Raw genomic sequence first — 57,671 nt, 5'->3', positions numbered from 1 at the left:
GAATTGTAGCCGTAAACAGCTTGATTTTACCTTTATTGATTGGCGGATTGCTTTTTGTTTTGATCCTTTTTATTACAGACCAGAACCTTTCTATGTTCGCCCATATCAATGAGACAAGCAACTGGACTGCTGCCTTTCCTTTTACAGCACTTAACATCGTTCCATTGATTGCTGTTCTCGGGGCGATTGGGAATAAAATGGAAAGCAAAAGAGAGATATGGGTAGCGAGTGTGGGGAGTGGTCTTGTACTTGGTGTTGTTTCCTATTTATATAATAATAGTTTGATTCAAATTTCAGAAGATATCATTTTATATGAAATACCATTATTTGCCATATTGAAGCATTATCCCTTTGAAATGATGGTCTTTATGTCTATCGTCATGTGGGTAGCGATCTTTACAACGGCAGCTTCGGGCATCCTTGGATTGGTTACTCGCTTTAGAGACTATTTACGCCAGCCTTTGTGGGTACTGGCTATGGCAACTATAGCAATCATGCTTCCTTTTACATCTTTTGGCTTTTCAACACTAATTGAATATTTGTATCCATTATATGGCCTCCTGAATTTATATGTATTGGCCTCAATCCTATTATCTCCCTTCCTGCACCGATTCAAAATTCGATGAAAACCTGTTAAAATAAGTTCCATATTCATTGGATCTTAGGAGGGGGAATAATGGAGGAATTCGTTTTACAATGGGAAAAAGCCGTTGAGTATCTGACGGGACCTGATTTATGGATTGCTTTGGCGGAAGGCTTGTTCAAAATATTGCTGATTCTATTCATTTCGTTTCTCATCATTCGAGTTGGCAGTAAAATTATTTCACAGTTTTTCGAGAACCGCAGACGGGGCCCGTTTAGAATAACAGCTCGTCGTGAATCTACCCTTAAGAAGCTTGTGATTAATACACTGACCTATATTGTTTATTTCACGGCGTTTATTATGATACTAGAAGTGTTTACTATTAAAATAGCCCCGTTGCTTGCTGGTGCAGGGGTCGCCGGTTTAGCTATCGGCTTTGGGGCCCAAAACCTTGTACGTGATATCATTTCAGGCTTTTTTATTATCTTTGAAGATCAGTTTTCAGTAGGTGATTATATTCTAACTTCTGGTGTAGAGGGGTTTGTAGAAGAAATAGGACTTCGTACATCTAAGGTGAAAAGCTGGACAGGAGAGGTACATATCCTTCCGAACGGAAATATTACACAAGTGACAAACTATTCTATTCATAATAGTATTGCTGTAGTTGATGTAAGAATAGCTTATGAAAATGATGTTGAACAGGCGGAACAAGTAATTTCTGAACTGCTGGAAGAACTACCAGAACGTTATGAACAAATGACAGCAATGCCAGAATTGCTTGGTGTAGATAATTTAAATGCATCTGAATTAATTATGAGAATTATTGGTGAAACAGTTCCTATGGAGCACTGGGGTGTTGCTCGCATGATTCGCAAGGAAGTGAAACAGCGTCTACAGGAAAAAGGAATTGAAATCCCTTACCCGCGTATTGTAATGTATTCTCGTCATGAAGAAGAATCGACCCAAGAAACATCTTAGTTAAAACCAGGAGGAGAAGGTATGCCGGATAAAACCTATCAATTAAACGATGTTGTCCAAATGAAGAAAGCTCATCCGTGCGGAGAGAACCGCTGGAAAATTATTCGTATGGGCGCAGACATTCGCATTAAATGCGAAGGCTGTGGACACAGTGTGCTAATCCCGAGGAAAAAGTTTGAAACAAAGATGAAGAAAGTACTAGAGACGAGCGAATAACAGAAGGGATACAAATAGTGGAGAGCGGTTAATTGGGTTGATATTACCTAAACCAATCGTGCACTGATGGCGACTTTTTAAAAAAAGATAGAGGAAGTTACAAAACAGGCCTCGTTTCGAGGTCTGTTTTGCATTTTTGCATAGCTTGTTATTTTTCAGTACAGTATCTATAATTGGTATGACCGAACATACATGTATGTAAATCCTTAAGGAGTGAAAGTCTTATATGGCACTAACAGCAGGTATTGTAGGTTTGCCTAACGTGGGTAAATCTACGCTATTTAATGCAATTACACAGGCTGGGGCTCTGTCTGCGAACTATCCGTTTGCCACCATTGATCCAAACATTGGGATCGTGGAGGTTCCAGACCCTCGTTTGGACAAGCTCACTGAGCTTGTTAAACCAAAGAAAACTGTTCCAACAGCTTTTGAATTCACGGATATTGCTGGAATTGTAAAAGGTGCAAGTAAAGGGGAAGGGCTTGGTAACCAGTTCTTATCCCATATTCGCCAGGTTGATGCGATTTGTCACGTCGTTCGTGCCTTTGAGGATGAGAATATTACGCACGTTTCTGGACAAGTAGATCCAATTTCTGATATTGAAACGATTAATCTGGAGTTAATCTTGGCTGATCTTGAGACCGTTTCTAAACGGATGGATCGCGTAGCTAAAATGGCTCGCCAAAAGGATAAGGACGCTGTTGCTGAATATACGGTGCTTGAGAAGCTCAAGGATGGATTAGAGGGGGAGACACCTGCTCGTGCAGTTGAGTTCTCTAGTGACCAGCAAAAGATCGTTAAGGGACTACATTTGTTAACAGCTAAGCCCATTCTTTATGTAGCGAACGTCAGTGAAGATGAGATTGGAGAAGGCGACAATGAAAAGGTGAAGCAGATTCGTGAGTATGCCGCTCAAGAGAATGCTGAGGTGATCGTTGTTTGTGCCAAAATCGAGGCGGAAATTGCTGAGCTTGAGGGAGAAGAGAAACTGGAGTTTCTTGAGGACCTTGGAATTGCAGAATCCGGGCTTGATCAGCTGATTAAAGCGACATACAACCTTTTAGGACTAGCTACCTATTTTACAGCTGGTGAACAAGAGGTTCGTGCTTGGACGTTTAAAGAAGGAATGACAGCTCCTCAAACTGCAGGAATTATTCACACGGACTTTGAACGAGGTTTTATTCGTGCGGAAACGGTATCCTATGAGGACCTTGTTGACGCTGGAACAATGGGGGTAGCTCGGGATCGCGGACGTGTTCGTTTAGAAGGTAAAGAATATTTGGTGAAAGATGGAGATGTTATCCATTTCCGTTTTAACGTATAAGCTGTAATCCGGGTCTCTTCGTTAACGTATTGAAATTCTATCGCACTTTTGATATAATACAACATTGTGAGTAATGATAGTTAAATTACTCCTTGCTCCTTTAACTTTAAAGGGGCCGTTAAGTCCATAAGGAGGTGAAAACGGATGAGAAATTACGAAATCATGTACATCATCCGCCCAGACATCGAGGAGGAAGCTAAAACAGCTGTAGTTGAGCGTTTCAGCGGGATTCTTTCAAACAATGGAGCGGAGATTGAAAATGTTAAGGAAGTGGGCAAGCGTCGTCTTGCTTATGAAATTAACGACTATCGTGATGGGATCTATCTAACGATCAACTTTAAGGGTGATCGTGAAGCGATCAATGAATTCGACCGTCAAGCGAAGTTCTCGGATGATGTTATCCGCCACATCGCTGTACGTGAAGATGACAAATAAGGAGTGGTTCTGATGTTAAATCGTGTCGTTTTAGTCGGCAGATTAACGAAGGATCCGGATTTACGCTATACGCCAAATGGAGTGGCTGTTGCCAATTTCACTGTTGCAGTGAATCGCCCATTCTCTAATAATCAGGGTGATCGTGATGCAGATTTTATTAATTGCGTTGTTTGGAGACGGGCTGCTGAAAACCTCGCCAACTTTATGAACAAAGGTAGTCTTGTTGGTGTGGACGGGCGTTTACAGTCTCGAAGCTTCGATAATCAAGAAGGTAAGCGTGTGTTTGTAACAGAAGTTGTTGCGGACAGCGTACAGTTCCTAGAATCTAAAGGTTCTTCACAAGGTGGAGGTAACCCACAAGGTTCAGGATTCCAGCCAAATCAGAATCAGCAACCATCAGGAAATAACTTCGGTTCTAATAATAATAAAAAAGATGATGATCCATTCGCAGATAATGGAGAACCCATCGACATCTCAGATGATGATTTACCATTTTAAAATAGAGAAGGGGGGAACGCCTCATGGCACGTCGTGGACGCGGTAAACGCAAAAAGGTGTGTTTCTTCACAGCAAACGGAATCACACACATCGACTTTAAAGATACAGACTTGCTAAGACGTTTCATTTCCGACCGTGGAAAAATTCTTCCTCGTCGCGTAACTGGAACTTCTGCTAAGTATCAACGTAAATTGACAAAGGCGATCAAACGCTCTCGTCAAATGGCACTATTGCCTTACACTGCTGAATAATAGCGGACGAAAAAAGCCGTTTAGTCTAAACCAGGACTGAACGGCTTTTTTGTATGCTGTTTGAGAGCATCTTACATAACGTTACAATAGACAACTAAACTAGGTAATATCCATTAACTCTCTTAAATCATCTTTATTTGATAATAAATCTTTGAGTGTATATTGATCGAGTACCTCAAGAAAAGCGTATAAGGCATCATTTAATATATGTCTTAATTTACAAGCGGGTGTGATTACACAGTAGTTAGTCTTGCGGTCAAAGCATTCTAGCAACAGAAAGTCGTCTTCCATTGCTCTAACAACATAACCTATATTGATGCTTTCAGGTGCTTTAGCCAACTTAATGCCACCGTTTCTACCCCGTATGGTTTCGATTAATTCCAATTTGTTTAACTGGTGTATGATTTTACCTAAATGGTTTTCAGATATATGAAAAATATAGGATATTTCTTTTTTACTTGCTAATTCTTCCTTGGGTATAGAGGCTGTATAGATTAATACTCTAAGAGCATAATCGGTATATTTTTTTAGACGCATGTATAAAAAACCTCATTCCCCTTTTTTTATTAGCTTATCATATTTGTAAAAGGGTTGTCTTATTTTTGGCTTATGAGAGGATGTTCAAATAGTCCCCGAAAGGTAAACAACACATTTCTTCGTTGCTCGGTTTTTCCGTTCCTCATGTATGAAAGATATACACTGTGGTCCTCAAAACGTTCGTACCTCGAACTTCTTGGAACGCACAAGACGTGCTAGTGTCGATGTTCTCATTCGTCAACTTTTTGAACACACACTATAAGAATACTTTAATAATATTGTCACAAAAGGTGTATTGAAAGTATTGCTTTTATAGGTGAATTATTTTTACAATAAAGATGTATTGGAAATACATCTTTAAATAAAGGGGTGTTGCGGTGTCTGTAAAAACTGAATTAAGCGAGGAAACAGTAAGAATCGTTAAGTCAACAGTACCTGTGCTAGCTGAGCGTGGGGAAGATATTACAACTTGCTTTTATCAGCAAATGTTTGCTGATTATCCTGAGTTGAAGAACCTTTTTAATCAAACGAACCAGAAGGCAGGAAGACAGCCAAAAGCTTTGGCAAATGCAGTGTATGCTGCGGCACAACATATTGATGACTTGAGCGCAATAATGCCGACGGTGATGCAAATATCAGAAAAACATCGTAGTTTGAACGTGAAACCTGAGCATTATCCTATTGTCGGTGAGTACTTACTTTTAGCAATTAAAGAGGTTCTTGGTGATGCCGCAACAGACGACATTATCGAGGCGTGGGGCGAGGCTTACGGAGTGATTGCGAATGCATTTATAGAAGTTGAAAAGCAGAAGTATAAAGCAGCTGCTTCACAAAAAGGCGGTTGGAAGGATTCCCGTGAGTTTCGTGTATGGAAAAAGGTTAAGGAGAGTGATGTCATTACATCCTTTTACCTACAGCCTGCCGACGGTAGGGAGTTAGCTGCTTATAGGCCCGGCCAATATATTACGATTAAGGCCGAGATCCCTGGGGAGAACCACACACATTTAAGACAATACAGTTTGTCGGACTCACCAGGGAATAACTATTATCGTATAAGTGTAAAAAGAGAAGATGAGAATGGGGGGAAACCAGCAGGTGTTGTATCTACTTATTTACACACTCAAGTAGGTGAAGGGGATGCAATATCCATCAGTGCACCTGCGGGAGATTTTTACTTAGATATGGAATCTGTGAATCCTGTTGTTCTTATTAGTGGGGGTGTTGGCTTAACACCTTTAATAAGTATGATGAAAACCTCAACGATAAAAGATCAAAGCCGTGATATTTATTTCATTCATGCAACTCGTAATGGAAGCGTTCATGCTTTTAAGGAAGATATGAAACAAATGAGTCAGGAATTTCCGTTTGTTAAAACCCATATCATTTATGATTCGCCTATGGAGACAGATTGTGATTATGATAAGGAAGGGTATATTGATCTTGCTTGGCTGCGGAGAGTAGTCCCGCCAGAAGCGGATTTTTATTATTGTGGTCCAGAAGGGTTTATGAAGACAGTTCATAGATCGCTTATAGAGTGGGATGTACCTGTGGAACGAAGAAATTATGAATTTTTTGGTCCAGAGGGAAGTTTAGATTAAATAAAATATAAAAATACCTCTGCTGCATTTTTAACAACAGAGGTATTTTGTATAATTATTCTTCTACATATGCCCATTTGAATTCGAACTCTGGACCAGTAGGTGTAGGGAATGCGTTTTTGATTGTCGGCCTGAATAATTGTGCTTTAGCATCCTGATAGATAGGTGCTACAGCAGCGTATTCCTCCAGAAGCAATCGTTCAGCTTCTAAGAAAGTCTCAAAACGTTTTTGTGGATCCTGTGCATACTCACCATTTGCTTTGGCGATGAGGGAATCATACTCTTCACTAGAGAAGTTCATGTTATTGTTTTGTCCGTCTGTCAAATACATATTTAAATATGTGTTAGGGTCGACATAATCAGGCCCCCAAGTAGCAGCAAGGATTTCAAACTCTGAATCCTGTCCGCGGCGTACACGTTCTTTAAATGGTACTTGAACAAGATCGATGGTAAGTCCTTCTAGTTTCGTTTCTAGTTGGTCTTTGTAATAGGCCATAACATTTTGTGATGTTCCTGTGTCATCACCTAAAACTTCTAGCGTAACCTCTTCTTTCCCAAGTGCATCGAGTGCTTTCTGCCAGTGTTCTGCAGCTTTTTGTTCGTTAGCCTCGACGAGTGATCCTTGAACCTCACGGAAGTCTTTGTCCGTACCTGGTTTATTTACAAAATTTGATGGAACATACCCCTCAGCCGGAACAGATCCATCGTTTAAAATGACGTCAGCTAAAGCTTGACGGTCAATCGCAAGTGAAATCGCTTTACGTGCATCAATGTTCGCTAATATCTCGTTTGCTTGGTTGAATTTAAGGAAATATAGGTATGGCTGTTCAGCCACATTGAAATCCTCTGTAGTAGAGTATTGGTCAACAAATTCAGCGTTTAATTCTGTTTGGTCAATTTGGCCGGATTCGTATAAATTGACACCTGTGGAAATTTCTTTAATGACTTTTCCTTCAAGTTTTTGTAGTTTGACTGCATCGGCATCCCAGTATGAGTCATTTTTTTCAAGTGTCCAACCTTCACCGTGGTTCCACTCTGTCATCTTAAATGGACCATTTGCCAATGTAAACTTGGCTTCTGTACCGAAGTCTTTACCATGCTCTTCAACATAATCCTGGTTGAGAGGCATGAATGTAATGAATACTGTCATGCCCTTAAAGTATGGTATCGGCTTCTCTAGGGTAACTTCTAATGTATGATCGTCTACGGCAACAGCACCTAACTCCTTAGGATCCATTTCCCCATTACTAATAGCTGTTGCGTTTTTCACAACGCCTCCAAGGAAGTATGGTCCATATTCTGAGCCTGTTTCAGGAGTTACAGCACGTTGCCATGAATAAACAAAGTCGTGCGCCGTAACAGGGTCACCATTGGCCCATTCCGCATCCTCGCGTAAATTGAACGTCCAAGTGATTCCATCTTCACTTACAGAACTGTCCTTGGCAATGCCCGGTGAAAGGTTGCCATCTTTGTCCAAACGGAACAACCCTTCTAATGTTTCACCTGCCCATTGGAATGAAACCGTGTCTGTAATTAATGAAGGATCCATACTTGCAATTTCACTTTTTGCAGTGATGGTAATTTCTTGTTTTACGTCACTTTCTCCTCCACTTTCACTGGAACTGCCTTCTTCTTCACTAGAATTACTTGATGTGCTTTCACCACCACCGCTGCATGCGGCTAAAATCAGTGTTAGCATGAAGACGAATAATAGCCATAAACCGTTGTGTTTTTTCAAAGTAATCCTCCCCCTAATGTTCTAATTTTCTAAAAATTAGCTACTTAATGAATTATACAGACTCTTTTGAAAACTTTCACCATCTTTATAAAGAAAAAAAAGAAAAAAAGTATTTCGACATAAAGTTTTATTGGATTGACAACAGTGATTCTTTTGATAGGATAAAGGAATATCATTTTTCTACCGTATGAGGCAATTTGTACGTGAAGAAAGGACAAAGGGATTCCACGACTATGAATCTCCTGTTTAATTTTAAATGAGTCAGCTTCTCCCTGTTAATTCTGTGAAGCCTCTGTCATTTGAAGTGGAGCAGCTACGTAAAATTAGCCAGTAGGGATTTCGGGTTAATGACGGCAGGGGCGGAAACATTTAAAGGATGCTCTCTCGTGTGGATCATCTGGGATAATCTCATACGGCAAATGTTCTGCAATAGACTAGTATTTTGGAAATTTTATCAAAGCGTCTAGACCATGCATTTAAGCAGGGAACGGGTTCAGCTACTGCTCAAGAAGTCTATCTACAAAGGGGTTGAAGTAAGTGTACCGTGTGTTAATAAGTGATCCATTGAGTGAAGATGGTATTCGTCCACTACTTGAAGCAGCAGATGTAGAAACAATTGTAAATCCATCATTAAGTCATGACCAGCTTTTGAGGGAATTACGAGCAAGTAACGCTATTATTGTACGCAGCCAAACACAAGTGACGAGAGAGATGATTGAACAGGCGCCGGAGTTAAAGGTGATTGGCCGAGCTGGGGTGGGTGTCGATAATATTGATCTTGAAGCAGCAACGGAGCACGGGGTTGTCGTTGTTAATGCTCCAGATGGGAATACGACTTCAACGGCAGAACATACGATGGCAATGTTGATGGCACTTGCCCGAAATATACCACAAGCTTATCATCAACTGAAGCAAAATCAGTGGGAACGCAAAAAGTTTGTTGGTGTGGAACTGAAAAATAAAACATTGGGTATTGTTGGATTCGGCCGTATTGGTAAGGAAGTAGCTCACCGTGCGAAAGGGCACCGGATGAACGTGATCGCTTATGATCCTTTTTTTACAAAAGAGAAGGCTGATAAGGCAGGCGTTAGTCATGGAAGCTTAGAGGAAGTACTACAACAAGCGGATTTCTTAACGGTCCATACTCCTCTAATGGATGAAACGAGGCATCTTATTAATCGGGAGTCAATTCAGTTAATGAAGACGGGGGCTCGAATACTCAACTGTGCTCGTGGAGGAATCATCGAAGAAGATGCGTTGTACGAAGCAGTGAAGAGTGGGAAAATTGCCGGAGCCGCCCTTGATGTATTTGAAGAAGAGCCGGCTATCGATCATCCTCTCTTGTCGCTGTCAGAAGTGATTGCAACCCCGCACTTGGGTGCTAGTACCGTAGAAGCGCAGGAAAATGTAGCTACAGACGTCAGCTACGATGTCATAGAGCTTTTGCGGGGAGGGACGGTAAAACATCCCGTCAATATGCCTTCAATTTCCGCAGAAATGATGGAGAGGCTTTCTCCATACTTCCAGCTTTCTGAGAAGTTAGGGGCATTCTTGTCAAAAGTTGTCGAGGGCGCCCTTGAGCAAATTACCGTTTATTACTCAGGGGAATTGCTCGATATTGATTCGACACCGTTGACACGAATTGCGATGAAAGGAATACTTCACCGTTATATTGGAAATCGAGTAAATGATGTGAATGCGTTTAAAACGGCTTCAGATAAAGGGATAGTCATTAATGAGCAAAAATCGACTTCAACAAAAGGATTTACTAACCTTGTGAGAATCGAAATAGAAACTGATCGTGAAACTCGGAGCATTTCAGGTACGTTGTTGAATGGATTAGGGGCAAGGATTGTGATGCTCGACCATTATTCAATTGATGTCGTTCCTCATGGCCATTTAATCGTCATCCAGCATAAAGACCAGCCCGGCGCTATTGGCCGTGTTGGAAGTTTACTTGCAGAATATGAAGTTAACATTGCAACGATGCAAGTGGGGCGAACGAATCAAGGTGGTGACGCTGTAATGGTACTAACAGTAGATAAGCAAGTGGAAGAAAACTGTCGTGAGCAGCTCGCAGGAGTAGATGATATTAAACAAGTGCAATGCCTTACACTATAACAATAATGAAGGGGGCGGGTGGGCTTATAAAGCTTGCCTGCTTTTAGTGGTAGAGTTGCCCGTACTCGCTGGACCACATAATACACTTCTAGTACAAGTGTGTCTCAAAGCCCCCTTAATTAAATATCCCCCTGCTGCAGTCCATAGAATTAACCCCCCCTTACAGCAGACATGGAACAACATCGATTTCATCTACAACAAAGAGGGTTATTTTTACCTACCTTATTGGCTTTACGCTTGCTTTACGCTTTGTAAACACGTGTACTTTCTCATATCCGGCGGAGCGCGCTAATTTGATTGCGTCATCGTAGCAATATCCAATATGGTCCGGCTTATGGGCGTCTGAGCATAGTACAATACCAACGCCTTTCTCTTTACAGATTTGTAAAAGCTCAGGGTCTGGATAAAGCTCTCCCACAGGTTTCCTGAGTCCTGCTGTACTTATTTCTATGCAGGTATTTGTTTTGGCCAAGGCTTCTGCTGCACGTTCGTACTGTTCACGGAGAAATGCTTGATCGTCAGGACGATAGCCGAACACTTTGATGACATCAATGTGGCCAACAAAATCAAATAGCCCCGATTCGGCTAGTGAAACGACTCGATCAAAATACTGACGATAGACCTCGTGTAAATCTCTTTTCTCGTATTCTTCACGGAAAATTGCTAAGTCAATTCCCCATTCATCAATCCAATGTACTGATCCTATTACATAATCAAAAGGGCGGGCCTCGATAAACTCTTGCATTTCAGCTTCTTTACCTGGCATATAGTCCATTTCGATCCCCATTTTAATAGGAATTCCGGCCTCGTTTGCTTGATCGAACATTTGCTGGTATGTCTTGAAGTCAAGTGTTCGGCGATTTTCTACCCAAGGGTTTGATAAAATATTTCTCGTTTCCTGAAAAAAGTAAGCATGTTCAGAAATGCCAAGTTCCTCAATACCCTCCTGCTGAGCTTTTTTAATGTAATTTCTTAAGTAATCAATGGTTAAATTGCCTGTCTCAGCCATATGTACATGATAATCGGTTCGCATGGAGGATCCCCCTATCTGAGTTTATTGTTTCCTATCATACCAGATAATCTGATGTTAAGACAAAATGTTGAGAGAAGATGTTAAGCAGGTTTGTATGTTAAAATGATGAAGTTAGGATAGCTTGATTAAAGATGAGGTGCAAATGGATGAAAGATACAAGAAGAATTACTGAAGGGGCTTTAATGACGGGAGTTTATCTGCTAGAGTTATTGTTAATTCTCTTCCTTCCAGGGATTATTGGATCCCTATTATTGTTTACCTTACCTATACCTTTCATATTCTACACCTATCGTCATGGGTGGAAGGCAGGAGGACTTATGCTGATAGCGGTTGTTATTTTTGCTTTGCTATTTGCAACAGTTTTCTCTCTACCGGTAACATTACTCACAGGGATTGGTGGAATATTTGCGGGATCAGCGATGTATCATAAGCGATCTTCGTATGAAACTTGGGCTGTAGGTTCAATTGGGTTTATTATAGGGATTGTTGCTGTTTACTTACTGTCACAGCTGTTCTTTGGAGTGAATTGGACAGAACAAATACGCGCCTCCTTGAATGAGACTTTTTCGATAACTGAAGAAATGCTTGCAACCTTTGGCGGGGGGGAGCAAATCGAGGAGCAGCTTGAGGGGTTACGAGAACAATTCAAGACTCTGCCTGACTTAATACCTAGTTTGATTGCTATTTTAGGGATTATTTATGCTTTTTTAAGCCAATGGTTAAGCTATAAACTAATAAATCGTGTAGAGGGTAAAAAGTTTCATTTTCCAGCATTTCGTAACTTTACCCTGCCTACCTCCGTATTATGGTATTACTTTTTTGCGTTAATATTAAACTATGCGTTTGCAGCAGGTGACGGAGTTGGTTATCTGGCTGCGGTTAACGTATTTACATTGACAGGCACGCTTTTGATACTACAGGGGTTTGCATTTATAGCTTTCTATACCCATGTAAAAAACAAGTCAAAAGCACTGCCGATTTTGGCAATTGTTGGATGTGCACTTTTGCCGACAATCCTCCTTTATCTCGTACGAATCTTAGGTATAATTGATATAGGGTTTTCGCTAAGGGAACGTTTGCAAACGAAGAAATAACGATCGCTCGTATATGATGGCAGGAGCTGAATGAAATGCCGAACTTTTTTAAAAAACCGACTATGAGTGGACACCTGTGGGTGATCTATGTCATCTCTCTGCTGTTGCTTGCGTTCATTTGGTATTACCAGTGGATGCTTGGTTTATTGATGACTCTCTTTTTGGCGGCATCAATTTTCTATAGTGTGCGCACAGAGAAGCATATGATTAGTGAAACAGAAGAATATATTTCGACGCTTTCTTACCGTGTGAAAAAAGTAGGTGAAGAGGCGCTGTTAGAGATGCCTATTGGGATTGTCTTATATAGTGAGGATTATAAGGTGGAGTGGGCAAATCCTTATATGCATAAGTTCACGAAACATAATACGATCGTTGGAGAGTCTTTGAATAACCTTTCAGATGATCTTATTCCTCAAATTAAAGAGGATAAGGATGAAACGTGGATTGAAATTGGGGATTACAAGCTTCATACATTAATTAAACGAGATGAGCGGTTGTTATACATTTTCGACCGGACGAATCAGACCAAGATTCATAACCTTTATCAAAATGAACAAACCGTTCTTTCGGTAATTTTTCTTGATAACTATGAGGAAATCACTCAAGGGATGGATGATACAGCGAAAAGCCAAATTAACTCACAAGTAACTTCTATTCTCAATAAATGGGCTGGCGACTTTGGAATTTATCTGAAACGCACCTCACAGGAACGTTTTATGGCAGTAATGAATCAGGAAATTTTGCAATCACTTGAGCGCGCCAAATTTGAGATTTTAGATGAAGTGCGGGAACTCATTACGAACCAGAATGTCCCCCTTACGTTAAGTTTTGGAGTTGGAGTAGGTCCTGTTAGTCTTCCTGAGCTAGGGGAGTTGGCTCAATCCAGCCTTGATCTAGCTTTGGGGCGCGGAGGCGATCAGGTAGCGATTAAAGATGATTCGGGGAAGGTGCGTTTCTATGGTGGAAAAACAAATCCAATGGAAAAACGTACAAGAGTCCGCGCTCGCGTCATCTCCCATGCGATGAAAGAACTCGTGCAAGAAAGTGAGAGAGTGTTGATTATGGGACACAAATCCCCTGATATGGATGCCGTTGGCGCCTCCATAGGGATTTTGAAAATTGCCCAAGCGAATGACAAAAAGGCAGCAATCGTACTTGATCCTGATGACATTGATACAGGGGTTCAGCGCATGATTGAGGAAATTCAAGGGGATGAGGGTTTATGGTCTTATTTTATAACACCAGAGGATTCTCTCGAGCTTGTAACGAATGAAACGTTACTCGTCGTGGTTGATACCCACAAGCCTTCGCTCGTTATGGAGGAAAAACTTCTAAACAAGACGGAGCATGTAGTGGTCATTGATCATCATCGTCGAGCGGAGGAATTTATTTCTGATCCCACACTCGTTTATATGGAACCATACGCTTCTTCGACGGCAGAGCTTGTGACGGAACTGCTTGAGTATCAACCGAAGAAACTGAAACTTTCTATGCTTGAATCTACAGCACTATTGTCCGGAATTATTATCGACACGAAAAGCTTCACATTACGTACAGGGTCGCGAACCTTTGACGCAGCTTCCTATCTAAGATCTAAAGGAGCTGACACAGTTCTCGTTCAGAAATTTATGAAGGAAGATTTAGATGTGTACGTAAAGCGTAGTCGTTTAATAGAAAAGGCAGATGTTTATCGCGATGGGATTGCCATCTCTGCAGGTAAGCATGGCGATTCTTATGGTCCTGTGATTATTGCTCAAGCTGCTGATACGTTACTTACGATGACTGGAATTGTAGCCTCTTTTGTCATATCAGAGCGCAAAGACGGAAGAGTTGGAATCAGTGCACGCTCATTAGGTGATATAAATGTGCAGGTCATAATGGAACGAATGAATGGGGGCGGCCATTTAACCAATGCGGCCACCCAGCTTGAAGACACAAATATTGATGATGCGAGAGCATTATTACAAGATATTATCGATGAATATTTCGAAGGAGGAGACCAGGAATGAAGGTTATTTTCAAAGCTGATGTAAAAGGAAAAGGGAAAAAAGGGGAAATCAAAAATGTTTCGGACGGATATGCCCGTAACTATCTTTTAAAAAATAATTTAGCTGTTGAAGCGACAGGCGGCAACCTTAAAGCACAGAAGGCAAAAGATGCTAAGCAGGATCAGCTGGCTGAAGAAGAAGAAAAAGAAGCGGGGCTGCTTAAGCAGCAGTTGGCTGATATGGAGGTTAAGCTGACAGCGAAGTCAGGGGACAGCGGTCGTTTGTTTGGCTCTATAACGAGTAAGCAAATTGCTGAAGAGCTGAAGAAATCCCACAATATTAAAATTGACAAACGTAAAATAGAATTAGACGAGCCCATCCGCACACTTGGGTACACAAATGTGCCCGTGAAGCTTCACCCAGAAGTTACAGGTACAATTCGTGTTCGTATTGAAGGAAAGTAAAGGGGTCCTTTTCATGATCAGGGGAGGAACAAACTAGTGAGTGAACAATGGAATGACCGTACTCCACCGCATAATATAGAAGCAGAGCAGGCCGTTCTCGGAGCGGTTTTTTTAGAGCCAGAAGCCATGTCGACTGCCGCCGAATACTTGCTTCCGGAGGACTTTTACAGGGCAAGTCACCAGCGTATATTTGAAGTCATGCTTACTTTATCCGACCGTGGGGAACCAATTGACCTCGTCACCGTGACCACGGCGTTATCAAATAATAAAGTATTGGAAGAAGTCGGTGGAGTATCTTATTTAAGCGATATCGCAAACTCAGTACCGACAGCAGCGAATATCAGCTACTATACTAAAATTGTTAGCGAAAAGTCTACATTACGTGGGTTGATTCGAACAGCAACAAATATCGTTACCAGCGGCTTTGCTGAAGAAGAGAACATTGAAGATGTTTTAAATTCAGCTGAAAAAGACATTCTTGAAGTGTCAAACAGGACAAACTCAGGAGCTTTTAAAAGTATTAAAGACGTGCTAATCGATGTGTATGATAACATTGAAATGCTCCACAATAGCGATGGGAACGTAACGGGGATTCCAACTGGGTATCGGGATCTCGACCAGATTACTTCTGGCTTTCAGCGAAATGATTTAATTATAGTCGCGGCCAGACCATCTATGGGTAAAACGGCCTTTGCTTTAAATATTGCACAGAACGTAGCGGTCCATACGGAAGAAAACGTTGCGATCTTCAGCCTTGAGATGGGAGCAGACCAACTTGTATCGCGTATGTTGTGTGCAGAAGGAAATATTGACGCACAACGCTTGCGGACAGGACGGATGGAGTCTGATGATTGGAACAAGCTGACGATGGCAATGGGGAGTCTATCAAATGCAGGAATTTATATCGATGACACGCCAGGAGTTCGAGTAAGTGAGATCCGTTCTAAATGCCGTCGGCTTAAGCAAGAACATGGACTTGGTATGATCTTGATTGACTATTTACAGCTCATTCAAGGGAGTGCGAATTCTAAGGAAAATCGTCAGCAGGAAGTATCTGAGATTTCACGTTCCTTAAAAGGGTTAGCGCGGGAATTAAATGTTCCGTTGATTGCGTTATCTCAGTTATCTCGTGGTGTTGAATCAAGACAGGACAAGCGTCCAATGATGTCCGATCTGCGTGAATCAGGTTCAATTGAGCAGGATGCTGATATCGTAGGCTTCCTGTATCGTGATGATTATTATGATCAGGAGTCCGAGAACCAAAATATCATTGAGATTATTATATCGAAACAACGTAATGGTCCAGTTGGTAATGTCGAACTTGCTTTTGTAAAAGAATACAACAAATTCGTGGACCTCGATCGCCGCTATAGCGATGCCGATGTTCCGCCGGCCTAAAAGACAAATTTACCCACCTCAGGTCATCCAAATTATGGATGACCTGAGGTGGGTATTTATATTCTGTACGGAAAAGACGCCTAAGCTTTAAGCAAGCTTAGGCGTCTATTTATATTCATCACTATTCGTTACGCCTTCTCAAGGAAGTTACGCCGAATCGTGAATGAACCGGAATTAGTTTAACCATTGGGAGATGGCGTGTGCAACGCCGTGTTCATCATTAGATTTTGTAATGAATTCGCTAGCTTCTTTCACAACATCTCGCCCGTTTAACATCGCTGCACTGTGCCCCGCCACTTGTAGCATGGAAAGGTCATTTGGACTGTCTCCGATCGCTCCCACATCTCCTAAATTCACTCCAAAATGCTTAGCCAATTTCGAGAGAGCTATGCCCTTTGAGGCATTTTTATTTTCAAGTTCAAAGTTATGGAGAGACGAACTAACTAACGTTAAGTCTTCTCGCAACTCGAATTGGCGCCAGCCTAGATCAAGTTTTGCTTGATCAAAGGAAAAGGCCAGAACATTGTAGAGCGGTACATTAGCGGCTAGAATCTCTTGATAGGAATCTACATGCACAAACCCCTGCTGACCAAATTGCTTCTCCATTGCCAGTTTTAAATCGGATACGTCAGCTTGAGGATTGGCACTGCGAATCCGATCAAGTTCAATATTTAGCAACTCGAGCCCGTTCTGGGGCGTTAGAATTGCTGACTCACTAAATACTTCATAATAAAATTGTTCCTGTTCAAGCCATTGCAAAATGTCTTTTCCATCATTAGGATCAATTGGCACGGAGTCGAAGCACTTCCCGTCAGGCTGATGAATGGTAGCTCCGTTTGCTCCAATCACCCATGTAGATACGCCTGTTTTAGCAAAAACTTCACGTACATCAAATTCAGCTCTTCCGGTAGCAATAACAACCTCCACACCTTTAGATTGCGCTTCTTTGATTGCTGCGATATTTTCCTCACTGATCTTACTTCGACTATTTAATAGCGTTCCATCTAAGTCAATCGCAATTATCTTCATAACTCATTTCTCCTCTTCTGTAACAAGTAATTCTACTTGATATGTAGTGAGTAGTTCCTGAAAATCGAGACTAGGTGTTCGATCCGTGATTAACAAATCAATATCCTCTAGGCCAGCATATTGGTAAAAGTCCGTTACCCCTACTTTTGTATGATCAGCAAGAACCGTCACCCGCTTTGCCCGTTCAATCATTTTCCGTTTCACCATTCCATCTTCTTCATGGGCGATCGTTAATCCGTGCTCTGATATCCCTACTACTCCGATAAAGGCATGGTCGACATGATATTTTGACAGCCGATCAATGACAGAGGTTCCGTATAAGAATCGGTGTTCTTTATGAAGTTGTCCACCAAGTAAATGAATGGTGACCTTTGCTTTGTCTGATAGAATTTCTGCCTGGTTAATAGAGTTTGTGATCACAGTACAGTCAAGTTCTTTCAACTGGTCTGCGCAAGACTGAACCGTAGTGGAAGCGTCTAAAATAATTTTATCTCCATTTCTGATCAATGAGGCAGCTTTTCGCCCAATATGGAGTTTCTCTCCAGAATCGGTCTGCAGACGATTAGAGTAGTCCTTAATTTTATTACGAGTGGGAGGCAGGATGGCTCCACCTCGTGTTCGTAATATGGCTTGCTGTTCCTCAAGCTTTACAAGGTCTCTTCGTGCAGTATCGCGAGAAACGTCAAAAAGTTCACAAATTTTTTCAACTGATATTCTTCGCTCATTTCTTAAATAATTAAGGATTTCGATAAGCCGTTCCTCTTGATACATATCCGTTCACCTTCCCTTATAAGCTATTATAAGTATTAAATTAAACAAGATCAAGCAATATAAGTTTTTGTAAGTGATTATAAGTAAAAATGAAATTGCTTAAAATCGAACATTTTTTAAATATATAAATATAATGTTCGGTATTTGCGTTGACGAATAGGATGATCATTGATAAACTGACCATGGATAAATTATAAAAGTAAATTTTATTGGCGGAGGTGCCATATGTCTTCAGTAGTAGTTGTTGGAACCCAATGGGGCGATGAAGGTAAAGGTAAAATTACTGATTTTCTATCACAGAACGCTGAGGTTGTAGCTCGTTATCAAGGCGGGAACAACGCGGGGCATACGATTAAGTTTGATGGAGTAACGTATAAACTACATCTTATTCCTTCTGGGATCTTTTTTGATGATAAAGTGTGTGTGCTTGGAAATGGGATGGTAATCGACCCGAAAGCCCTTTTAGAAGAGCTTAAATACTTACATGATAGAGGAATTTCGACGGACAACTTGCGAATCAGCAACCGGGCGCACATTATTCTTCCTTATCACCTGAAGCTTGATGCATTACAGGAAGAAGAAAAAGGTGCGAATAAAATTGGCACAACGAAAAAGGGAATTGGCCCAGCATATATGGATAAGGCGGCAAGAACAGGGATCCGGGTGGCAGACCTTTTGGACAAAGAAAGCTTTCGGGAGAAGCTTGAGCAGAATTTAGCAGAAAAGAACCGCTTTTTTGAAAAAGTATATGAAACAGCACCTTTTGCTGTAGATGAAATTCTAGACGAATATTATGAGTATGGGCAACAATTTAAGAAATATGTATGTGACACATCTGTTGTATTAAATGATAGTTTAGACGAAGGGCGCCGAGTACTTTTTGAAGGGGCGCAAGGCGTCATGCTGGATATTGACCAGGGAACGTATCCGTTTGTAACCTCATCTAACCCGATTGCAGGAGGAGTGACGATTGGTTCAGGTGTTGGTCCTTCTAAAATTAAACATGTTGTAGGAGTGTCAAAGGCTTACACCACCCGTGTCGGAGATGGGCCATTCCCAACAGAGCTTAATAACGAAGTAGGCGATCAAATCCGGGAAGTGGGCCGTGAATATGGAACGACAACAGGGCGTCCACGCCGAGTTGGTTGGTTCGACAGTGTTGTTGTCCGCCATGCTCGCAGGGTTAGCGGGATTACCGATCTATCACTTAACTCGATTGATGTTTTAACAGGGATTGAAAATTTAAAAATTTGTACAGCCTACAGATACAAGGGTGAAATCATTAAGGAGTTTCCAGCCAGTTTGAAAGAGCTAGCTGAATGTGAACCTGTTTACGAGGAAATGCCAGGATGGACAGAAGATATAACTGGTGCAAAATCGCTCACCGACCTTCCAGCTAATGCACGTCACTACTTGGAGCGTGTATCACAACTGACAGGTATTCCACTATCGATTTTTTCAGTTGGACCTGATCGCTCACAAACGAATGTTGTACGGAGCGTATATAGCGAATAAGATTTATAGAACGATAAGACACGTCTTACCTGTTAAAATAGGTAAGACGTGTCTTGTTAAGAGAAGGGAGTTATTCATTTGAAGCGAATCTGCGTATTTGCTGGTTCAAAAATCGGTAATAATCATGCCTTTACCGAAAGGACCAAAAGCTTAGGTCAAGTTTTTGCTAACGAGCAAATTGGGCTTGTTTATGGTGGGGCAAAGAGCGGATTAATGGGAGTACTTGCTGATTCCATTTTAGAATCAGGAGGGCATGTTACAGGCATTATGCCCACTAAGCTTTTTGAAAAAGAAATTGTGCACCAAAAGCTGACATCTTTCATTGAAGTGGAAACTATGCATGAAAGAAAGGCGAAGATGAGTGAGTTGGCTGATGGATTCATCGCACTGCCTGGAGGTTTTGGCACCTTCGAAGAACTATTTGAAACCGTCACATGGGCACAAATTGGGCTCCATACAAAACCAATGGCTCTATTAAATATTGAAAATTACTATACCCCAATTATTAATCTGATTGATCATGCTATCGAAGCCGGCTTTGTCGCTGGATCGAATCGAAGCTTATTATTACAATCCGACAAACCAGAGGAATTAATCGGAAAAATGAAACCCCTGTTAGGAGAGAAATAGGAGGTTCTTCTTCCTGATTTCTCTTTTCTATTAGTGTGTGTTCAAAAGTTGACGAACGAGAACATCGACAAAGATCGTCACATCCTGTAACTAAGTCGACACTAGCACGTTCCTTGTGCGTCGCAAGAAGTTCGAGACGCGGAAGTTTTGAGAACCACAGTATGCCTTTCATACGTGAGGACCGGAGAAACAGAGCAACGAAGAAATGCGCCGTTTATCATTTGGTGACTTTTTGAACATCCTCTATTAAGGATATTAGCAAAATCTATTGCTGTTCATCTATCTCTATGGTATGATATTCTTCGTTGCGGTAATGTAAGAATATTTACTTGGTCCGGTAGTTCAGTTGGTTAGAATGCCTGCCTGTCACGCAGGAGGTCGCGGGTTCGAGTCCCGTCCGGACCGCCATTTACATATCCGTTTGTACAAGTTAGCACCTAAATATGGCTCGGTAGCTCGGTCGTAGAGAAGCCGCACCCCCGAATAAGTTTCATTTTAGGCTTTGCGAGGAGCGAAGGCATCCCCGATTGAACTTGCAACGAGACGAGCACAGGACCTCCTTGGAATCACTTCGAAACCAGATGAAGAAGCGAGGATTTATTAACAATATAATACTTAAATATGGCTCGGTAGCTCAGTCGGTAGAGCAACGGACTGAAAATCCGTGTGTCGGCGGTTCGATTCCGTCCCGAGCCACTGTCAAAATGTCTGCGATTCAACTCGCAGGCATTTTTTGCTTTTAAATTATTGAATTTGGTTTGGCAAATGTAGTTATGAACTCACTATTTTCCCTCCATTCACATGTAAAACCTGGCCACTAACATAACGAGAATCATTAGAAGCTAAGTAAACATAAGTTGGGGCAAGCTCAAAAGGCTGGCCTGCACGATTAAAGGGTACATCTAAGCCAAATGTCTTAACGTTCTCTTCAGGAAAACTAGATGGTGTAAGTGGTGTCCAAATAGGGCCAGGTGCAACTGCGTTAACACGGATATTTTTTTCAGCAAGATTTTGTGACAATGAACGAGTGAACCCTACAATAGCCCCTTTTGTAGCCGTATAGTCGATCAATGATTTGTGTCCTTCATAAGCTACAATAGAGGTTGTATTAATGATCGCGTCGCCTTTTGTTAAGTGAGGGAGTGCTGCTTTTGATAGGTAAAAGAAAGAGTAAATGTTCGTTTTGAACGTGTCATCAAACTGTTCGATCGTTATATCAGATAGTTCCTGCTGGGGGAATTGAACGCCATGGTTATTAACGAGAATATTTAACTTTCCAAAGGCTTCAATTGTTTGCTTGATAACATTTTCACAGTGGTCAGGATCACGGAGATCGCCAGTAATGAGAAGGCATTGCTGCCCGAGTTCTTCAACACGTTGCTTGGTTCGGTGGGCATCTTCGTTTTCGTATTCGTAAAAATAGGGGATAACAATGTCCGCTTCTTCTTTCGCATAGGCAATGGCTGAGGCCGCACCAATTCCGCTGTCCCCGCCGGTAATAATGGCTACTTTATTTTTGAGTTTGCCGCTGCCTCGGTAGCTTGGGTTTTCAATAATTGGTTTAGGATTCATTAAGGACTCGATGCCGGGTTGTTTAGATTGATGTTGAGGGGGAAAAGTCAACGTTTGATTTGTAGTTGTGGTTGTTACTGTGTAATAGGGGTATTTCGGATACATGTAGCTTCCTCCTGTAAAATCTTTATTCCTCCTTAGGCTATTCATTTGTTAATTATTGGTTCATTCTTTTAGAAAAAAGAGGATTATAGATTTTTGATCAGATGTTTATCTGAAAAGTCGACAAAAAGGATGACTTATTTCAAAAAAAGACTTTTCTTGTTGTTGGTTTTTGTAACTTAATTGTAAGGATACATGCAAAAATATCCTTTTTATTGTGCAATTTTACACATAAAGCGTATTTAGATACATAAAAGGAGATAAAATTGGAAGTAATATTTTAAATTGATTAAATCAATCGGCAATTCCTATCGCGAGATGCTTGCTTATGATAAGTTAAAAAAGGTGCCATTAAACTTATAAAAATAGAGAGAGATAAAGATTTGATTTGGGGGAAAGATCGTGGATAAGACGACTGGTTTATGGAAAAAAGTCGCCATAATGACTTTGCTTGGTATTGGTTTGGGCCTTGGAACAGCATATGCTGAAGGCAATCTAGAAACTATTTACCACGTTTATGTGGGAGATAAACATATAGGTGCTGTGAATGATAAAGATATCGTTCAATCTTATGTTGATCAACGCTTGAACCAAGTCCAAGAAGAGAAAAACGAGGAGCTTCGTTTGACAACAAAGGAAGAGATTGCCTATGTCCCTGAAAAAAAGTTCACGCCTACTCATGATAACGAAAAGGTCCTCAAAGCTCTTGAGGAGAACATTTCAGTAGCTGCAAATGCTATAGGTTTAACCATAGACGATCAAACCATTGCTTACCTTCCAAGCGAGGAAAAAGCTCAAAAAGCTGTTCAAAAGTTCAAAGAGCAGTATGTTGGTAAAGAAGCTCTTCGCAAAGTAAAAGAGAGAAAAGAGATTGCCGAAGAACCAACTATTGACGACCCTACTGTAATAGACGTAACACTAACGAATAAGGTTTCAAAAAAAGAAAAAGAAGTGAAGCCAAGTAAGGTCGTAACTCTAGACGAAGCCGTTAACATTCTACAAAAAGGGACATCGGAAAAAGAGACCCACACGGTTGTTGAGGGAGACATACTTAGTAAAATCTCTTCCATGTACGGTCTTTCTCAAGATGAATTACTTGAAATGAATTCTGAAATTGACAAAGATGAGCCTTTACAAATTGGACAAGAGCTCAATGTAACCAAGCTTGAGCGCTTAACTGAAGTGGTAGTAGCACAAAAAAGGATAAAGGAAGAAAGCATCCCATATGATACAGAAATTGTCGAAACTGACGAGCTTCAGAAAGGTGAAAAAAAAGTGAAGCAAGAAGGTCACAAGGGTGAGAAAAAAGTCCATTCCTTCATTAAGAAAGAGGGCGGAGAGATTGTTGAAGAAAAAGTCCTTAATGAAGAGACAACTTCTGAACCTGTGAAAGAAATTATCCTTAAAGGAACAAAAGTGACACCATCCCGTGGATCCGGTGAATTCACTTGGCCAGCGGTGGGGGGGACGATAACGAGTAAACAAGGTTCTAGATGGGGAGATTTTCACAAAGGCATCGACATTTCAGGTGTAAGCGATCGTATGATTAAGGCAGCAGATAATGGAGTTGTTATTTCTGCTGGACATGATGGCTCGTACGGAAATAAAGTCGTGATTAACCATAATAATGGATACAAAACGATTTATGCTCACCTTTCATCCATAAGTGTAAGTGTAGGCGAGAAGGTTGAACGTGGAAGCGCGATCGGAAACATGGGAACGACAGGGCGTTCAACAGGTGTTCACTTACATTTTGAAATTTATAAAAATGGCTCATTACAAAATCCATTGTCTTATTTTTAATAAGTAAGCCGCTATGACGTTTTCATAGCGGTTTTTTTAAAACTTCCTTTTAGTGAGTGTTCAAAAGTTGCCAAACTAGAAGGTCGACAAGATCGCTCTTCAAAAGCAAGCCAACGAAGAAATTCGCCTCTATCATTTGGTGACTTTTTGAACATCCTCTTTTATTTTAATTTTCCTAAAACAAGTCAAATAGATTTGTTAATCACTTTCCGTGTTTGGGTAAGCTATTAATGCGTTCAGCTTTGAACTATCCATCTTAGACGAACCCTCACACGTAGGCAGAACACCCTGTGTTTTCTCATTATTTAGGATCAGATAAGACATTTGATGATAAATAAGTTAAAATGAGGGGAGCATTGAAGTAGATGAAAAGGAAGTGACTTGGATATGGCTCTAAAAATTTTAGTCGTAGATGATGAGAAACCAATTGCTGATATATTGAAATTTAATTTAGAAAAAGAAGGATATGAAGTAGTTTGTGCTTATGATGGTGATGAAGCCATTAAAAAAGCTGATCAAGAAGATCCAGATTTAATATTGCTGGATATAATGTTGCCCAACAAAGATGGAAACGAGGTATGCCGAGAAGTTCGTAAAACTCATACGATGCCAATCATTATGCTGACAGCCAAAGATGCTGAAATTGATAAGGTGTTAGGTCTAGAAATGGGTGCCGATGACTACGTGACAAAGCCATTTAGCAACCGTGAGTTAATTGCCAGGGTTAAGGCAAATTTGCGCAGGCATCAGCAAGAGCCGGAAGATCAATCCCATCAGTCAAAAGATATTACCATAGGGCGTTTGGCTATTCACCCAGATGCATATACGGTAACTCGGGATGGGTCCTACATTGAGTTGACGCACCGAGAGTTTGAGTTGTTACATTACCTTGCCCGCCATATTGGACAGGTTATGACACGTGAGCATTTGCTCGAAACTGTATGGGGCTATGATTATTATGGTGATGTGCGCACGGTTGACGTAACCGTTCGTCGCCTTCGCGAGAAAATTGAGGAGAACCCGAGTAATCCTATATGGATTGTTACCCGTCGCGGTGTTGGTTACTATTTAAGAAACCCAGAGCAGGATTAAGATTTTATGAAGAAAGTGAGCTTTTTTCAGTCGGTTCGGCTGAAGCTTATTGTTGTATATATTTTACTGCTGTTACTTGGGATTCAGGTGATTGGCGCTTATTTTGTTGATAGGCTCGAGGAGCAGCTTAGGGAAAACTTTGAAAGTTCGATCGAAGGAACCATTCGTTCTTTAACGTATAGTTTACAAAACTCTTTTGAACTTGAGCGTGGGGAGTCCGACCCTAGTCTTAAATCGGATGTACAGAATCTGATTCAAGAGTTTGATGAATCAGATATTCAAAAACTGATGGTTGTGGATAGCAATGCTCGTGTGGTTGCAGAACATGGGGAGAATTAAGAAGTTCAAATATTGGTAAGAAAGCGACACTCCCGAAAATTACTTCTGCACTGAAGTTACCATCCAGCACATCAACCCCCGAAGTTGTGTTAGATGAGCCTACAGGGGAACGATTATTGCTCGGAGCAACCTCTATAGTGAGTAGTAACAATGAAGACCAAGCGCTGGGTGCAGTCTATTATGAAGCAAGCATGAGTGGAGTATATGGGCAGCTTCAAAATATCAATAATATCTTTGCTACAGGTGCAGCCCTGGCCATTACAATCACTGCTTTGCTTGGGGTTCTGGTAGCTAGAACGATAACGAAGCCATTATCCGAAATGCGGAGGCAGGCACGAATCATGTCAACCGGTGACTTCTCGCAGAAGGTAACCGTTCATGGGAACGATGAAATTGGTCAGTTAGGGATAGCCTTTAATGATTTAAATGACAAATTAAAGCTGTCTCACGCTACAACGGAAGGTGAGCGTAGAAAACTTAGTTCAGTCCTTTCTAATATGTCAGACGGGGTTATTGCTACCGATCGGTTAGGTGCTGTAACGTTAATGAACGCTCCTGCGTCTAATTTAATTGAACAGAGCTTTGAAGAAGTTCAGGGGCAGTCATTAATTGACATTTTGGGGCTGACTGATCAGGTTAGTGATGTATCAGACATTGATTCAATCGGTTCAGTAATTATTGACTTAAGTGAAGAGGATCAACATCTGCTTTTGAAGGCTAATTTCTCTGTTGTTCAGGACGAAAATAATGAGATGAACGGTTTTATAACAGTACTTAGTGATGTAACAGAACAAGAAAGAATAGAACAGGAACGGCGGGAGTTTGTTTCTAACGTGTCACATGAGCTTCGCACCCCGTTGACAACGATGCGGAGTTATATTGAAGCACTTACGGATGGTGCATGGAAGGACGAAGAGATTGCTCCTCGTTTCTTAGATGTGACTCAGAACGAAACCGATCGAATGATTCGACTTGTTAATGATTTACTTCAGTTGTCGAAAATGGATCGAAAAGATAGCGGTCTTTTTAAAGAGAAAGTCGATTTCGTCCCTTTTTTTGGACATATTATTGATCGTTTCGAGATGAATCGAAATGAGAATATGTCGCTTATTCGCGAATTATCCAAACAAGATCTCTATGTATGGATTGATAAAGATAAGATTACACAAGTGCTGGATAACGTTATTTCCAATGCGATTAAGTATTCTCCTGAAGGCGGCACCATTACATTTAAAGCACAGCCCGGAAATAAATATCTTCAAGTAAGTATCTCTGACCAAGGTCTAGGAATGCCTTTAGATACTGTAGACAAAATATTTGATCGTTTTTATCGTGTTGATAAGGCAAGGTCCCGAGAAATGGGCGGTACAGGGCTTGGGCTTGCTATTGCCCGGGAAATAATTGAGGCTCATCATGGTCAAATTTGGGCGAAAAGCCAAGAAGGTAAAGGGACCACTGTCTTCTTTACACTTCCGCTAATTAGTCAGAAGCGGAGGCGAAGATAATGAACTTTGAAACACTTAAATCGATCATGTTGTTGATTCTTATTTGTTTTAGTTTATTACTCACTGTCGGTTTATGGAATTATCAGCCTAGTCTAGATGAGCGCGAAAAAGGAAGTTTAGTAGAGGAGACAACAATAGGAGGGAAAGAAGCCCAGATTTCGTCCTTAATTGCCCCTTCTCAATTCGTTTTCCATAAGAATGGAGAGCATTATTCCTTTAAAAATGGTAAAGACCGTGAAGATACTTATGAGGTTATGAAGAACTGGACATTGTTTAATGTCCAACCGATAGATAATTCGGGTGTTCCAGAGGAAGGTCGAATGATGGAGGTCATTTTCCCAACGAATATTCCTGCTCAAACGATTAAAAATCTATTTAATTTTGGAGATCAGAATTTCACTCCTCCCGTTGGAGAATTTAAGCGTATCTTTTTCACCTTTAATGATAACGGAGGAGTCGATGTTTTCTTTAAACCAGAATTAGAAGATGCTACAGCATTTAGAGCATCACTTCGAAGTGAGAACATTTACAAATTGGAAGAATTATTAGCTGCCGACGAGGGGTTGAGGGAACAGACTATGTTCACAGGTAATGGGGAGAAGCGGATTTTCTTACCCGAAACTCCGGTGGAAGTCCATTCGCATATCATGGATACAACAACCCTCCCTATCACCCCATTGAAAAACACCTTATTTGAAGATCCTTCTATCGTTAGGAATTTCCCTGCACCAAGAGCAGAGCAGCGCCTTACCGATGGCTTGGGTAACCTTGAAGTAACAGAAGGTTGGAAACGGATGATTTTTACGGAGTTATTACTTGGTGAATCGAGCTCACAAGTAGCTATGAGTTCATTTGAAGTGCTGGAAAGGAGCATCAGTTTCATTAATGCCCACCAGGGTTGGACAGATACATTCCGTATTGGCGATCTGTCGGCATCAAATACATCGGTAACCTATCAGATGTACCAAAAAGACTTACCTGTTTTGGCGAGTGATGATGACATTCATACCATAGAAGTAAACTACCAAAATGGTGAGGAACAACGATATGCAAGGCCATTGGTAAGATTAGAACCATCCATCAATGAATCTAAAGGAAATCACGAGCTTCCATCAGGAAAAAAAGTTATTGCAGTTATACAAGAATCTCGCTTGTATAACATCAAGTTGATTGAAGATATCAAAATTGGTTATAAATTAGTGGAGCAAAGTGGTGGTTATGGGGGGTATTCACTGATTCCTGCTTGGTTTGTCTTAGAAAATGGCAGTTGGAAGGAAATCACCGGGTTAACAGAAGATAAAGGAGGTTTATCCAGTGCAGTGGGGTCAAATTAAAACCTTGTTCATTTTTAGCTTCCTTGTACTTGACCTGTTCTTGTTGCAGCAATTTTTAGATAAACAGGGTCAAGCAAATGTAAGAACAGCGGAGGAATCACAGTTTGAAAAAAGCCTAAATAATGCGGATATTACCATTGCAGATAATATACCTGAAGAAGCGCCTCCCGTGAGTTTAATCACGGCCACACCTGCAGACTTTACCAAAGATCAACTTGAGCAAATCAAAAATCTCGAAGGTCAGTCTGCTAAAGTTTATGATGACAGCCTTTTATATTCTACATTAGACGAGCCTATTGAAGTGGCGGAAGAATCCATTGTCAGTGCTGTGGGCGAACACGTCCCTTTTAGCAGCCAATATTCTTTTTGGAATTGGAATAAGGATTTAGGTAAGGCTGTATTTTTCCAGAAGGCAAATTCACGAACTGTTTATTATAATCCGGGTGGAGTGCTGATGGTAAATATTGAAAATGGGAGGATGACAGGATATACGCTCGCTCATTTAAAAGTACCCAACCAGTCAGGTGAAGATAAGCAAGAGTTAATAAGCCCTTTGGAAGTGGTAAAAAAACTTTATACAGACGGAATTATAAATGGGGGGATACAGTTACTGACATGTCAGTTGGTTACTATTCTGCATATAAAAATCCTGGGGAAGAGGCGAGTGGACAATTGTTTGCACCGACATGGAAAGTAACAATCAATGGGAGTGAGGAGGCATTTTTTTATGCGCTTGCTGCTAAACCCCAATATTTAAACCTAAACGAAAATAATTTTATCCAAACAACATCAGAAGAATTTGAAAAAATAATGGATGGAAACGATCAAAATGTAATTACTAACGCAAATAAGAACTCTGATGAATAGAGATAGATGGAGTGTCTAAAAATGACGTTACGATTTAGTGTACTAGCATCAGGCAGTACGGGGAATGCTTTTTATATAGAGTCTGGGGACGAGAAAATCCTAGTGGATGCAGGTTTAAGCGGAAAAAAGATTGAAGGGCTGCTTGAACAAGTGGATGTGAATCCGGCTAACCTTTCAAGAATTCTTGTCACGCATGAACATAGTGATCACATTAAGGGCCTTGGAATTATGGCCCGTCGCTACAATTTGCCTATTTTTGCGAATGAAAAGACATGGCGAGCAATGGATGGACAACTCGGGAAGTTGTCTATCGATCAGAAATTTCATTTTAATATGGAGGAAACCAAAACATTTGGGGGAATCGACATTGAATCTTTCGCTGTGTCACATGATGCAGCTGACCCGATGTTTTATACATTTCACAGAAATGGGAAGAAGGTAGCTCTTGTCACGGATTTAGGTTATGTATCTGAGCGTATTAAGAAAACTGTCGAGGGCGCTGACGCTTATATTTTTGAGTCCAATCATGACGTGGGGATGCTGCGTATGGGGCGATATCCCTGGAGTGTAAAGCGGAGAATCCTAGGGGACTCAGGGCACGTTTCTAATGAAGATAGTGCTCTCGCTTTAACAGATATTATGACAGATCAAACGAAACGGGTGTATCTGGCTCATTTGAGTCTTGATAATAATATGAAAGATTTAGCCCGTATGTCGGTAAAAAATGTCCTGGAAGAACGCGGGTTTGAGGTCGGTTCCCGTATCGATCTGTATGATACTGATCCGGCTCAGGCAACACCGATTTATGAAGTATAACAGGTTTTAAATTTTTTCAAAAAAGGTAACAATAAGGTAGCTAAAAGAAAGCTCTGGAAGAAAGGAAGGGTGAAAAGCGTGGGTTACTACGACGATCATTCACCAGCCAATCAGCAGCAAAAAAATCGGCGCCGTTTTGTCATGCCAACGATTGTTGGTGTCGTTCTTGGAGCGGTTCTCGTGTTACTTGCTTTGCCAGCGCTGGTACAAACAGATATACTGCCGTATGATATCACACCAAATGAAGAACAGATGGCTGAGAATGGAAGCAATACACCCGGAGCGACCAAACAACCCGTTCAGTTAGATGTATCGAGTCAAATAACCAAAGTGGTGGAAGAAGTATCTCCAGCAGTTGTGGGTGTTGTCAACCTTCAATCCCAGGCAAACTTTTGGGAGCAGGGAGGCGACACAGAGCAGGCGGGTGCAGGATCAGGAGTTATTTATAAAAAAGAAGATGGAACTGCTTATGTTGTGACAAATTATCACGTGATTGAAGGAGCAAATGAAATTGAAGTCGTCCTATCTGACGGGACAAAGAAGACAGCACAACTTGTTGGCGGCGATGTATTTACGGATTTAGCTGTACTTAAGATGTCAGATGAAAATGTAAAACAGGTTGCAAAGTTTGGTTCAACAGACAAATTACAAGTAGGAGAACCGGCTATTGCTATAGGAAACCCATTAGGTCTACGCTTTGCAGGATCCGTAACTAAGGGGATCATTAGTGGGAAACAGCGGGCAATTCCTCAAGACTTTAATGGTGACGGTCAAAAAGATTGGCAAGCAGAAGTGATTCAAACAGATGCGGCCATTAACCCTGGGAACAGTGGTGGGGCACTTATAAATATTGATGGACAAGTTATCGGAATCAACTCAATGAAAATTGCCCAATCTTCAGTAGAAGGCATTGGTTTCGCAATCCCTATTGATACTGTCAAGCCGATTATTGAAGAGATTGAACAGTATGGACAAGTGAATCGAGCATTCATTGGGATCGAAGCATATGGATTATCACAGGTTCCGATATCAGAAAGGGAGAACACATTGAACCTCCCCGATGAGGTAGAGGGTGGCTTATACATTCGCAGTATTACAAGATTGTCACCGGCTGATAAAGCAGGCTTACAACCATTAGATGTCATTACAACCATTGATGGAGAGCCGGTAGAAACCATTATAGACCTACGAAAATATCTATATGAAGAAAAAGACCCTGGCGATAAACTGGAAATTACCTATTATCGAGATGGAGAACAAAATACGGTAACAGTTACGTTAGGATCCCAAGAGTAAATCAGGAGCGCATGCCAAACAAGTGGTATGCGCTTTTCTGTATTGTATTGACAGAAACGAAGGCTTTTCTAGGATCAACACAAACTTATCCACAACCTGTGCATAAACATCTGGATAAATAGCATATATGGTGGCGAACGTATATACTACTACCATATAGACTTTTTGTTATTGACAACTGTGCATAAATTCTGGGGATAACTTGTTTATAGTGTGGGACAACCTGTGAGTAAACGTAAGTCAGCAGAGGTTGTGTATAAGTCTGTGGATAGTTGTGGGTAACTATTTTCGTTAGTCAACTTTTCCACACGTGAATAACAGTAGTGGCGTGGGATAAGCATTTATCCACAGTATTTCTCACTTAATCACAATAGAATAAGAAATATTGGAAGGTAAGCTTGTTTTTGAGGGATTATTCTACTAACGAAATACGAGAGACATTCCAGGAGGGTGTGCTCCTGGTGACGAGCAAACTATCCACTGGCTTTTGTAAGAAGAAAGGTTGTTTAGCGACGCATCTATTTCGTACAATAATAGAAATGAGGAGGAGATACATATGATCGATTTGCGAAGTGATACGGTAACAAAACCAACTCAAGCAATGAGGCAAGCCGCCTTTGAGGCGGAGGTAGGGGATGATGTGTATAGTGAGGATCCAACGGTACAGCGTTTGGAGGAAACTGCAGCACGGATGCTTGGAAAGGAAGCGGCTTTGTTTGTGACAAGCGGTACACAAGGGAATCAGATTGCTGTGCTAACGCATTGCAATCCGGGTGATGAGATTTTGCTGGAAGCGAATTCACATTTGTTTCTATATGAGGGGGCGTCAATGTCGGCATTAGCTGGTGTCCAGCCGCGAACGATTCAGGGAACCCGTGGGGTGATGGATCCCGAAGAGGTGCGCGCAGCAATTCGAGCAGAGGATATTCATTTTCCTGAGACCAGTTTAATATGTGTGGAAAATACACACAACAAGGCAGGTGGAGCCATTGTTCCTCTTGGAAATATGCAGGCAGTTTATGAGGTTGCTCGTGAACAGCAGATTTCTATCCATTTGGATGGAGCAAGGCTGTTTAATGCGTCCATTGCTTCAGGTGTGTCAATTGAACATTATGCAGCTCAAGCGGACACGGTTCAGTTTTGCCTTTCAAAAGGTCTAGGGGCACCGATGGGATCTATAATTGCTGGATCGTATGATTTTATTTATAAGGCGCGTAAGTGGCGTAAGCGTCTTGGAGGCGGTCTGAGGCAGGTCGGAATGGTTGCGGCTCCTGGATTAGTTGCGTTAACCGATATGGTAGATCGTTTGGCAGAAGATCACGACCATGCCCAGCTTTTAGCTCAGGGTCTTGGCCAAATTGACGGACTTAATTTAGAGGGAAAAGTAGAAACGAATATTGTACTCATTAATGTAGTTGATCTTGGTAAATCAGCTGAAGAATTTCTTGAAGATTTGAAGGCAATAGGCGTTCTGGCTGTCCCTTTTGGACCGAACACGGTGAGGTTTGTTACGAATTATGATGTGAGTCGGGAAGATATCGAATCTGTTATTGAGCTGGTGGAGCAATTAGTATAACCATTTATTATTCGTGAATATCGTCAGCTTGAAAAGCTCTCTCATCGCGAGAGAGCTTTTTTAAATAAAACTCCAAATTTATACATAACTTGAAGGATGATTTATCAATCACATCGAATTATATTAAGATAAGTGTTTTGCCACCCCTTCTTGGAGGAATAATCATGAAACTGAAAAACATAATAAGCCTCATTGCCATCTTATTATTGTAAGCCATAGTTGAATGCATATCAATATGTTTCAACCAATGCAAAAGAAGAGGGAATAGTAGTGATGACAATAGACACATTGTATGGAACAATCACCGAACTGGCTGTGCGGATAGGTGATCGGAAAGCAGTGGAATCCGATATAGAAACACTTGCTTTTGCAGTTAATCAAATGGCACGTGATTTATCCAGGGCTTCAGATGTACACCCGGGATGCTGGCGAGGAATTGTACTTTTATGCCGTTTTTGAAATGAACCATAGCATCACAGATATTTCTATCCAAAAGAGGGATCGGGTTTTCCAAAGTATTATGACTACACTCGGAAAACAAAACGCTTCATTGATTTCCTTGACGCTTGAAGAAGTGATTAATTAAGGAGGGTTTTGATGGATATTCGTTTTAAAATAGGATCAACTAAATTCAATTATCGTGCGGTGGGTATTTTAGTTGAGCAAAACCATGTACTTCTTCATAAACAATGGGATGAGCATCATTGGTCACTGCCTGGAGGGGGAGTGGAAATAGGTGAACCAGCCGATAAGGCCGTCGTTCGCGAAATCAAAGAAGAGTTAGGATGGGATACTAAAGTAAAGAATTTATCATGGGTTGTTGAGAATTTCTTTCAATATAATCAGGAGAATTTCCATGAGTTGGGTTTCTATTACATACTTTCTTCAAGGGGCAAGCATCCCATGTTTGGAACGGACCCTTTCCATGGTGAGGAGGGCCAACGCTTGATTTACCAATGGTTTCCCATCAGTGAACTGGTCTCTATGCATTTACAGCCACCATTTTTGGCAGAAGGTTTGCAGAACATCCCCTCTGTGACACAACATCTCGTGCAGGAAGATATTGAGGTTAAGAAACTGTAGTGTCTCTCCTTAAACATACAACTAACGTTCGAAAAATTCTCTGTGAAAAGTAATATGACCGAGAAATATCGGTTTTCATTACTGTACAATAAGAGCTGGTTGTCTGGGCATAGAGGAGCTAAGGTACTTAAAAACGTTTAGATATTTCTATATGATATATCTAAAACGTGGTACAATATCTATAAACAAGCATCTTTAAAATGCTCACCATACTTTGAATTTTAAATACGTGCCCTTTTTACAAAACAGACAAAAACGGTAGATCATATTGCTTCATTCATATGAGAATACCGTTTTTAAAAATGTGTATATTATTAGTACAATCATATACTGTGCGTATCAAGGTTCGAGATGGTAACAACTATTTTCTAAAGAAAGAAGGATTCCCTATGTGCGGATTTATTGGGATATTACACAATAAAGGAAATCAAGTCACTCAAGAGTATGAGCAAGCATTTAATGCTAATAATAATCTCATTAAACATCGTGGACCAGATGATGAAGGCTACTATCACGACGATGGGATCTCACTTGGATTTCGAAGGTTAAGTATTATTGATATTGAAAGCGGCCAACAACCTTTTCATTTTGAGAATGAACGTTACTGGATGGTGTTCAACGGTGAGATTTATAACTATGTGGAACTCCGTGAACAACTGATAGCTAAAGGCTACACGTTTCAAACCGAGTCAGATACGGAAGTGATTGCTGTTCTTTTCCAGGATCAGCAAGAACAAGCTTTCAGCAAGTTACGTGGAATGTTTGCCATCCTCATTTGGGACAAGGAAACAAAGAGTTTGTACGGGGCCCGTGACCCATTTGGTATCAAACCTTTTTATTATACGAAAAATGAGGATAGCTTAAGTTTTGCGTCTGAGAAGAAAAGCCTGGCACAAGCAGGTGACCAGGTGGACACGGAGGCTTTGCAGCACTACTTAAGCTACCAATATGCACCAGAACCATTAACCCTAACCGAAGGCGTTCACAAGGTGGAACCAGGTCATTATTTTATAAAAACGCCGGGAGAGCCGCTTCTTATTGAACGCTATTTTCATGCGACATTCAACCCCGTGCTCACGGATGAAAAGCAAATGATTACACGAATTCAGGATTCATTGATCAATTCGGTAGATGTGCATATGCGCAGTGATGTACCTGTGGGCTCATTCCTCTCTGGAGGGATTGATTCATCAATCATTGTTGCGATTGCAAAAGACTTCAACCCGAATATTAAAACGTTCTCTGTAGGTTTTGAACGTGAAGGTTATTCAGAGGTAGATGTGGCAAAGGAAACAGCTGATAGGCTTAATGTAACAAACCATTCCTATATCATCACACCAGAAGAATATGTTCAGAAGCTTCCGAAAATCATGTGGCACATGGATGATCCATTAGCAGACCCAGCATGTGTACCACTTTATTTTGTTGCACGAGAAGCGAGAAAGTATGTCACTGTTGTATTATCAGGCGAGGGTGCGGACGAGCTGTTCGGCGGCTACAATATTTACCGTGAGCCCGAGTCATTGAAGGCCTTTAATTCGATGCCGCCTGTTGTAAAAAAAGCACTTCAAAAAGTGGCCCATATTCTTCCTGAAGGTATGCGCGGCAAGAGCTTTCTGGAACGTGGTACAACTCCATTGGAAGACCGTTATATTGGTAACGCCAAGATGTTTGAAGAACGTGAAAAAGAACAACTACTCGCTAATTTCAGAAAAGATAGGACCTATCAATCATTGACGAAAAGCTTGTATGAAAATGTTCAGGAAGAGCATCCTGTCCACCAAATGCAATACGTTGATATTCACACATGGCTGCGAGGCGACATTTTGTTAAAAGCAGATAAAGTGACGATGGCAAATTCTCTTGAGTTACGTGTTCCCTTCTTAGATAAGGAAGTATTCAATGCCGCTCGCGAGCTTCCGGTTGCAAGTAAAATTGCTGACGGGACGACAAAATCGATTTTACGTAAAGCTGTACGCGGCATTGTGCCAGACCATGTGCTCGACCGAAAGAAGCTAGGATTCCCTGTTCCGATTCGCCATTGGTTAAGAAACGAGCTGTACGACTGGGCGAAAAACCTGATTGCAACAAGTGAGACAGACCATCTCATCCACAAGTCTGTCGTCCTCGATTTGCTTGAAGCTCACGTTCAACAAAAGGGTGACTATTCCAGGAAAATATGGACGGTGTTGATGTTCATGCTATGGCACCAAATCTATATGGAGGGTGTCTACTCGTTTGAAGAATTACAGAAAGAAGACGAGACAGAAAGTAAGGTACTTGAACAACTGGTGACTGTTTAAAAAGGTTTTCAGATTTCCCGAAAAATTAGACGGTCAGATCAGGATCATCGAGTCAAAATGCTACAGCAAAAAAAAGCTTTTCGCAGATAAAAGCGTTGATTACCACTATAAAAGGTCAGCTCCGAAGCCATTCGGAGCTGGCTTTTTTTATTTTCAGGAGTTTTTTCAACGCTCCACCATAGCTGTATCTAAAAAAGTTTTAGCAGTCATTTCACCAATCTCCATCTAAAACCATTATGGTTAGGAGTAGGCCTTGGTAAAAGAATGACGGTTCTAAAAATGAATAGAACTCGTACAAGTAGTAAAGAGTGTATTTAAGAACGGAGGCGCAATAAGGATGAAAAAACGATTTGTGCTATGGACTGTTATTCTTTTCCCCATCTATGCCTATCTCGTCTACCTTTATTTGTTCCATTGGACAGGCACTGGGGTACCCGTATCCTATCAAGGTACAGCAGCTGACCCTGTCACCTTCATGACGGCGAAGGAACTAGAACTAAGCCAGGATTTTTCCAGGTATAAGGACTTCCTGTTTTTTGTCGGACTGCCTTTAGAAGGACTAATCTATTTAGGTGTACTTATTTTTGGGGTTTCTCCGATCTTTAAACAATTTGGTGAAAGGCTATCAAGATTTTCCTTTATCAAAATTCCAATCTATGTATTGCTATTATCGGCTTTTACCTGGATTCTTACGTTCCCAATCTATTATGCTGAACGTGTGCTTTCTGTTACTTACGGCATCTCGACCCAAAGCTTCTCAAGTTGGATGCGGGACGAACTGTTAGGCTTTTGGATAGGGGTTCTTATCATGTCCGTCCTCATTACTGTTTTATATTGGCTCATGAAACGTTTCACAAAACGATGGTGGCTGTATGCCTGGATATTGCTCATTCCATTTCTCATCTTCATGATGTACATTCAACCAGTTGTCATTGATCCATTATACAACGACTTTTCTGAACTAGATGATCCAGTATTAGAAGAAAAAATCCTTAACATGGCTGATAAAGCAGATATTCCCGCAGAACGTGTGTATGAAGTGGATATGTCCGAAAAAACGAATGCGATGAATGCTTATGTGAACGGTATCGGCTCAAACTTGCGCATCGTCCTATGGGATACAACTTTAAATCATCTCAAGAATAAGGAAGTCCTGTTCATTATGGCGCACGAAATTGGTCACTATGTGATGAACCATCTTTACTATAATCTAGCAGGTGTCATCATTTCCAGCCTGATCGGACTATATCTCGCCTATCGACTGCTGCACACTGTAATCCGTAAATGGGGTTCAAACTGGGGTGTGAAAAGTGTTGCCGACATTTCGTCATTACCCGCCCTATTTATTATCCTTTCCTTGCTCTCCTTCGCAGCGAGTCCAATTGAACTGGCGCTCTCGCGCGGAGCTGAGAAATCAGCGGATGAATACGCCATTGAAATGACAGAAGATAAGGAAGCTGCTGTCGGTGCTTTTCAGGAATTGACAGTCAACGGGCTAAGTGATGTCAACCCACCGGCACTAGTGAAATTTTTCAGGTATGGTCACCCAACGATGATGGAGCGGATTTTGATGCTAGAGGAGGATGATAAGGAATAACTCATGTTGCGATATGAGTCTATTACGGAGATTGTTCCCTGTCTCACATGATTGTCCCTTAACACCAAGGGATTGTTCCCTAACACCAAAAGATTGTTCTTTTTCTTAAACGATAAACAGATTGCGTAGACAAATGGTACACTTAGAGCAAACATTGTACACGGAGGACAACACATGAAAATCACCATCATTACCGTAGGAAAATTAAAGGAAAAATACTTGAAACAGGGCATCCAGGAATACACAAAACGTCTATCTCCCTACGCCAAAGTAGAGGTTATCGAAGTATCTGATGAAAAAGCACCCGAAAACTTAAGTGAAGCACAAATACTTGAAGTGAAGCAAAAAGAAGGAGAACGAATCCTGTCCAAGGTTGGCCACGACACCCATGTCATCACGCTTGAAATCAACGGTCAACAGCTGACTTCAGAAAAACTTGCCAAAAAAATCGACGACCTTGCTACGTATGGAAAGAGCAAGGTCGCTTTTGTCATTGGTGGATCACTAGGTTTAAGCGATGAAGTTATGGAAAGAAGTGACTTTGGGTTGTCTTTTTCAATAATGACACTCCCTCACCAGTTGATGCGGTTGGTGTTAGTGGAACAAATCTACCGAGCCTTTAAGATTAATCGGGGGGAGCCGTATCATAAGTAAATGAGGTTTTTTTCGACTTTATTTTATCTATAAAAATTAATTTAGGTGCTGTGATATAAGGCTGAAATATACAATATTTATGAATGAATATTGTATATTTCGGCCTTTTTTAGATCCTCTTTAAGGAAGAAGCTTAGATGAATAATTTTGTTATAGATAGATAAGCATTTCGTCAATTAGATCAATTTTTTCCAAGATTAGCGTCCATTATTTTTTCGGGCAATGTAATAATCAACTTTCTTAAATGGGTTATTTTCATGGAGAAAAATATGTGATGTATTAATGTACTCAAAGTTCACTTTTGTTGCATTCGGTAAAAAATTTGTTATTATTTAGATATTAAATATTTAAACATCTAAATATATACGAAAAGAGGTAATACTAATGAGATTACAAGGGAAAGTTGGGATTGTAACAGGCAGTGCTTCTGGTATTGGTAGAGGGATTGCTCTTGCTATGGCTAAAGAAGGTGCTAACATTGCAATTGTTGATGTAAATGAAGAAAAAGGAAAGGAAACCTTTGCCGAATTGAATCAATATACAGAAGGTTTACTTGTTATTAAAGATATCTCAATTAAAGAAAATGTTGATGAGATAGTTACAGAAGTTGTTAAAAAGTTTGGTAAGTTGGACATATTAGTCAATAATGCACATGTATCAAGACAGGATCTTTTCGTTGAAACAACGTTGGAGCACTTTGATTTATCTTTCGGAACGGGCTTCTATCCTACATTCCATTTCATGAAAGCATCTTACCCTGAATTAAAGGAGTCTCGTGGTAAGGTTATTAACTTTGCATCAGGTGCTGGAATTGATGGACAAGTCACACAAACTTCTTATGCTGCTGCAAAAGAGGCTATTCGAGGAATTTCTCGTGTTGCAGCGAACGAATGGGGACCGGATGGAATTAACGTGAACGTAATCGCACCGATTGCGCTTACTCCAGGTGTTGAACAATGGCGTCAAAGCTCCCAAGATTTATACGATGCGATGATTAATAAAATCCCACATCGCCGCCTTGGTGATCCAGAACAAGATATCGGTAGAACAGCTGTCTTCTTAGCAAGCAATGATTCTGATTATATTACTGGTCAAACCATTATGGTCGATGGTGGAACAATAAAATTACGTTAAGGAGGATTATATAATGGGACGATTAAATAACAAAGTTGCAATTATTACCGGTGGAGCCTCAGGTATTGGTGAACGTATGGTTGACCTTTTCAGTCAAGAAGGAGCTATTGTGATTGCCGCAGATATTAATGAGGCAGCACTTAAAAAATCAAATCAAAAAGAAAATGTATATGGAATGAAATTAAATGTTGCTTCAGACGAGGATTGGAAAGAATTAGCTAAGGAAGTGAACGATCGCTTCGGAAAAATTGATATTCTTGTAAACAACGCTGGGATTTCATCAGAAAAACCATACCAAGAAATTGACCTGGATGATTGGCAAAAAATGCTATCCATTAATGGCTTTGGGCCATTTGCTGGTATTAAACATGTGGCTCCAAATATGGCAGATCAAAAGAAAGGTTCAATCATTAATATTTCTTCTTATACTGCTCAAATTGGCCAAGGATTTAATCATTATTCTGCTTCAAAAGGGGCAGTTCGTGCGCTATCTAAAGCAGCTGCAACAAATTTTGGTTATCAGGGGGTACGTGTAAATACTCTTTTCCCTGGTATTATTGAAACACCAATGACTCAATCGTTAAGCACATCCAATGAGCTTCTTGAGCATTTAATTCAAGCAACTCCTCTGCAACGATTAGGTCATTCAGAAGATATTGCAAACGCTGCATTGTTCTTTGCATCAGATGAATCATCTTATATCACTGGTTCAGAATTAGTTATTGACGGCGGATTTTCTGCTCAATAAAATATTAATATACTGTGAGAGCTCCCTGTTTTCCTAGGGGCACTTACTATAGAAAGCAGGGATATAAATGAAAGAGCAAACTATTTTTGAACTAATTCATTCCATGGATCAGGTCACGAACAATTTAATCATTCAATGGAATAAAATGTTCAAGGAAAGCCTCGGCATTTCTCATATACTTGTTCTCAGCCACTTGAAGAGAAGCGGAAAAAGTCGTCCATCAGATATCGCAGGGGCTTTAGGCTTAACCCCTCCTTCTCTAACTCACTTATCTGAAAAGCTAGTACAAAAAAAATTAGCTGTTCGACTTATTGATGATGACGATCGTAGAATTATATACTTAGCAATTACTGACAAAGGGAATAGTATGATCAACAAAGCACACAAAGAAGGAAAAGCACTGCGTAGAAATCTTTTCGAAAAGCTAACAGAAGAGGAAAGGCAACATTTATTAGGCATATATGAGAAACTAAATAGTTATATAAAAGAATAAACTGGTGCTAATTCCTATAATAAATGATACTGATAAATCTGACTTTGGATAAAAGGACATTATGGGAATTCCTAAAATAAAAACGTAGTTAGATTCATAGTGGTAAAATTTATCATAAATGGTAAAAGAGAGCTGGGCTAGCTATGGGAATGGCAAAAAGAAGATCTGTCTACCGCTCCACTTCGCTCATGCAGTTCCCGAGTCTTGCAGAGGTGTGACAAATAATCTTGCCTAAAGAAACCCACATTAGCTGAATTTTCACTCTGCTAATGTGGGCTCTTATTTGTTATTCAACCAACAGCCTCTATTTCATTAGGCGGCAGGGTTCTTTGTAGTACTTCTCTTTCTTCTTTGTTCAAAGGCAGTAATGGTAGGCGAACATCCCCGACATGTATCCCTCTCATATTTAGCGCTGCTTTTACTGGTGAAGGGCTTGGGGCAGCAAATAGTGCATTCATGATTGGGAGAAGTTCACGATGTATCGAAGCAGCCCTTCTGACATCACCTCTCATAAAGTTATTGACCATTTCTTGCATTTCATTTCCGATGATGTGTGAAGAAACGGAAACAATTCCTGTTCCCCCAATGGATAAGACGGGTAATGTCATCCCATCATCTCCACTGTACACCGTAAACTCATCAGCCGTCTTACTAATAATTTCTGCCACGGCATCTAAATCACCACTGGCCTCTTTTACAGATACAATATTGTTGACTTCAGATAGGCGTACAGTCGTTTCTACTGACATGTTAACTACACTTCGTCCCGGTATATTATAAAGCATGACTGGTAATGATGTGGAATTAGCAATCACTTTGAAGTGCTGAAATAAGCCTTCCTGTGAAGGTTTGTTGTAGTATGGAGCAACGAGCATGATCCCATCGACACCTGCTGCCTCCGCCTGCCTTGTCAAACTGATTGAAGCATTTGTGTTGTTTGATCCAGTTCCGGCTATGACTGAAACTCTTCCGTCAACAACTTTCACCACAAATTTGAATAAGTCTATTTTTTCCTCTGTCGTTAATGTAGGAGATTCCCCAGTTGTACCAGCTATCACTAATCCATCAGAACCATTCGTGATCAAATGATTAACTAAGGTCCTCGTAGCACTAAAGTCAACCTCACCGTTATGGTCAAACGGGGTTACCATGGCAGTTAAAACTTGGCCGAAATTCATAACTTCACACCCTTTTGTATAATTTTAAATTCAGAGGTGGTCCGGGGCCATTCAGAAGTACACGCAAAAAAGCAACAACGAAGGGTTCGCTGTTGCCGTAGAAACATATTTATAAAAAAATCGTTCCTGCGTAAGATAGCCCTCCATATAGTTTCCTATATGACAGCCCTGTATTTATTCAATAGCAGAACCAGCTTCAAGAACATGAGATTCTCTCCGCTTCGGCAAATTCCCCTTTTCACAATAGTCATGGGATCTCATTAATCCTCCTATTGTGTACTAATGGTCTTTGCTCCTCTATCCTTACTTCAAAAGTACTGAAATAAGAAAATATTTAATTGAGTGTACTATAACAAAAAATCCGCTTTACTACAAGGACATTTCAGAAATACTTTTTAAAAAAACAGGAATTTCAAAGATTAACCGAAATCTCCACAGCCGCTATAGTTCGAACTGAAACTAAAGAACTATGGTTTTTTGTTACCGATAAAATAAATGATTACTACATAAAGGAGGAAGTGTAAATGCTAAATGGGTGTGATATTTGTACACCACAGCATCAAGGGTACACAGAATAACGCTTGTTCTCAAAGAAATACTTACATAAATCATTAAGAGAGACAGCAGATCAACAAACAGACTGTAAACGTAGGGGATAGTCCAAAATGGCGTAATAAGAATTTACTTCTAAGGGAAACCTTTTAACAGGAGGTGATTAAATGGATATTGTAGTTATTTTCATGTTAATTGCGACCGTTACCCCGTTTATTTTTATAAATTTGAAGAAGACAACATTTGCCATTATCCAAACGATTCTGCTTGTGGGAATGTGGGTTTATTATTTTCAAGTGTTGTTCATTGAAACACCTGCAATGTTTTCCTTTTCGTGGATGATGTTCTACTCTAGCCTTATTGTTTCGGAAGTAGCGTGGGTCATGATGATCATCCATATGGGTAAATCACCTGCAAAGTATTGGAAGAACTATTAATAAAGGTATTGATATCGGTACCTTCCTTGAGTTTTCTCTTTAAGAGGAGGTTCAAAAAGTCACCGAATGATAAACGGCGAGTTTCCTCGTTGCTCGGTTTTTCCGATCCTCACGTATGAAAGGCATACGCTGTGGTCCTCAAAACGTTCGCGAACTTCTTGCGACGCGCAAGAAGCGTTCTCGTGTCGACGTTGTCACAGGATGTAACGATCTTTGTCGATGTTTTCATTCGACAACTTTTTAATAAATTTTCTCCTTTTAGAAAACAATAAAATAAACTTTAAGGGAGGACAGGTGAGATCAATGGATATACCTGAAACCTATAACGCTGGAGAGATTGTCTATATAATCATACGAAATCCTCATGCACAAGACGTGGCTAATGTTCAAGAAGCGGCGGTCGTTCAAAACCCGGAAAACCCCGAGCAGCTATCCTTATTTGTGTACGAGACATACTATCCTTTGACAGATGAGGTTGCAATCTATAAGACGAAGAATCAAGCGGAACAGGCATATCGCGAAGCATTTGGTTCGAACGGGGAGAGTTTTTATGGTTAAGCCTTTCGTTCCCCAGCTTGTTTACGTAGAACCTCGTGCGTTAGAATATCCGCGAGGCAGAGAACTTATTGATAAATTTAATGAGATGGGCCTGGAAATCAAGCATACAACCTCCCATAATCAAATTAGGAATTTGCCAGGGGAGAACGATTTTCAAAAATATCGTGTAGCCAAGTCTACGCTTGTGGTCGGTGTCCGTAAAACGTTAAAGTTTGATACCTCGAAGCCTTCCGCAGAATACGCCATCCCTTTTGCCACAGGTTGCATGGGTCATTGTCATTATTGCTACCTGCAAACGACGATGGGTAGTAAACCATATATTCGAACGTATGTTAATACGGATGAAATTTTTGCTGCAGCAGAAGAATACATGAAAGAACGGGCGCCGGAGGATACGCGTTTTGAAGCTTCCTGTACATCAGATATTGTGGGAGTAGATCACTTAACCCACACACTGAAAGATGCCATTGAATATTTCGGACAGTCGGAATATGGAAAGCTTCGGTTTGTAACCAAATTCGCACATGTTGATCATTTACTTGATGCTAAGCATAATGGACGTACAAGGTTTCGTTTCAGTATTAACGATGATTATGTTATAAAGTATTTTGAACCAGGCACCTCAAGGCTCAAAGAGAGGATAAAGGCTGCTGCTAAGGTAGCTGAAGCAGGCTATCCCTTAGGATTCATCGTTGCCCCTATTTACCTGCACGAAGGTTGGAAGGAAGGGTATAAGGAAATGTTTGAACGTTTAGAAAGTGCCCTTCCTCCCCACGCCGTCAAAGATTTAACATTTGAGTTGATCCAGCACCGGTTTACGAAGCCAGCTAAACGTGTAATCGAGAAAAACTACCCTATGAGTAAGCTTGAGCTTGAGGAATCCAAAAGAAAGTGGAAATGGGGCCGCTATGGAATCGGCAAATACGTTTATCAGGACGAAGAGCAGGAAGATATGAAAGATACACTGGGAGGATATATTGATACTTATTTCCCGGAAGCCAAGTTAGAATATTTTACGTGAGAGTAATTACAGAATAACAAAGTCCGCCTTATTCTATAAAGGGAAGACGGGCTTTGTACTTGCATAGGGGCCGGGAATGAAAAGAATATTTCAACTTAAGGCGCCTTTTTGTAGGCATAGGAAGGACGATTACTATTCATGGGTTAGTCTGTTTATAACGACCTTCGAGGGTACTGATTGTAGAGAATAAATAGCAAGCCTAACATAACGATATCTAATCTAGCCTCGAAAAGAAATAGGATATAGCCGGCATGTAGAGTAGGAACCTTTGTTATCAATAGTGCGGCAATTATAATGCCTATTAGAGGAATAGTTGCATATTTCACATACCTATTTGCGACGAGAAGTATCCCGCACGCAATTTCAATTGCAGCTACTACATACATAATCGTGATTGAATTAGGTATACCCAGATTTGCGAAATACTCACCTAAACCACTGCCTGCTACTTTCATAACTCCGGATGTAATAAAAACAAAGGCTGTTACATATCGAATCAATTTTATTGGGGATAAAGAAGTGTTCATGGGTTGTCCTCCTTTCATATAAATGTATATGCAAGGAGGAAGACAAACCATTCTAAATATAGTTTTAAATATGAAAAACTAGGATTTCTAATCGAAGTGAAATAGCAATAACGGATCGCACAGCCGATGCAGAAACCCATCAAGGCAATACTTGTGGTAGCTAACACCATAAGGTTGAATATAGTCGCAGCCACAGTCCAGCCTATATGATCAATAATCCTAAGCAAATGGTAGCGATCCATTGATTGAAATGTTGTTGATCTTTATCTTCTGGAATAAGGGTTACTGCAAAAAACTTTTACTAAAGTGGGTGACAGGACTTTGTTTCGTACTTAACGTGTAAATACCGATAAACGGAACAAATAATACGGCGTGATGGATGAATAACGCTAAAAAGACAGAAACAACAATGAATGCCTGATTCAACTGAACAAGTGGTTTTGTTATGCTCATGGACATCCCCCTTTTTGTTCAAATAAATTATACAGGGTAACTTACTCGGGATAAAGGATAAGCCGCTTTAGATAATCTCTCGGAAAATTGTCTAAACAAGGTTAGTAATTACCTGAAAAAGGGGATAGACCTATACAAGCGGTTTAAGGAGGTCCTATTCTATGAAGAAAGTGATCAGTTATATCAAGGAGGTCTTGGCTGAGTTTCAAAAGGACAACATTCCTATTTTGGGAGCGGCACAAGCCTACTACTATTTACTTGCGATTGTGCCCATGGTCATTTTGCTATTATCTATACTTCCTTACTTAAATATTGATACTGAAACGGTGATGGGTTTTATGCAAAACGTTGTCCCAGGAGGTACGGTAGAAATTTTCCGTGAAAATATTGTCAGCCTGGTGGAGCAGCCTAAAGGTGGTTTATTAACCGTCGGGATTATTGGTACATTATGGTCTGCTTCAAATGGTGTAAACGCATTTATCCAATCAGCAAATATTGCATATAACGTCGATGAAACGAGATCATTTATTAAGGTCAGACTGCTGTCGATCATACTTACAATAGGGATGGTTATTGCAATTGTCGTTGCGCTTGCCCTCCCAATATTCGGAGATGTGATTATTAATTTTCTTACTAACTTCTTAGGTTTGCCAGAGCAGACAGTTATCTTATTTCAAGTGCTTCGCTGGGTAATCAGTATTATCGTCATGAGTGCCATTTTGATGGCTCTCTATCACATTGCCCCTAATAAGTCTTTACCATTTCCAGAGATTTTGCCTGGGGCGATCATTACAGCGATCCTCTGGCAGCTTATTTCATTAGCGTTCTCCTTTTACGTAAGCAATTTTGGAAACTACTCTGCTACGTACGGCAGCCTCGGCGGGATCATTATTCTAATGCTGTGGTTCTTTATCACAGGTATTATTCTGATGGTTGGGGCGGAGATTAATGTGATCCATCATCGAAGGAAGCATAGAGCTGTATAAGGATAGCATGAAAGATAGCAGAAGGGGGGCCACAAGCTTCCCCTCTCCGTTATGTTTAGCTAAACGATATACTTAAGGCACGACTTTTCAGGAAATGAAGGACATCGATATGAAGTTATTGATCAAGACGATTTTAATCATAATAGGCACTCTATCTTTAGTGTTAGGTATAATAGGTATCGTACTGCCATTAATTCCAACGACACCATTCTTATTGCTTGCTGCAACATGTTTTGTTAGGAGCTCAAGTAGGCTGTATAATTGGCTGATAACAAATAAGTGGTTTGGCGGCTATATTATAAATTTTCGTGAAGGAAAAGGGATTCCATTAAAGGCGAAGGTGATTGGGGTTACCATGTTGTGGACTTCAATTATCTATTCCGCGTTTTTTATTGTGCCATTAGTGATTGTGAGAATTCTCATGCTACTCGTGGCATGCTACTTCACATGGTATATCCTCTCCCAAAAAACGTTGGGGAACTAGCAAGAGGAAGAGAGCCTTTTTTGTGTTTGTAGTGGTGCGGTCAGTGCAACACTATAACTGAAAAAACGATCGATTTTTTTCAGGGTGTAGGTTCTCTTCGATAAGCTATGTTATAAAGGAGGAAGAATGATCGTGAACAAACGAGATAGAGAAATCTTGGGGAGGTACCATCAATACTTAACGGAAAAAGAGTTAAAGCCTCTATATGAATCATTTGAACAATGGAATGCAGGCGACTTAGATTATGATGAATTAACCGAACGCATCCATGTTTTTCACAAAAAGAACCAACAAATTTGGTCAACCTTCAATGGGGTTATAGAAGAGGACTACCTGATTTTTCAAGCGAAGAAGGAAATGAATCTACTAAACGAAGAAGACTTGACAAATCAGCTCTATCGTCGTTGGTTAGGCTTATAATATATGTATGTGGGGACACTTATAGAATAAAAGAAGGTGGAAGAGAATGGGGAAACAAATTAACTATTTATCGCTATCCGATTTAAAAAAAGAATTGAAAACTCTTGATCATAAGGAGTTAACTTCTATTATTGTTAATTCCTATAAACTTAATAATGAAGTAAAGCAACAGTTATCGGTTAAATTTAATAGGGAGGATATGGTTGAAAGACTTTTTCATAAATATAAAAAGCAAATCGTTGATGAATTTTTCCCAGATAAGGGGTTTGGAAAAATGAGATTATCACATGCAAAAAAAGCCATTTCGACCTATAAGAAATTAACAGACGATCAAGAAGGAACTTTGGAACTAATGCTAATATATCTGGAAACCGGTGTGAGTTTTACGAATACATATGGAGAAATTGATGAGCGATTTTATAACAGTATGTCTTCCATGTTTGACAAAGTGACCGACCATTGCCAAAAGGAAGCAATAGTATTTAACAAATATCAAACTCGCCTTAAGGAAATGGTAGAAAATACTGAGGGGATAGGGTGGGGGTTTCATGATGAGCTAAGTGACATTTTTTATTCGAAGATGGCATAGTATAAGATATACGTTCAGTCTTCGTACAGGAAGAAATACAGAGTAGGCAAATCAACCTTGTCTGTATAAGGTATGGATAAAAGTGAAGTGTATAGACGATCACATAATTTACAGTTTGGAAAACTTAGAAAATTATGTTGTAAGCGGATTCATTTTATGTTAAGATCCATTTTAAGAAGGTCTCCGAGAACATCTACATTTCGTAACGGCAGCCGTCCCACATATAGGGCAGGTATCCCGTACGGAAGATGCCTGATCTTTCTGGAGAGTGAATAAAGTGTATGCGAATGAAACTTGTTATGTAGTCGGAGAGGCAAAGTCTCCGGGAAACAATCCAATCACTAAGAAATATGATAGTTTTTTTATAGGGTTCGTCATTGATTCGAAAACGAATTTGATTGTTGATGTCGAGTGTACAGCGATGATGGGCATCACGGTTAAATTTGTGCAGAGTCTCTTTGTGGGTCGAAGTATTTTGGACTGCGACGGGGCTGCGGAAGAAGTATATGCTCGTTATTTCGGGTCCTCACAGAAAGCTTTGATTGTAGCTTTTAAACAAGCCTATTATAAATATAAGGAAGCCCTAAATAAATAGGGAGCTGCTTTATCTTACTTTTCGTGGATAAAACCCAGCTGACAAGAATATTATTCTTGCAGCTGGGTTTTTTTTATATTAATTCAAGCAGGGGGAATGAAGATGATTGAAGGAGGATTTTTGTACCTGGGTGTAGTTGTTGGTCTGGCGGGGCTGATTGCATACTTGGAATCTAGTTCTAAGAGTAAGTTCTTTAAGTATGTACCAGGCATTGTACTTATTTATTTTGGTGGGGCAATCTTAAAAACGAGCGGCATCATTGGGGCGACAGAGGGAATCGACGCAACGTATGGCAACGTTCGAGACGCACTATTACCTATGTTAATTCTATTAATGTTGTTAAATTGTGATTTGCGTAAGCTAGTTAAGCTTGGCCCTAAGATGCTGATAGGGTATTTTGCTGCTTCTCTTAGTATTGTTCTTGGATTTGTTCTAACTTATTTGTTATTCCAGGGCTTATACGCACCAGAAACCTGGCAAGCCTTTGGAGCTTTAGCGGGAAGCTGGACGGGTGGATCAGCGAACATGGTAATTATTCAAGGGATCCTAGACGTACCTGAGAATATTTTCGGTTATGCCTTAATCATGGACACCGTGAACTATTCAACATGGGTCATGATCATGTTTTGGCTAGTTCCCTTTTCAGGTGTGTTTAATAAATGGGCGAAGGCAGACACCTCTCACCTTGATGAAATTACTGCTGAACTGAAAGAAGAACACGAAGAAAAACAGCAAAAGTCAATATCATTTGTTCACCTGATGGGATTATTCTCGCTCGCTATCTTTATTTCAGCTGTAGCGGCTAAATTTGGGGAGTTGCTTCCTGAGTTTGGAACAGTTGTAAACGCCACAACATGGACGATTCTCATTGTTTCAATTGTCGGTGTAGTGCTAGCCATGACAAGGATAGCGAAAGTACCTGGCTCGATGGATGTGGCAAATGTGTTGCTTTATGTTGTCATTGCTTTAATCGCCTCACGTGCTGACTTTACCCAGTTGTTTCAAGCACCCATTTATATCGTATCTGGATTTGTCATTCTAGCGATCCATGGGCTTGTGCTTATGATTGCAGCTAAACTATTCAAAATGGACCTTTTCACCTTAGGTGTTTCAAGTCTTGCTAATATTGGCGGAATGGCTTCGGCGCCGCTTCTTGCAGGGGCTTATCATCGATCTCTCATTCCTATTGGAGTACTCATGGCTTTAGCCGGTTCTTTCATGGGAACCTACTACGGGTTGCTCGTTGCTAAAATTCTATCATTCTTATAATAAAGAGGAGACATACTTGTGAAGATTATAGATCTGACTTGTCAGAAACGTCCGGTTAAACTTAAACGTCCGTTTAAAACTGCATTACGACATGTAACGGAGATTGACGTTGTTGACGTACACATACAACTTGAGGATGGATTAGCGGGGTTAGGATCGGCTTCCTCCACCTGGCAAATTACCGGAGAGTCATTAGAAGGGATCGTAGCCGCAGTCAAAGGTCCGATAAGGGGAGCATTGTTAAATAAAAGTATTTTTCATCTTAGAAAAATTAGTGAGGGTGTTGAAAAAAGCTGTGCAGCTAATACAAGTGCGAAAGCTGCTGTCGATATTGCTTTACACGATGCTTATTGTAAGGCTTATGGCATTCCATTGTACGGCTTTCTTGGCGGCAAAACAAATTCCTTAGAAACGGATATGACGGTCAGTATCGATGAACCAGAGATCATGTATGAGGCTGCACAAAAAAGAGTGGCTGAAGGGTTTAATGTATTGAAAATTAAGGTAGGGAATGACCAGAAGCTTGATCTTCGTCGCATTGAAAAAGTTCGTTCAGCTGTAGGTGATGATGTTCTGTTGCGGCTTGATGCGAACCAGGGATGGAGTGGTAAACAAGCCGTCGAAATCATTCACTTATTAGAACGCGAGAAGATGGGGATTGAACTTGTGGAGCAGCCGGTACCAGTTGATGATCTTGAAGGGTTGAAATTTGTGCGGGAAAGAGTTTCCACCCCAGTTATGGCAGATGAGAGTGTGTTTAGCCCACGGGATGCCTTTCGTTTAGTGAAGAACGGGGCAGTGGATCTTCTCAATATTAAGCTGATGAAATGTGGTGGGGTACGACGTGCCTGGCAAATCGCTGATATGTGTGAAGCGGCAGGGGTTCAATGTATGATCGGAAGCATGATGGAATCTATCGTTTCGGTTACAGCAGCAAGTCACCTTGCTGCTGCCCACCCGAACATTACCTACTATGATCTTGATGCTCCTTTATGGATGGCAGATGAAAAAATGAAAGGGGGAATGCGATTCGAAGGAAATGCTGTCGAACTGCCAGATGTTCCTGGAATCGGATTTTACAATTAATTTGTGGAGGTGCTTGTTTTGTATAAAAAATGGTTCGTTCTAACCTTGGTTGTTATTCTTGGATCGTGTTTGTTTGCCCCGTTACCGTCAGAAGCTAAAGAAAAGTCAGAAAAGGAAACTGCTTATGTTGATGTCTCCGTAGCTACACTTTGGTCAGGGCCAGACATCACTCGTCCAATCGACGGTCCATCTGTCGGAAACCCGGTGGACATGTGGCAATGGACAGAAAGCATGTCACTGGATCAGAAGCTTTGGCTTGTCGGAAATCTGCAAACACAAGCCCTTTATGGTCAAAAGGTTACGATTCTTGAAGAGCGTGGGGATTGGGTGAAAGTTGCCGTCCATGGCCAGCCGACACCGAAGAACGAGTTAGGCTATCCTGCATGGATGCCGAAAATTCAGCTGGCTGATGAAAGTAATTTTGCTAAGTTGAAAGAAAATAAATCATTTGCTCAAGTGACGGATACGACGGCATGGCTTTACGATGATAAACAGCAAAAGGTTGAATTTAAGGAACTCAGCTTCAATACTAAGCTTCCTGTCGTTGCTCAAGCGGGAGACATGACACTAGTGGCAACACCTAGCGATGATATGAAGTGGATTTCTTCAGAAGCGGTTACTGTTTACGATTCACAGCAGGAGATACCTGCCCCGACTGGACAAGATCTAGTAGAAACAGGGAAACAGTTTTTAGGACTGCCATATCTTTGGGCGGGAGTATCTGGCTTCGGTTTTGACTGCTCCGGTTTTACCCATACCATTTATAAATCCAATGGCATAACTATTCCGCGTGATTCTTCCGTTCAGGCGACACACGGAATACCTGTCGCTAAAGAGGATCTGCAAAAAGGGGATCTACTGTTCTTTGCTTATAATGAAGGCGAAGGCTCCGTACACCATGTAGGGATGTATATTGGTGACGGTCAAATGATTCATTCCCCGAACACCGAGAGCACGGTCGAGATTATTGATGTTTTCGAATCCGATTACTATTCTTCTGAGTTCTCAGGTGCCAGAAGATATATTGACTAGTTATTTACTAGGGCCAGTCCATCCGCGGACTGGCCCTTTATAAAAAAGCTTCTAAATATGCAATTATAGCGGTGGTTCGTGCAATTAATCAGGATTGTGTGCAATTAATCAAAATTTCGTGCAATTATCGTGAATCTCGCGCAAATAATTGGTCAGAAGGAATCATTTAAACCAGCCTTTTTCCCTAAATCGTGAGATGGCTTCAATTCGGTTGCTTACTTCAAGCTTATCAAGAATGACAGAAATATAATTGCGAACCGTGCCTGGAGTAATGTAAAGCTGGTTTGATATTTCCTTCGTATTTTTGCCATCGGCCATCAGCTGAATGACTTGCTTTTCACGTTCTGTCAATGGGTTTTCATTGCCAAAAGCCATATCAACAAGTTCTGGGGCAAATATTCGCTGACCTTCCATGATAATCCGAATGGAGTTGGCTAAATCCTCACTTGGGCTATCCTTTAATAGGTATCCACTCACCCCTGCTTGTTGGGCCCGTTCAAAGTAACCAGCCCTGGCGAAAGTAGTTAAAATAATGACTTTACAGGGATGTTCTTTCAGCTCTTCTGCTGCATCGAGTCCGCTTTTTATCGGCATCTCAATATCCATCATGCAAATATCGGGATTGAATTGTTTTACCAGCGAACATGCTTCTTCACCATTTTTGGCTTTTCCGACAACTTCCATGCCCTCTTCTAAATCTAGCAAGGAGCCAAGAGCCCCTAGCAGCATCCGCTGGTCTTCAGCAATTACAATACGAATCACACTAACTCCTCCTGTTCCGTTTGTTGAATGACGTTAGGCACCCGAATATGAAGCGTTGTACCATTTGATGAAAAAATCTCCAAGCTGCCGTTCACAAATTCCAAGCGCTCTCTCATACCCTGAAGCCCGTTTCCCTGGTATGATTCGAGTTGATCTGCCATACCCTTACCATTGTCCTCGACTGCAATCAAAACTTCGTTAGGATGTTGCTTTATAAAGATGTTACAGGAAGAAGCCTTACTATGCTTAACGACATTGGTGACAGCTTCCTTCAAACACATACTAAGCACATTTTCGACTAGCAAGGGGTGTTTGTAAGCTTGGGACTCCCTTCAGTAGTGAAGTCTATTTCTGCAGCTGTTAAAATTTGCTGAATACGAATGATTTCATCCTCGAGTTTGGCCCCTCTCATGTTTGAAACCATCTCACGTACCTCTTTTAGTGCTGTCCTTGCCGTTTGGTGAATATCGTTAATCTCATTTTTGGCTGAGTCAGGTTTCGCCTCCACTAGTTTCCCAGCAAGGTCACTTTTCAAACCAATTAGGGATAGTTTCTGACCTAGAGTATCATGTAAATCGCGAGCAATCCGTTCACGTTCTTCGATCACCATTAGTTGAGAAATCCTTTTATTGGCATCTTCTAACTGTCCCTCTAACTTCTCACGCTTGTTACGATAGTACATGGTAAACGGCAGCAAAATTACACCAATGATACAAATAATCATAAAGGGAAGTTGAGGGAAAATTAATGTATAATGTGTGAAAAAAACCATGGTTATCGCTGCAGCCGTAGTGAGAAGGTGAACGATGTATAACGTAATAAACCCGCTTTTGTATTGTATATTTCCAATAAAGAAAGCTAGGAAAAGCGCAAAGTATATATAACCAAAAAATATCGTCATTACAATGCTTATTGCCATTTCTATACTTACCCATAAATAGACGATCCGGGTATTAGAAATGAAGGATAATCGATAGGAAAGAAAAAATAGTAACGTCATGAAAACTCCAAAGCCAATCTCCAACATGGATGATGATCTGAATATGAAAAAGAAAGGCAGACCACAAAAAATGATCCATACATATAGGCTAAGGCCCGTGTTTTTTGGGATAATATGATACCAGTTCTGCATAGCGGCCTCCTTTTAGTCAATGTATTGTTATGAATACAGGATATAATACAATGATAGACCCTGTCACTATTATTCCATAAGTGTTAGGTGATGAAGCCAAAAGACATCATAACAAAAAGCCCATTCCTTATCGCCTGAATGGGCTTTTAAAACACCTTATTTATCCTGGAAGCTTGGACTTTTACTGCCCATCTCCGTGCTTGATGTAGGCTTTCCCAGAAGGTGTTTAATTTCCTTGAAGCTTACAAACGATTTATTTTCAGTATCATATAGGCGGAAGCGAATGGATTTTAAGCTGGAAGCCAGCGTAATTGTTGTTGCTTTTTGTAATGGCGGTGTGGATTCGTGTGCTTTTTCCAAATGATAGTTAGGTACTCTTGGACTTAAGTGATGCACGTGGTGAAATCCGATACTGCCTGACACCCATTGCAAGATCTTTGGCAGCTTGTAATACGAGCTGCCGTCTACAGCTGCCTTCACAAAGTCCCATTGGTCTTCATCTTCAAAGTAGGAATCTTCAAATTGGTGCTGCACATAAAATAACCATATACCAAGCGTTCCTGATACATACAGAATTGGAATTTGAATAATGAGAAATGCCTGCCAGCCAACCGCCCATATTAGCAGGGTATAGATAGCGGCAACTGATATATTGGTCAAGTACGTGTTCATGCGCTCTTTACGTTTGGCTCCTTTACGGTTAAAACGGTTAGAAATTAAGAACAGGTAGATCGGCCCTAGCCCAAACATTACAATCGGATTACGGTAAAGGCGGTAAGATAACCTCTCCCAAAAACTTGCGGCGACATATTCATCCACTGTCATTACCCAAACGTCTCCCGTGCCACGCTTATCCAGGTTGCTACTTGTCGCGTGGTGGATGGAATGGTCTCGTTTCCACTTTTCAAAGGGAAACAAGGTAATAATGCCAGTGATTGTACCAATAACTCGGTTGGCTTTTTTATTTTTGAAAAAGGACTGGTGTGTACAGTCATGGAAGATAATAAAGATCCGAATGACAAATCCCCCGGCTAGGATTGCAAGTGGCAGGGTTAACCATACTGAAATAGCTAAACTCTGATACGCGAGAAACCAAAGGATGAAAAACGGAAGAAGTGTATTGATAAGCTGTCTTATGGCCGCAATTGCATCTGGCTTTGCAAACGAGGCGACATTCTTTTTTAGTTGAGCTTGTTTTTGTTTCTCCATGCGATTACTCCTTATTCGTGCATACTTTTAATAGTATTTCTATCATAGAAAAAACCGCCAGACAATGTAAGACACAAACGTCAGGTAGCCTATATGACATTTGTCATATACCTCGCAGCTCGTAAATAAATCCACCTAAAAAAATACCACCTCAGGTCATCCAGATATTGGATGACCTGAGGTGGGGGTTTTTGGTATTTCAGAGTAATAGGTAGGCGATGGGGGTTACGATGATGATCGTTAGTATTGTACGTTCGATCCAAATTACAATTAGTTTCGGAATACTTACTGGGATATCCGTTGAAAGGATACAAGGGATGAGAGCTGAAAAGAATAGGATCGCAGATACGGACAAAGTAGCAATTACGAATTTGGTGATCAATGGTGCATTTGCAACAAGTAAAGCTGGGAGGAACATTTCAGCAATTTCGATGGCGGACGCTTTAGCAGCTAACATGGGTTCAGGTACTTGCATGATCCAGGTGAATGGGTAAAAGATATAGCCCAAAATATCAAAAAAGGGTGTAAATTCAGCAAGGACCAGTCCGAATAATCCCACTGATAAAATCGATGGGAGTATGGCCATTGTCATGATCAAGCCGTCCTTTAAGTTCATCCGTATATTTTTGACAAGGGAAGGAGAACGTTCAGCTGTTTCCATTGCTTGTGACCAGGCTGCTTTAAGTCGGTTCTTCTTAATTACCTGTTCTGGCTGCCCAACACCGTCAAAATATTCGTCACTTATTTTATTTAACGGCCAAATTCTTACCGTAATGGCTGTGACGAGAAAAGTGACGAATAATGTGACCCAGAAATATGTGTTCCAAATCTCCATTATTCCGAGCGTCTTGGCAACGACAATCATGAAGGTCGCTGATACGGTCGAAAAACCAGTTGCGATAATCGTTGCTTCTTTCACCGAATATTTCCCTTCTTTGAACACACGGTTGGTGATTAACAGCCCGATCGAATAGCTTCCAACAAACGAGGCGACGGCATCAATGGCTGAACGCCCTGGAGTTTTCCAAATCGGGCGCATCACAGGTTGCAGTAAGACGCCAATAAATTCAAGCAGTCCATAGCCCACGAGTAAAGAAAGGAAGACGGCTCCTATTGGGACGAGCAAGCCAACAGGTATAACCAATTTTTCAAAAAGAAACGGTCCCATGTTGGCATTGAATAACCAGCTTGGTCCAAAGTTAAAGATCAGCATCGCAGCAACGGCGACACCGATAATTTTGAATAACGATAGCACAATATTTACCTTATCTTTATTCCACAAACGATTGACGAACGGGTAGATAGCCCCGAGTATAATGATAAGGAGTGCATAATAGGGTACGAGTGCTGCGAACGTCGTCTGAATATAGGTGACAATGTGATCGAGTGGAATGGAAGAGGTGCCGTTGATAGTAATTGGAACGAAAAAGGTGAAGATGCCGATCATGCTGAATAGGAAAAATTTAATTAAATTTGCACCAGACGGCCCCCGGACGGATCAGGTTGAACTTCTTTTTTTACAGATTCCATTTTCTTACCTCCAAATGATTGAATGTTCAGATAATAACTCTTGAAAAAGAAGGGCGAATATGACATCGCCCTCTATCGCATGCAATAGCCTGTCAAAAATGACAGCATTACGTGAACAGCACTCTTCACTGACATACCACCTAAATCTTTACGTGGATCGAGACAGACTATATCGATGGCTTTCACTTTTGTGTGTTCGCCAGCGATTTGAACAGCATCAAACAATTCCTCCGTGTACATGCCGCCGGGGGTCGCAGCAGGAGCAGCAGGATTATGAGCTATATCCAGGACGTCCATATCAACCGTTAAATAAACTGTATCGACCTTCCCGTCCAATTGCTCTAATGCTTGCGTGATCACGTGTGCGATCCCTTTTTTCCTGGCCTGATTCATAGTTGTGTAATTTATCTTATGCTCATCAGCATAATCCTTCAGTTCTTTGGCATTGAAGAATCCGTGCAGCCCGATGTTATGGACATTCTTCCCCTCGACAATGCCGCTTTCGATCAAATTACGAATCGGCGTTCCATTCGCCGGACCGAACACATTCAAATCACGTAAATCAAAATGCGTATCGAGCTGCAAAATGCCGACTGTTTCATCAAGGTGGGCTTGTTTCCAGCCCTTGACCAACATCGCTGTAATTGAATGGTCGCCGCCCATCGTAATAGGTAGTGTATGAGGGTGGTGGTTTCTCATTGCCACCATCGCTTGCTCAATTTGATTATGGGTATAGGTGATATCTGTGGCATGTTGTTTCACATTGCCAAGGTCAATTGCCTTCAGCTTGGCTAAATCAATGTCTTCATCGAGATTATACGTGCCGAAGGATTTCCATGCCTGTCGCATCGCCTCAGGATTATCACTGGCAGCAGATGTGCTGATAGACGACTTCGAAAGTGGCACCCCGAGAATCGTCACATCGTAATCCTGCCAGTCAGGTACGGATTCTCCAACTGTTTCAATCCATTCATGCACCTTAAGATCGCTTCTTTTATCCGTTTGCTTTGACCAGACCATGCTGGGCCTATCTAACATCGGATAAGGATAGTTCTTCATTGCAGCTGCCCTCCTACAACAAGCGGTGTACCAGCTTTGATGACGCTATCCACATGGTTCATGCCATATTGGTAAGATAGGGTTAGGTAATTTGGTACATTAAAGATGGTCACATCAGCTCTTTTGCCCTGTTCAAGACTGCCTGCTTCTCCTGCACAGCCAATCGCGTGAGCAGCATTGATCGTTGTCGCGGTCAGTACTTCTTCAGGTGTCATGCCCATTTTCAAGCAGCCCAAGTTCATGATGAATGGCAGGGAAATGGTTGGAGAGGAGCCTG

Annotated in this window: 56 protein-coding genes, 2 tRNA genes, 2 pseudogenes and 1 riboswitch (2 of these 61 cut by a window edge); of the genes and pseudogenes, 45 read left to right on the top strand and 15 right to left on the bottom strand. The window is 40.9% G+C overall.

The window, feature by feature from the left end; translation table 11 throughout:
- The 7 genes from MUO14_RS11595 to rpsR form a co-directional block, all read left to right on the top strand.
- Positions 1-626: the 3' portion of a YkvI family membrane protein gene (locus MUO14_RS11595; RefSeq protein ID WP_244755566.1), read on the top strand. The gene continues 370 nt to the left of window position 1, outside the view; the window shows 626 of its 996 coding nt (coding positions 371-996); its start codon lies off the left edge, out of view; it ends in the stop codon at positions 624-626.
- Between the two features lie 50 nt (positions 627-676).
- Positions 677-1,561: a mechanosensitive ion channel family protein gene (locus MUO14_RS11590; RefSeq protein ID WP_244755356.1), complete on the top strand. Its 885-nt coding sequence runs from the start codon at positions 677-679 to the stop codon at positions 1,559-1,561.
- Between the two features lie 21 nt (positions 1,562-1,582).
- Complete coding sequence (locus MUO14_RS11585) at positions 1,583-1,777, top strand: DUF951 domain-containing protein (protein ID WP_244755355.1); 195 nt, start codon at positions 1,583-1,585, stop codon at positions 1,775-1,777.
- A 226-nt stretch (positions 1,778-2,003) separates the two neighbouring features.
- A complete protein-coding gene (gene ychF, locus MUO14_RS11580) occupies positions 2,004-3,101 on the top strand; it encodes a redox-regulated ATPase YchF (RefSeq protein ID WP_244755354.1) in 1,098 nt (365 codons plus the stop codon).
- A 144-nt stretch (positions 3,102-3,245) separates the two neighbouring features.
- Entirely contained in the window at positions 3,246-3,536 is a 291-nt protein-coding gene (gene rpsF / locus MUO14_RS11575; RefSeq protein WP_244755353.1) for a 30S ribosomal protein S6, read from the top strand.
- 12 nt (positions 3,537-3,548) lie between these two features.
- Positions 3,549-4,034, top strand: a complete 486-nt coding sequence (gene ssb / locus MUO14_RS11570; protein WP_244755352.1) for a single-stranded DNA-binding protein — start codon at positions 3,549-3,551, stop codon at positions 4,032-4,034.
- A gap of 23 nt (positions 4,035-4,057) precedes the next feature.
- A complete protein-coding gene (gene rpsR / locus MUO14_RS11565; protein WP_244755351.1) occupies positions 4,058-4,285 on the top strand; it encodes a 30S ribosomal protein S18 in 228 nt (75 codons plus the stop codon).
- A gap of 99 nt (positions 4,286-4,384) precedes the next feature.
- Here rpsR and MUO14_RS11560 read toward each other — a convergent pair whose 3' ends face one another.
- Complete coding sequence (locus tag MUO14_RS11560; protein ID WP_244755350.1) at positions 4,385-4,822, bottom strand: Rrf2 family transcriptional regulator; 438 nt, start codon at positions 4,820-4,822, stop codon at positions 4,385-4,387.
- A gap of 377 nt (positions 4,823-5,199) precedes the next feature.
- On the opposite strand from MUO14_RS11560, the gene hmpA reads away from it, so the two are divergent.
- Positions 5,200-6,420, top strand: a complete 1,221-nt coding sequence (hmpA, locus tag MUO14_RS11555; protein ID WP_244755349.1) for an NO-inducible flavohemoprotein — start codon at positions 5,200-5,202, stop codon at positions 6,418-6,420.
- Between the two features lie 55 nt (positions 6,421-6,475).
- Here the strand turns inward: hmpA and MUO14_RS11550 are convergent, their stop codons facing one another.
- Positions 6,476-8,158 (bottom strand): peptide ABC transporter substrate-binding protein, encoded by a 1,683-nt coding sequence (locus MUO14_RS11550; RefSeq protein ID WP_244755348.1) that lies wholly within the window; start codon positions 8,156-8,158, stop codon positions 6,476-6,478.
- Positions 8,159-8,695: 537 nt separating this feature from the next.
- On the opposite strand from MUO14_RS11550, the gene serA reads away from it, so the two are divergent.
- On the top strand, positions 8,696-10,279 hold the full coding sequence (gene serA / locus MUO14_RS11545) for a phosphoglycerate dehydrogenase (protein ID WP_244755347.1): 1,584 nt from the start codon (positions 8,696-8,698) through the stop codon (positions 10,277-10,279).
- A 217-nt stretch (positions 10,280-10,496) separates the two neighbouring features.
- Here the strand turns inward: serA and MUO14_RS11540 are convergent, their stop codons facing one another.
- The gene (locus tag MUO14_RS11540) at positions 10,497-11,312 is read right to left on the bottom strand and encodes a histidinol-phosphatase (protein WP_244755346.1); all 816 of its coding nucleotides are present in this window, start codon (positions 11,310-11,312) and stop codon (positions 10,497-10,499) included.
- A gap of 146 nt (positions 11,313-11,458) precedes the next feature.
- Between MUO14_RS11540 and MUO14_RS11535 the strand changes: the two genes are divergently transcribed.
- From MUO14_RS11535 to dnaB, 4 genes are read left to right on the top strand one after another with little or no spacing between them, the layout of a single operon-like run.
- Positions 11,459-12,406 carry a YybS family protein gene (locus MUO14_RS11535; protein WP_244755345.1) on the top strand — a complete coding sequence of 316 codons (948 nt, stop codon included), beginning with the start codon at positions 11,459-11,461 and terminating at the stop codon, positions 12,404-12,406.
- A 35-nt stretch (positions 12,407-12,441) separates the two neighbouring features.
- Positions 12,442-14,415, top strand: coding sequence for a DHH family phosphoesterase (locus MUO14_RS11530; RefSeq protein WP_244755344.1), 1,974 nt, complete (start codon positions 12,442-12,444; stop codon positions 14,413-14,415).
- Positions 14,412-14,858, top strand: a complete 447-nt coding sequence (gene rplI / locus MUO14_RS11525; protein ID WP_244755343.1) for a 50S ribosomal protein L9 — start codon at positions 14,412-14,414, stop codon at positions 14,856-14,858. The genes MUO14_RS11530 and rplI overlap by 4 nt, the downstream gene beginning before the upstream one ends.
- 36 nt (positions 14,859-14,894) lie before the next feature.
- Positions 14,895-16,256: a replicative DNA helicase gene (gene dnaB, locus MUO14_RS11520; protein ID WP_244755342.1), complete on the top strand. Its 1,362-nt coding sequence runs from the start codon at positions 14,895-14,897 to the stop codon at positions 16,254-16,256.
- 174 nt (positions 16,257-16,430) lie between these two features.
- Here the strand turns inward: dnaB and MUO14_RS11515 are convergent, their stop codons facing one another.
- Together MUO14_RS11515 and MUO14_RS11510 are read right to left on the bottom strand one after the other, a co-directional pair.
- A complete protein-coding gene (locus MUO14_RS11515) occupies positions 16,431-17,285 on the bottom strand; it encodes a Cof-type HAD-IIB family hydrolase (RefSeq protein WP_244755341.1) in 855 nt (284 codons plus the stop codon).
- Positions 17,286-17,288: 3 nt separating this feature from the next.
- The gene (locus tag MUO14_RS11510) at positions 17,289-18,056 is read right to left on the bottom strand and encodes a DeoR/GlpR family DNA-binding transcription regulator (RefSeq protein WP_244755340.1); all 768 of its coding nucleotides are present in this window, start codon (positions 18,054-18,056) and stop codon (positions 17,289-17,291) included.
- 225 nt (positions 18,057-18,281) lie between these two features.
- Between MUO14_RS11510 and MUO14_RS11505 the strand changes: the two genes are divergently transcribed.
- The 4 genes from MUO14_RS11505 (at position 18,282) to MUO14_RS11490 (ending at position 20,897) form a co-directional block, all read left to right on the top strand.
- The gene (locus tag MUO14_RS11505) at positions 18,282-19,571 is read left to right on the top strand and encodes an adenylosuccinate synthase (RefSeq protein ID WP_244755339.1); all 1,290 of its coding nucleotides are present in this window, start codon (positions 18,282-18,284) and stop codon (positions 19,569-19,571) included.
- 78 nt (positions 19,572-19,649) lie between these two features.
- On the top strand, positions 19,650-20,201 hold the full coding sequence (locus tag MUO14_RS11500) for an LOG family protein (protein ID WP_244755338.1): 552 nt from the start codon (positions 19,650-19,652) through the stop codon (positions 20,199-20,201).
- A 331-nt stretch (positions 20,202-20,532) separates the two neighbouring features.
- Positions 20,533-20,609, top strand: a tRNA-Asp gene (locus tag MUO14_RS11495).
- 215 nt (positions 20,610-20,824) lie between these two features.
- Positions 20,825-20,897 (top strand) — tRNA-Phe (locus MUO14_RS11490).
- Positions 20,898-20,972: 75 nt separating this feature from the next.
- Here MUO14_RS11490 and MUO14_RS11485 read toward each other — a convergent pair.
- A complete protein-coding gene (locus MUO14_RS11485; protein ID WP_244755337.1) occupies positions 20,973-21,878 on the bottom strand; it encodes an SDR family oxidoreductase in 906 nt (301 codons plus the stop codon).
- A gap of 399 nt (positions 21,879-22,277) precedes the next feature.
- On the opposite strand from MUO14_RS11485, the gene MUO14_RS11480 reads away from it, so the two are divergent.
- The 17 genes and pseudogenes from MUO14_RS11480 to MUO14_RS11400 all read left to right on the top strand — a co-directional run bounded on the left by MUO14_RS11480 (position 22,278) and on the right by MUO14_RS11400 (position 40,515).
- Positions 22,278-23,678: a M23 family metallopeptidase gene (locus MUO14_RS11480; RefSeq protein ID WP_244755336.1), complete on the top strand. Its 1,401-nt coding sequence runs from the start codon at positions 22,278-22,280 to the stop codon at positions 23,676-23,678.
- Between the two features lie 387 nt (positions 23,679-24,065).
- Positions 24,066-24,770, top strand: a complete 705-nt coding sequence (gene yycF, locus MUO14_RS11475; RefSeq protein WP_244755335.1) for a response regulator YycF — start codon at positions 24,066-24,068, stop codon at positions 24,768-24,770.
- Between the two features lie 6 nt (positions 24,771-24,776).
- Positions 24,777-26,614 (top strand): annotated as a pseudogene (walK, locus tag MUO14_RS11470) (cell wall metabolism sensor histidine kinase WalK).
- Entirely contained in the window at positions 26,614-27,948 is a 1,335-nt protein-coding gene (locus MUO14_RS11465) for a YycH family regulatory protein (RefSeq protein WP_244755334.1), read from the top strand. The pseudogene walK and the gene MUO14_RS11465 overlap by 1 nt, the downstream one beginning before the upstream one ends.
- Positions 27,929-28,645, top strand: a complete 717-nt coding sequence (gene yycI, locus MUO14_RS11460) for a two-component system regulatory protein YycI (protein ID WP_244755333.1) — start codon at positions 27,929-27,931, stop codon at positions 28,643-28,645. The genes MUO14_RS11465 and yycI overlap by 20 nt, the downstream gene beginning before the upstream one ends.
- On the top strand, positions 28,621-28,815 hold the full coding sequence (locus tag MUO14_RS11455; protein ID WP_244755332.1) for a hypothetical protein: 195 nt from the start codon (positions 28,621-28,623) through the stop codon (positions 28,813-28,815). Before yycI ends, MUO14_RS11455 begins: the two co-directional genes overlap by 25 nt.
- Positions 28,816-28,836: 21 nt before the next feature.
- Positions 28,837-29,631 (top strand): MBL fold metallo-hydrolase, encoded by a 795-nt coding sequence (locus tag MUO14_RS11450; RefSeq protein WP_244755331.1) that lies wholly within the window; start codon positions 28,837-28,839, stop codon positions 29,629-29,631.
- Positions 29,632-29,709: 78 nt separating this feature from the next.
- Positions 29,710-30,927, top strand: a complete 1,218-nt coding sequence (locus MUO14_RS11445) for a S1C family serine protease (protein WP_304654220.1) — start codon at positions 29,710-29,712, stop codon at positions 30,925-30,927.
- Between the two features lie 556 nt (positions 30,928-31,483).
- On the top strand, positions 31,484-32,503 hold the full coding sequence (gene ltaE, locus MUO14_RS11440; protein WP_244755330.1) for a low-specificity L-threonine aldolase: 1,020 nt from the start codon (positions 31,484-31,486) through the stop codon (positions 32,501-32,503).
- 270 nt (positions 32,504-32,773) lie between these two features.
- Positions 32,774-32,962 carry a hypothetical protein gene (locus MUO14_RS11435; RefSeq protein WP_244755329.1) on the top strand — a complete coding sequence of 63 codons (189 nt, stop codon included), beginning with the start codon at positions 32,774-32,776 and terminating at the stop codon, positions 32,960-32,962.
- A 138-nt stretch (positions 32,963-33,100) separates the two neighbouring features.
- A complete protein-coding gene (locus MUO14_RS11430) occupies positions 33,101-33,586 on the top strand; it encodes an NUDIX hydrolase (protein ID WP_244755328.1) in 486 nt (161 codons plus the stop codon).
- A gap of 389 nt (positions 33,587-33,975) precedes the next feature.
- Positions 33,976-35,889 (top strand): asparagine synthase (glutamine-hydrolyzing), encoded by a 1,914-nt coding sequence (asnB, locus tag MUO14_RS11425; RefSeq protein ID WP_244755327.1) that lies wholly within the window; start codon positions 33,976-33,978, stop codon positions 35,887-35,889.
- A gap of 337 nt (positions 35,890-36,226) precedes the next feature.
- Complete coding sequence (locus tag MUO14_RS11420; RefSeq protein ID WP_244755326.1) at positions 36,227-37,486, top strand: M48 family metallopeptidase; 1,260 nt, start codon at positions 36,227-36,229, stop codon at positions 37,484-37,486.
- Between the two features lie 174 nt (positions 37,487-37,660).
- Positions 37,661-38,140: a 23S rRNA (pseudouridine(1915)-N(3))-methyltransferase RlmH gene (rlmH, locus tag MUO14_RS11415; RefSeq protein WP_244755325.1), complete on the top strand. Its 480-nt coding sequence runs from the start codon at positions 37,661-37,663 to the stop codon at positions 38,138-38,140.
- 384 nt (positions 38,141-38,524) lie between these two features.
- The gene (locus tag MUO14_RS11410) at positions 38,525-39,274 is read left to right on the top strand and encodes an SDR family NAD(P)-dependent oxidoreductase (protein WP_244755324.1); all 750 of its coding nucleotides are present in this window, start codon (positions 38,525-38,527) and stop codon (positions 39,272-39,274) included.
- A 13-nt stretch (positions 39,275-39,287) separates the two neighbouring features.
- The gene (locus MUO14_RS11405; RefSeq protein WP_244755323.1) at positions 39,288-40,022 is read left to right on the top strand and encodes an SDR family NAD(P)-dependent oxidoreductase; all 735 of its coding nucleotides are present in this window, start codon (positions 39,288-39,290) and stop codon (positions 40,020-40,022) included.
- 67 nt (positions 40,023-40,089) lie between these two features.
- Positions 40,090-40,515 carry a MarR family winged helix-turn-helix transcriptional regulator gene (locus tag MUO14_RS11400; protein ID WP_244755322.1) on the top strand — a complete coding sequence of 142 codons (426 nt, stop codon included), beginning with the start codon at positions 40,090-40,092 and terminating at the stop codon, positions 40,513-40,515.
- Positions 40,516-40,805: 290 nt separating this feature from the next.
- Here MUO14_RS11400 and dapA read toward each other — a convergent pair whose 3' ends face one another.
- Complete coding sequence (gene dapA / locus MUO14_RS11395) at positions 40,806-41,693, bottom strand: 4-hydroxy-tetrahydrodipicolinate synthase (protein ID WP_244755321.1); 888 nt, start codon at positions 41,691-41,693, stop codon at positions 40,806-40,808.
- A 128-nt stretch (positions 41,694-41,821) separates the two neighbouring features.
- Positions 41,822-42,001, bottom strand: a riboswitch (Lysine riboswitch).
- Between the two features lie 411 nt (positions 42,002-42,412).
- Here dapA and MUO14_RS11390 point away from each other — a divergent pair.
- The 3 genes from MUO14_RS11390 to splB all read left to right on the top strand — a co-directional run bounded on the left by MUO14_RS11390 (position 42,413) and on the right by splB (position 44,261).
- Positions 42,413-42,682: a spore morphogenesis/germination protein YwcE gene (locus MUO14_RS11390; RefSeq protein ID WP_244755320.1), complete on the top strand. Its 270-nt coding sequence runs from the start codon at positions 42,413-42,415 to the stop codon at positions 42,680-42,682.
- Between the two features lie 303 nt (positions 42,683-42,985).
- On the top strand, positions 42,986-43,240 hold the full coding sequence (locus tag MUO14_RS11385) for a transcriptional regulator SplA domain-containing protein (RefSeq protein ID WP_244755319.1): 255 nt from the start codon (positions 42,986-42,988) through the stop codon (positions 43,238-43,240).
- Positions 43,233-44,261, top strand: a complete 1,029-nt coding sequence (gene splB, locus MUO14_RS11380) for a spore photoproduct lyase (protein ID WP_244755318.1) — start codon at positions 43,233-43,235, stop codon at positions 44,259-44,261. Before MUO14_RS11385 ends, splB begins: the two co-directional genes overlap by 8 nt.
- Before the next feature lie 152 nt (positions 44,262-44,413).
- On the opposite strand, the gene MUO14_RS11375 is transcribed toward splB, so the two are convergent.
- Positions 44,414-44,788: a DoxX family protein gene (locus MUO14_RS11375; RefSeq protein ID WP_244755317.1), complete on the bottom strand. Its 375-nt coding sequence runs from the start codon at positions 44,786-44,788 to the stop codon at positions 44,414-44,416.
- A 282-nt stretch (positions 44,789-45,070) separates the two neighbouring features.
- Positions 45,071-45,241 (bottom strand): hypothetical protein, encoded by a 171-nt coding sequence (locus MUO14_RS11370; RefSeq protein WP_244755316.1) that lies wholly within the window; start codon positions 45,239-45,241, stop codon positions 45,071-45,073.
- Between the two features lie 161 nt (positions 45,242-45,402).
- On the opposite strand from MUO14_RS11370, the gene MUO14_RS11365 reads away from it, so the two are divergent.
- The 8 genes from MUO14_RS11365 to MUO14_RS11330 all read left to right on the top strand — a co-directional run bounded on the left by MUO14_RS11365 (position 45,403) and on the right by MUO14_RS11330 (position 51,702).
- Positions 45,403-46,227, top strand: a complete 825-nt coding sequence (locus tag MUO14_RS11365; RefSeq protein ID WP_244755315.1) for a YihY/virulence factor BrkB family protein — start codon at positions 45,403-45,405, stop codon at positions 46,225-46,227.
- Positions 46,228-46,336: 109 nt separating this feature from the next.
- A complete protein-coding gene (locus tag MUO14_RS11360; RefSeq protein ID WP_244755314.1) occupies positions 46,337-46,711 on the top strand; it encodes a YbaN family protein in 375 nt (124 codons plus the stop codon).
- Between the two features lie 132 nt (positions 46,712-46,843).
- The gene (locus tag MUO14_RS11355; RefSeq protein ID WP_244755313.1) at positions 46,844-47,131 is read left to right on the top strand and encodes a hypothetical protein; all 288 of its coding nucleotides are present in this window, start codon (positions 46,844-46,846) and stop codon (positions 47,129-47,131) included.
- A gap of 46 nt (positions 47,132-47,177) precedes the next feature.
- Complete coding sequence (locus MUO14_RS11350; RefSeq protein ID WP_244755312.1) at positions 47,178-47,720, top strand: DUF6155 family protein; 543 nt, start codon at positions 47,178-47,180, stop codon at positions 47,718-47,720.
- A 277-nt stretch (positions 47,721-47,997) separates the two neighbouring features.
- Positions 47,998-48,315 (top strand): DUF3870 domain-containing protein, encoded by a 318-nt coding sequence (locus MUO14_RS11345; RefSeq protein WP_244755311.1) that lies wholly within the window; start codon positions 47,998-48,000, stop codon positions 48,313-48,315.
- Between the two features lie 102 nt (positions 48,316-48,417).
- Positions 48,418-49,584 (top strand): DUF819 family protein, encoded by a 1,167-nt coding sequence (locus MUO14_RS11340; protein WP_244755310.1) that lies wholly within the window; start codon positions 48,418-48,420, stop codon positions 49,582-49,584.
- Positions 49,585-49,602: 18 nt separating this feature from the next.
- The gene (locus MUO14_RS11335; protein WP_244755309.1) at positions 49,603-50,670 is read left to right on the top strand and encodes a dipeptide epimerase; all 1,068 of its coding nucleotides are present in this window, start codon (positions 49,603-49,605) and stop codon (positions 50,668-50,670) included.
- A gap of 18 nt (positions 50,671-50,688) precedes the next feature.
- Positions 50,689-51,702 (top strand): C40 family peptidase, encoded by a 1,014-nt coding sequence (locus MUO14_RS11330; protein WP_396265823.1) that lies wholly within the window; start codon positions 50,689-50,691, stop codon positions 51,700-51,702.
- Positions 51,703-51,864: 162 nt separating this feature from the next.
- Here the strand turns inward: MUO14_RS11330 and MUO14_RS11325 are convergent, their stop codons facing one another.
- The 6 genes and pseudogenes from MUO14_RS11325 to hutI form a co-directional block, all read right to left on the bottom strand.
- Positions 51,865-52,464 (bottom strand): response regulator transcription factor, encoded by a 600-nt coding sequence (locus tag MUO14_RS11325; protein WP_244755308.1) that lies wholly within the window; start codon positions 52,462-52,464, stop codon positions 51,865-51,867.
- Positions 52,461-53,596 (bottom strand): annotated as a pseudogene (locus MUO14_RS11320) (histidine kinase). The gene MUO14_RS11325 and the pseudogene MUO14_RS11320 overlap by 4 nt, the downstream one beginning before the upstream one ends.
- A gap of 156 nt (positions 53,597-53,752) precedes the next feature.
- Positions 53,753-54,805, bottom strand: coding sequence for a Delta(5) desaturase DesA (locus tag MUO14_RS11315; RefSeq protein WP_244755307.1), 1,053 nt, complete (start codon positions 54,803-54,805; stop codon positions 53,753-53,755).
- Positions 54,806-55,004: 199 nt separating this feature from the next.
- Positions 55,005-56,273, bottom strand: coding sequence for a YjiH family protein (locus tag MUO14_RS11310; protein WP_244755563.1), 1,269 nt, complete (start codon positions 56,271-56,273; stop codon positions 55,005-55,007).
- Positions 56,274-56,407: 134 nt separating this feature from the next.
- Positions 56,408-57,394 (bottom strand): agmatinase family protein, encoded by a 987-nt coding sequence (locus tag MUO14_RS11305; RefSeq protein WP_244755306.1) that lies wholly within the window; start codon positions 57,392-57,394, stop codon positions 56,408-56,410.
- Positions 57,391-57,671, bottom strand: the end of a protein-coding gene (gene hutI / locus MUO14_RS11300) for an imidazolonepropionase (protein ID WP_244755305.1). 994 nt of this gene lie beyond the right edge of the window; 281 of the gene's 1,275 nt are visible here — the last part of the coding sequence; its start codon lies off the right edge, out of view; its stop codon occupies positions 57,391-57,393. Before hutI ends, MUO14_RS11305 begins: the two co-directional genes overlap by 4 nt.

The sequence above is a fragment of the Halobacillus shinanisalinarum genome (genome assembly GCF_022919835.1).
Lineage (GTDB): Bacteria > Bacillota > Bacilli > Bacillales > Halobacillaceae > Halobacillus_A > Halobacillus_A shinanisalinarum.
Note: the sequence above shows the minus strand (reverse complement) of the source record. Positions and strands in the feature narration are given on the sequence as shown.

Bases quoted from the DNA above. Each gene is read 5' to 3' on its own strand.
- MUO14_RS11590 (WP_244755356.1), top strand. From the start codon at position 677: ATGGAGGAATTCGTTTTACAATGGGAAAAAGCCGTTGAGTATCTGACG.
- MUO14_RS11585 (WP_244755355.1), top strand. From the start codon at position 1,583: ATGCCGGATAAAACCTATCAATTAAACGATGTTGTCCAAATGAAGAAA.
- ychF (WP_244755354.1), top strand. From the start codon at position 2,004: ATGGCACTAACAGCAGGTATTGTAGGTTTGCCTAACGTGGGTAAATCT.
- rpsF (WP_244755353.1), top strand. From the start codon at position 3,246: ATGAGAAATTACGAAATCATGTACATCATCCGCCCAGACATCGAGGAG.
- ssb (WP_244755352.1), top strand. From the start codon at position 3,549: ATGTTAAATCGTGTCGTTTTAGTCGGCAGATTAACGAAGGATCCGGAT.
- rpsR (WP_244755351.1), top strand. From the start codon at position 4,058: ATGGCACGTCGTGGACGCGGTAAACGCAAAAAGGTGTGTTTCTTCACA.
- MUO14_RS11560 (WP_244755350.1), bottom strand. From the start codon at position 4,822: ATGCGTCTAAAAAAATATACCGATTATGCTCTTAGAGTATTAATCTAT.
- MUO14_RS11540 (WP_244755346.1), bottom strand. From the start codon at position 11,312: ATGCGAACCGATTATCATGTACATATGGCTGAGACAGGCAATTTAACC.
- MUO14_RS11535 (WP_244755345.1), top strand. From the start codon at position 11,459: ATGAAAGATACAAGAAGAATTACTGAAGGGGCTTTAATGACGGGAGTT.
- MUO14_RS11530 (WP_244755344.1), top strand. From the start codon at position 12,442: ATGCCGAACTTTTTTAAAAAACCGACTATGAGTGGACACCTGTGGGTG.
- rplI (WP_244755343.1), top strand. From the start codon at position 14,412: ATGAAGGTTATTTTCAAAGCTGATGTAAAAGGAAAAGGGAAAAAAGGG.
- MUO14_RS11515 (WP_244755341.1), bottom strand. From the start codon at position 17,285: ATGAAGATAATTGCGATTGACTTAGATGGAACGCTATTAAATAGTCGA.
- MUO14_RS11510 (WP_244755340.1), bottom strand. From the start codon at position 18,056: ATGTATCAAGAGGAACGGCTTATCGAAATCCTTAATTATTTAAGAAAT.
- MUO14_RS11505 (WP_244755339.1), top strand. From the start codon at position 18,282: ATGTCTTCAGTAGTAGTTGTTGGAACCCAATGGGGCGATGAAGGTAAA.
- MUO14_RS11485 (WP_244755337.1), bottom strand. From the start codon at position 21,878: ATGTATCCGAAATACCCCTATTACACAGTAACAACCACAACTACAAAT.
- yycF (WP_244755335.1), top strand. From the start codon at position 24,066: ATGGCTCTAAAAATTTTAGTCGTAGATGATGAGAAACCAATTGCTGAT.
- MUO14_RS11465 (WP_244755334.1), top strand. From the start codon at position 26,614: ATGAACTTTGAAACACTTAAATCGATCATGTTGTTGATTCTTATTTGT.
- MUO14_RS11450 (WP_244755331.1), top strand. From the start codon at position 28,837: ATGACGTTACGATTTAGTGTACTAGCATCAGGCAGTACGGGGAATGCT.
- ltaE (WP_244755330.1), top strand. From the start codon at position 31,484: ATGATCGATTTGCGAAGTGATACGGTAACAAAACCAACTCAAGCAATG.
- MUO14_RS11430 (WP_244755328.1), top strand. From the start codon at position 33,101: ATGGATATTCGTTTTAAAATAGGATCAACTAAATTCAATTATCGTGCG.
- asnB (WP_244755327.1), top strand. From the start codon at position 33,976: ATGTGCGGATTTATTGGGATATTACACAATAAAGGAAATCAAGTCACT.
- MUO14_RS11420 (WP_244755326.1), top strand. From the start codon at position 36,227: ATGAAAAAACGATTTGTGCTATGGACTGTTATTCTTTTCCCCATCTAT.
- rlmH (WP_244755325.1), top strand. From the start codon at position 37,661: ATGAAAATCACCATCATTACCGTAGGAAAATTAAAGGAAAAATACTTG.
- MUO14_RS11410 (WP_244755324.1), top strand. From the start codon at position 38,525: ATGAGATTACAAGGGAAAGTTGGGATTGTAACAGGCAGTGCTTCTGGT.
- MUO14_RS11405 (WP_244755323.1), top strand. From the start codon at position 39,288: ATGGGACGATTAAATAACAAAGTTGCAATTATTACCGGTGGAGCCTCA.
- MUO14_RS11400 (WP_244755322.1), top strand. From the start codon at position 40,090: ATGAAAGAGCAAACTATTTTTGAACTAATTCATTCCATGGATCAGGTC.
- dapA (WP_244755321.1), bottom strand. From the start codon at position 41,693: ATGAATTTCGGCCAAGTTTTAACTGCCATGGTAACCCCGTTTGACCAT.
- MUO14_RS11390 (WP_244755320.1), top strand. From the start codon at position 42,413: ATGGATATTGTAGTTATTTTCATGTTAATTGCGACCGTTACCCCGTTT.
- MUO14_RS11385 (WP_244755319.1), top strand. From the start codon at position 42,986: ATGGATATACCTGAAACCTATAACGCTGGAGAGATTGTCTATATAATC.
- splB (WP_244755318.1), top strand. From the start codon at position 43,233: ATGGTTAAGCCTTTCGTTCCCCAGCTTGTTTACGTAGAACCTCGTGCG.
- MUO14_RS11375 (WP_244755317.1), bottom strand. From the start codon at position 44,788: ATGAACACTTCTTTATCCCCAATAAAATTGATTCGATATGTAACAGCC.
- MUO14_RS11370 (WP_244755316.1), bottom strand. From the start codon at position 45,241: ATGAGCATAACAAAACCACTTGTTCAGTTGAATCAGGCATTCATTGTT.
- MUO14_RS11365 (WP_244755315.1), top strand. From the start codon at position 45,403: ATGAAGAAAGTGATCAGTTATATCAAGGAGGTCTTGGCTGAGTTTCAA.
- MUO14_RS11360 (WP_244755314.1), top strand. From the start codon at position 46,337: ATGAAGTTATTGATCAAGACGATTTTAATCATAATAGGCACTCTATCT.
- MUO14_RS11350 (WP_244755312.1), top strand. From the start codon at position 47,178: ATGGGGAAACAAATTAACTATTTATCGCTATCCGATTTAAAAAAAGAA.
- MUO14_RS11340 (WP_244755310.1), top strand. From the start codon at position 48,418: ATGATTGAAGGAGGATTTTTGTACCTGGGTGTAGTTGTTGGTCTGGCG.
- MUO14_RS11315 (WP_244755307.1), bottom strand. From the start codon at position 54,805: ATGGAGAAACAAAAACAAGCTCAACTAAAAAAGAATGTCGCCTCGTTT.
- MUO14_RS11305 (WP_244755306.1), bottom strand. From the start codon at position 57,394: ATGAAGAACTATCCTTATCCGATGTTAGATAGGCCCAGCATGGTCTGG.